The sequence below is a fragment of the Sulfitobacter sp. M39 genome (assembly GCF_021735935.1).
Taxonomy (GTDB): domain Bacteria; phylum Pseudomonadota; class Alphaproteobacteria; order Rhodobacterales; family Rhodobacteraceae; genus Sulfitobacter.
The window spans coordinates 1,365,642-1,423,312 of record NZ_WMDZ01000001.1; the positions used below are offsets into that span (position 1 = coordinate 1,365,642).

Annotated in this window: 50 protein-coding genes and 1 tRNA gene (2 of these 51 cut by a window edge); 32 read left to right on the top strand and 19 right to left on the bottom strand. The window is 61.7% G+C overall.

Going from position 1 to position 57,671, the window contains the following annotated elements:
- Positions 1-47, top strand: partial view of an alpha/beta hydrolase gene (locus GLP43_RS06545; protein ID WP_237278679.1) — the 3' portion only. The gene continues 1,030 nt to the left of window position 1, outside the view; the window shows 47 of its 1,077 coding nt (coding positions 1,031-1,077); the start codon falls outside the window, past its left edge; its stop codon occupies positions 45-47.
- Here the strand turns inward: GLP43_RS06545 and GLP43_RS06550 are convergent.
- The 4 genes from GLP43_RS06550 to GLP43_RS06565 all read right to left on the bottom strand — a co-directional run bounded on the left by GLP43_RS06550 (position 31) and on the right by GLP43_RS06565 (position 2,773).
- Positions 31-639, bottom strand: a complete 609-nt coding sequence (locus GLP43_RS06550) for a poly-gamma-glutamate hydrolase family protein (protein WP_237278680.1) — start codon at positions 637-639, stop codon at positions 31-33. The two genes, GLP43_RS06545 and GLP43_RS06550, sit on opposite strands and share 17 nt — an antisense overlap.
- Before the next feature lie 3 nt (positions 640-642).
- Entirely contained in the window at positions 643-1,593 is a 951-nt protein-coding gene (locus GLP43_RS06555; RefSeq protein WP_237278681.1) for a class II glutamine amidotransferase, read from the bottom strand.
- Between the two features lie 110 nt (positions 1,594-1,703).
- Positions 1,704-2,009: a DUF6525 family protein gene (locus GLP43_RS06560; protein ID WP_237278682.1), complete on the bottom strand. Its 306-nt coding sequence runs from the start codon at positions 2,007-2,009 to the stop codon at positions 1,704-1,706.
- Positions 2,010-2,074: 65 nt separating this feature from the next.
- Entirely contained in the window at positions 2,075-2,773 is a 699-nt protein-coding gene (locus GLP43_RS06565) for a ZinT family metal-binding protein (protein WP_272903181.1), read from the bottom strand.
- Between the two features lie 279 nt (positions 2,774-3,052).
- On the opposite strand from GLP43_RS06565, the gene GLP43_RS06570 reads away from it, so the two are divergent.
- The 5 genes from GLP43_RS06570 to GLP43_RS06590 all read left to right on the top strand — a co-directional run bounded on the left by GLP43_RS06570 (position 3,053) and on the right by GLP43_RS06590 (position 7,133).
- Positions 3,053-3,823, top strand: a complete 771-nt coding sequence (locus GLP43_RS06570; protein WP_237278684.1) for a GntR family transcriptional regulator — start codon at positions 3,053-3,055, stop codon at positions 3,821-3,823.
- A complete protein-coding gene (locus GLP43_RS06575; protein WP_237278685.1) occupies positions 3,820-4,650 on the top strand; it encodes a tryptophan 2,3-dioxygenase in 831 nt (276 codons plus the stop codon). Before GLP43_RS06570 ends, GLP43_RS06575 begins: the two co-directional genes overlap by 4 nt.
- Positions 4,651-4,661: 11 nt before the next feature.
- Positions 4,662-5,837, top strand: coding sequence for a kynureninase (kynU, locus tag GLP43_RS06580; protein WP_237279928.1), 1,176 nt, complete (start codon positions 4,662-4,664; stop codon positions 5,835-5,837).
- Between the two features lie 48 nt (positions 5,838-5,885).
- Positions 5,886-6,638 (top strand): transcriptional regulator FnrL, encoded by a 753-nt coding sequence (fnrL, locus tag GLP43_RS06585; protein ID WP_272903252.1) that lies wholly within the window; start codon positions 5,886-5,888, stop codon positions 6,636-6,638.
- 87 nt (positions 6,639-6,725) lie between these two features.
- Positions 6,726-7,133: a universal stress protein gene (locus GLP43_RS06590; RefSeq protein ID WP_237278687.1), complete on the top strand. Its 408-nt coding sequence runs from the start codon at positions 6,726-6,728 to the stop codon at positions 7,131-7,133.
- A gap of 20 nt (positions 7,134-7,153) precedes the next feature.
- Here the strand turns inward: GLP43_RS06590 and GLP43_RS06595 are convergent, their stop codons facing one another.
- The gene (locus GLP43_RS06595; RefSeq protein ID WP_237278688.1) at positions 7,154-8,038 is read right to left on the bottom strand and encodes a LysR family transcriptional regulator; all 885 of its coding nucleotides are present in this window, start codon (positions 8,036-8,038) and stop codon (positions 7,154-7,156) included.
- Between the two features lie 93 nt (positions 8,039-8,131).
- On the opposite strand from GLP43_RS06595, the gene GLP43_RS06600 reads away from it, so the two are divergent.
- The 3 genes from GLP43_RS06600 to GLP43_RS06610 all read left to right on the top strand — a co-directional run bounded on the left by GLP43_RS06600 (position 8,132) and on the right by GLP43_RS06610 (position 10,015).
- Positions 8,132-8,629 carry a lactoylglutathione lyase family protein gene (locus GLP43_RS06600; protein WP_005852172.1) on the top strand — a complete coding sequence of 166 codons (498 nt, stop codon included), beginning with the start codon at positions 8,132-8,134 and terminating at the stop codon, positions 8,627-8,629.
- A gap of 143 nt (positions 8,630-8,772) precedes the next feature.
- Positions 8,773-9,249, top strand: a complete 477-nt coding sequence (locus GLP43_RS06605) for a DUF305 domain-containing protein (RefSeq protein ID WP_237278689.1) — start codon at positions 8,773-8,775, stop codon at positions 9,247-9,249.
- Positions 9,250-9,256: 7 nt separating this feature from the next.
- On the top strand, positions 9,257-10,015 hold the full coding sequence (locus GLP43_RS06610; protein ID WP_237278690.1) for a glutaredoxin family protein: 759 nt from the start codon (positions 9,257-9,259) through the stop codon (positions 10,013-10,015).
- Positions 10,016-10,154: 139 nt separating this feature from the next.
- Here GLP43_RS06610 and GLP43_RS06615 read toward each other — a convergent pair whose 3' ends face one another.
- Positions 10,155-15,980, bottom strand: a complete 5,826-nt coding sequence (locus tag GLP43_RS06615; protein ID WP_237278691.1) for a GEVED domain-containing protein — start codon at positions 15,978-15,980, stop codon at positions 10,155-10,157.
- A 267-nt stretch (positions 15,981-16,247) separates the two neighbouring features.
- Here GLP43_RS06615 and GLP43_RS06620 point away from each other — a divergent pair, with 267 nt between their 5' ends.
- The 11 genes from GLP43_RS06620 (at position 16,248) to GLP43_RS06670 (ending at position 26,234) form a co-directional block, all read left to right on the top strand.
- Positions 16,248-17,129, top strand: a complete 882-nt coding sequence (locus GLP43_RS06620) for a hypothetical protein (RefSeq protein ID WP_237278692.1) — start codon at positions 16,248-16,250, stop codon at positions 17,127-17,129.
- Positions 17,126-18,067 (top strand): adenosylcobinamide-phosphate synthase CbiB, encoded by a 942-nt coding sequence (cbiB, locus tag GLP43_RS06625; RefSeq protein WP_237278693.1) that lies wholly within the window; start codon positions 17,126-17,128, stop codon positions 18,065-18,067. The genes GLP43_RS06620 and cbiB overlap by 4 nt, the downstream gene beginning before the upstream one ends.
- A 12-nt stretch (positions 18,068-18,079) precedes the next feature.
- Positions 18,080-19,057, top strand: coding sequence for a threonine-phosphate decarboxylase CobD (cobD, locus tag GLP43_RS06630; protein WP_237278694.1), 978 nt, complete (start codon positions 18,080-18,082; stop codon positions 19,055-19,057).
- The gene (locus GLP43_RS06635) at positions 19,054-19,908 is read left to right on the top strand and encodes an ABC transporter substrate-binding protein (protein WP_237278695.1); all 855 of its coding nucleotides are present in this window, start codon (positions 19,054-19,056) and stop codon (positions 19,906-19,908) included. The genes cobD and GLP43_RS06635 overlap by 4 nt, the downstream gene beginning before the upstream one ends.
- Before the next feature lie 3 nt (positions 19,909-19,911).
- Positions 19,912-20,535: a cob(I)yrinic acid a,c-diamide adenosyltransferase gene (gene cobO / locus GLP43_RS06640; protein WP_037943712.1), complete on the top strand. Its 624-nt coding sequence runs from the start codon at positions 19,912-19,914 to the stop codon at positions 20,533-20,535.
- A gap of 54 nt (positions 20,536-20,589) precedes the next feature.
- A complete protein-coding gene (cobU, locus tag GLP43_RS06645; RefSeq protein ID WP_237278696.1) occupies positions 20,590-21,126 on the top strand; it encodes a bifunctional adenosylcobinamide kinase/adenosylcobinamide-phosphate guanylyltransferase in 537 nt (178 codons plus the stop codon).
- A 50-nt stretch (positions 21,127-21,176) separates the two neighbouring features.
- On the top strand, positions 21,177-22,202 hold the full coding sequence (cobT, locus tag GLP43_RS06650; protein ID WP_237278697.1) for a nicotinate-nucleotide--dimethylbenzimidazole phosphoribosyltransferase: 1,026 nt from the start codon (positions 21,177-21,179) through the stop codon (positions 22,200-22,202).
- On the top strand, positions 22,202-22,954 hold the full coding sequence (locus tag GLP43_RS06655) for an adenosylcobinamide-GDP ribazoletransferase (protein WP_237278698.1): 753 nt from the start codon (positions 22,202-22,204) through the stop codon (positions 22,952-22,954). The genes cobT and GLP43_RS06655 overlap by 1 nt, the downstream gene beginning before the upstream one ends.
- 57 nt (positions 22,955-23,011) lie before the next feature.
- On the top strand, positions 23,012-24,439 hold the full coding sequence (locus tag GLP43_RS06660; protein WP_237278699.1) for a DUF6880 family protein: 1,428 nt from the start codon (positions 23,012-23,014) through the stop codon (positions 24,437-24,439).
- A 67-nt stretch (positions 24,440-24,506) separates the two neighbouring features.
- Positions 24,507-24,980 carry a CreA family protein gene (locus tag GLP43_RS06665; RefSeq protein WP_237278700.1) on the top strand — a complete coding sequence of 158 codons (474 nt, stop codon included), beginning with the start codon at positions 24,507-24,509 and terminating at the stop codon, positions 24,978-24,980.
- 93 nt (positions 24,981-25,073) lie between these two features.
- Positions 25,074-26,234 (top strand): lytic murein transglycosylase, encoded by a 1,161-nt coding sequence (locus GLP43_RS06670; protein WP_237278701.1) that lies wholly within the window; start codon positions 25,074-25,076, stop codon positions 26,232-26,234.
- 28 nt (positions 26,235-26,262) lie between these two features.
- On the opposite strand, the gene GLP43_RS06675 is transcribed toward GLP43_RS06670, so the two are convergent.
- Positions 26,263-27,144: a hydrogen peroxide-inducible genes activator gene (locus GLP43_RS06675; protein ID WP_237278702.1), complete on the bottom strand. Its 882-nt coding sequence runs from the start codon at positions 27,142-27,144 to the stop codon at positions 26,263-26,265.
- A 164-nt stretch (positions 27,145-27,308) separates the two neighbouring features.
- Between GLP43_RS06675 and katG the strand changes: the two genes are divergently transcribed.
- Positions 27,309-29,525, top strand: coding sequence for a catalase/peroxidase HPI (gene katG / locus GLP43_RS06680; protein WP_237278703.1), 2,217 nt, complete (start codon positions 27,309-27,311; stop codon positions 29,523-29,525).
- A gap of 81 nt (positions 29,526-29,606) precedes the next feature.
- On the opposite strand, the gene GLP43_RS06685 is transcribed toward katG, so the two are convergent.
- The 5 genes from GLP43_RS06685 to pcaC all read right to left on the bottom strand — a co-directional run bounded on the left by GLP43_RS06685 (position 29,607) and on the right by pcaC (position 33,300).
- Complete coding sequence (locus tag GLP43_RS06685) at positions 29,607-30,623, bottom strand: glycosyltransferase family 2 protein (protein WP_237278704.1); 1,017 nt, start codon at positions 30,621-30,623, stop codon at positions 29,607-29,609.
- Positions 30,624-30,757: 134 nt separating this feature from the next.
- Positions 30,758-31,594 carry a 3-keto-5-aminohexanoate cleavage protein gene (locus GLP43_RS06690; RefSeq protein ID WP_237278705.1) on the bottom strand — a complete coding sequence of 279 codons (837 nt, stop codon included), beginning with the start codon at positions 31,592-31,594 and terminating at the stop codon, positions 30,758-30,760.
- A complete protein-coding gene (pcaG, locus tag GLP43_RS06695) occupies positions 31,587-32,192 on the bottom strand; it encodes a protocatechuate 3,4-dioxygenase subunit alpha (protein WP_237278706.1) in 606 nt (201 codons plus the stop codon). Before pcaG ends, GLP43_RS06690 begins: the two co-directional genes overlap by 8 nt.
- Positions 32,192-32,923 (bottom strand): protocatechuate 3,4-dioxygenase subunit beta, encoded by a 732-nt coding sequence (gene pcaH, locus GLP43_RS06700; protein ID WP_237278707.1) that lies wholly within the window; start codon positions 32,921-32,923, stop codon positions 32,192-32,194. Before pcaH ends, pcaG begins: the two co-directional genes overlap by 1 nt.
- A complete protein-coding gene (gene pcaC, locus GLP43_RS06705) occupies positions 32,920-33,300 on the bottom strand; it encodes a 4-carboxymuconolactone decarboxylase (RefSeq protein WP_237278708.1) in 381 nt (126 codons plus the stop codon). The genes pcaH and pcaC overlap by 4 nt, the downstream gene beginning before the upstream one ends.
- 234 nt (positions 33,301-33,534) lie before the next feature.
- On the opposite strand from pcaC, the gene GLP43_RS06710 reads away from it, so the two are divergent.
- The 4 genes from GLP43_RS06710 to GLP43_RS06725 all read left to right on the top strand — a co-directional run bounded on the left by GLP43_RS06710 (position 33,535) and on the right by GLP43_RS06725 (position 38,132).
- Positions 33,535-34,647 (top strand): S-(hydroxymethyl)glutathione dehydrogenase/class III alcohol dehydrogenase, encoded by a 1,113-nt coding sequence (locus GLP43_RS06710; RefSeq protein WP_237279929.1) that lies wholly within the window; start codon positions 33,535-33,537, stop codon positions 34,645-34,647.
- A 176-nt stretch (positions 34,648-34,823) separates the two neighbouring features.
- Complete coding sequence (locus GLP43_RS06715) at positions 34,824-35,282, top strand: (2Fe-2S)-binding protein (RefSeq protein ID WP_005852225.1); 459 nt, start codon at positions 34,824-34,826, stop codon at positions 35,280-35,282.
- Position 35,283: 1 nt separating this feature from the next.
- The gene (locus GLP43_RS06720; protein ID WP_237278709.1) at positions 35,284-37,524 is read left to right on the top strand and encodes a xanthine dehydrogenase family protein molybdopterin-binding subunit; all 2,241 of its coding nucleotides are present in this window, start codon (positions 35,284-35,286) and stop codon (positions 37,522-37,524) included.
- Positions 37,521-38,132 carry a hypothetical protein gene (locus GLP43_RS06725; protein ID WP_237278710.1) on the top strand — a complete coding sequence of 204 codons (612 nt, stop codon included), beginning with the start codon at positions 37,521-37,523 and terminating at the stop codon, positions 38,130-38,132. The genes GLP43_RS06720 and GLP43_RS06725 overlap by 4 nt, the downstream gene beginning before the upstream one ends.
- On the opposite strand, the gene GLP43_RS06730 is transcribed toward GLP43_RS06725, so the two are convergent.
- Positions 38,133-39,647 carry a malonate--CoA ligase gene (locus GLP43_RS06730; protein ID WP_237278711.1) on the bottom strand — a complete coding sequence of 505 codons (1,515 nt, stop codon included), beginning with the start codon at positions 39,645-39,647 and terminating at the stop codon, positions 38,133-38,135.
- 155 nt (positions 39,648-39,802) lie between these two features.
- Between GLP43_RS06730 and GLP43_RS06735 the strand changes: the two genes are divergently transcribed.
- The 5 genes from GLP43_RS06735 (at position 39,803) to GLP43_RS06755 (ending at position 45,349) form a co-directional block, all read left to right on the top strand.
- Positions 39,803-39,876 (top strand) — tRNA-Gly (locus GLP43_RS06735).
- Positions 39,877-40,013: 137 nt separating this feature from the next.
- Complete coding sequence (locus GLP43_RS06740; RefSeq protein WP_237278712.1) at positions 40,014-41,813, top strand: ABC transporter transmembrane domain-containing protein; 1,800 nt, start codon at positions 40,014-40,016, stop codon at positions 41,811-41,813.
- A 67-nt stretch (positions 41,814-41,880) separates the two neighbouring features.
- Positions 41,881-42,312 (top strand): peptidoglycan-binding protein LysM, encoded by a 432-nt coding sequence (gene lysM, locus GLP43_RS06745; protein WP_237278713.1) that lies wholly within the window; start codon positions 41,881-41,883, stop codon positions 42,310-42,312.
- A 218-nt stretch (positions 42,313-42,530) separates the two neighbouring features.
- Positions 42,531-44,408, top strand: a complete 1,878-nt coding sequence (locus GLP43_RS06750; protein WP_237278714.1) for an acyl-CoA synthetase — start codon at positions 42,531-42,533, stop codon at positions 44,406-44,408.
- Positions 44,405-45,349, top strand: a complete 945-nt coding sequence (locus GLP43_RS06755) for an alpha/beta hydrolase (RefSeq protein WP_237278715.1) — start codon at positions 44,405-44,407, stop codon at positions 45,347-45,349. Before GLP43_RS06750 ends, GLP43_RS06755 begins: the two co-directional genes overlap by 4 nt.
- A 9-nt stretch (positions 45,350-45,358) precedes the next feature.
- On the opposite strand, the gene GLP43_RS06760 is transcribed toward GLP43_RS06755, so the two are convergent.
- The 6 genes from GLP43_RS06760 to GLP43_RS06785 all read right to left on the bottom strand — a co-directional run bounded on the left by GLP43_RS06760 (position 45,359) and on the right by GLP43_RS06785 (position 53,549).
- Positions 45,359-46,195 carry an alkaline phosphatase family protein gene (locus GLP43_RS06760; RefSeq protein ID WP_237278716.1) on the bottom strand — a complete coding sequence of 279 codons (837 nt, stop codon included), beginning with the start codon at positions 46,193-46,195 and terminating at the stop codon, positions 45,359-45,361.
- 69 nt (positions 46,196-46,264) lie between these two features.
- Positions 46,265-47,902 carry an ABC transporter ATP-binding protein gene (locus GLP43_RS06765; protein WP_237278717.1) on the bottom strand — a complete coding sequence of 546 codons (1,638 nt, stop codon included), beginning with the start codon at positions 47,900-47,902 and terminating at the stop codon, positions 46,265-46,267.
- The gene (locus tag GLP43_RS06770; protein ID WP_237278718.1) at positions 47,899-48,714 is read right to left on the bottom strand and encodes an ABC transporter permease; all 816 of its coding nucleotides are present in this window, start codon (positions 48,712-48,714) and stop codon (positions 47,899-47,901) included. The genes GLP43_RS06765 and GLP43_RS06770 overlap by 4 nt, the downstream gene beginning before the upstream one ends.
- A 133-nt stretch (positions 48,715-48,847) precedes the next feature.
- Entirely contained in the window at positions 48,848-49,804 is a 957-nt protein-coding gene (locus GLP43_RS06775) for an ABC transporter permease (protein WP_005852247.1), read from the bottom strand.
- A gap of 14 nt (positions 49,805-49,818) precedes the next feature.
- The gene (locus GLP43_RS06780; protein ID WP_237278719.1) at positions 49,819-51,423 is read right to left on the bottom strand and encodes an ABC transporter substrate-binding protein; all 1,605 of its coding nucleotides are present in this window, start codon (positions 51,421-51,423) and stop codon (positions 49,819-49,821) included.
- Positions 51,424-51,554: 131 nt separating this feature from the next.
- Positions 51,555-53,549 carry a CocE/NonD family hydrolase gene (locus tag GLP43_RS06785; protein WP_237279930.1) on the bottom strand — a complete coding sequence of 665 codons (1,995 nt, stop codon included), beginning with the start codon at positions 53,547-53,549 and terminating at the stop codon, positions 51,555-51,557.
- Positions 53,550-53,916: 367 nt separating this feature from the next.
- Here GLP43_RS06785 and GLP43_RS06790 point away from each other — a divergent pair, with 367 nt between their 5' ends.
- Together GLP43_RS06790 and GLP43_RS06795 are read left to right on the top strand one after the other, a co-directional pair.
- On the top strand, positions 53,917-57,390 hold the full coding sequence (locus tag GLP43_RS06790) for an Ig-like domain-containing protein (RefSeq protein WP_237278720.1): 3,474 nt from the start codon (positions 53,917-53,919) through the stop codon (positions 57,388-57,390).
- Positions 57,391-57,526: 136 nt separating this feature from the next.
- Positions 57,527-57,671, top strand: partial view of a TolC family protein gene (locus GLP43_RS06795; RefSeq protein ID WP_443069476.1) — the beginning only. 1,163 nt of this gene lie beyond the right edge of the window; the window shows 145 of its 1,308 coding nt (coding positions 1-145); its start codon is at positions 57,527-57,529; its stop codon lies beyond the right edge, outside the window.

A 57,671-nucleotide genomic window follows, 5' to 3' on the forward strand; every position in this document is an offset into this window, starting at 1 on the left:
CGCAATCCCTGTCGGTCGGACCGGTGAGCATCAAGCTGGGCGGGTAGCCGCGTCGCCGGCCAGGCCCGCCGCTGACATGGCCGCCCGAAGCGCTGTGCTAAAGCGCGCCATCATCCTGCCATCCTCTGCCAAGCAGCGGCGCAGGGATCGGGGCAGTTCCAACTGCACGCCCGCGCCGCTGCGGGTACGGTTGCAGATGTTGCTGGGGTGTACGCCGGGCAGGGCCGTGTTCAGCGCGGCCCCAAACCCCGCCGCGCGCAATGCGTCGCCCACAGCATCCCGCAGGATTTCGTCACGCCCGCCCAGCCAGACCGTGTCGGTGCCATCATCCTTGCGCCCGTGAATGGCGATCGACGTGTCCGCCCCAGCCACCAGTGCCAGCGCCCGAGGTTCATCAAACCGATGCGAGGTGATGTGGTAATCGCCATGCGCCCCGGCGCGCAGCGCTTCGAACAGATAGAACGACAGATCATCCCCAGCAACAGCCCGTGCGATGCTTGCCGTTTCCGGTTCGATCGTCCCGCCGTGGGGCGCAAGGATCGCGACGCATGTGCCGCGATCCTGCACGGTGATACGGTAGTCCCGGTCGTGATCATGCGCCGCGGCGAGCGTGGCGAAATCAGGGTAGCGGTCGGCCATCGTCTATACGTCCAGCTTGGTGATCGTTTTGCTGATCTTGCCGCCGTCGCGACGCAGGCTCACCATCTCTCCGAAGCGGATGTGCAGCCAGTCGGAACCATCCTCGGTCAACGGTTCAGACGCGAAAATGGCCGAGGTCGCTTCGCCTTCGGGGCTGGCATCGACCTTGTAGCTGTCGGCGTAGTCCTCAAAATTCTCGCCCATTAACAGGTACATCGGCTCAAGCAGCATTGACAGGGAATAGTCATCGGTGCCGGGGCCGGCCTTGCGCAGCTCTTGCCAGTCGCCTTCGGGCGCGGTTTCGCCCTTGTGGCCGGCCCCATAGTTCACGCCGATGATCCGGTCGGTGGACACCAGCGCGATCTTCAACTTGGTCAGGGCGACCAGATCCAGTTTGCGCATCGCCTGCAAGACGGCATCAAGCAGCTTCTCGAACGCCGCCTGCACGTCGTCATCGCTATCGCCTTCCAGCAGGGACAGCAGCAGCACGTAGAAGAATTCCGTGTCCGTCGTGCCTTTCATCTGCCGCAGGAAATCGTCTTTGCACAGGGGCAGCAATTCGCGCTGCAGCAGCCGCCAATGGGGCAGGGCTCCGTTTTGCGCGATGATCCACGGGGTGCCCTTGAACGAGAAGGGGTGGCAGTTCTCGTCCGCCAGCACGTTGCGTGCGTCATAGGCCGCGGCGCGGACATGGGCGAGCATGGTGCTTGCCTGCAAGCTGGGGATGATGCCGGGGGCGTTGTCATCGTGGAACGCGGCCATAGGGCGGTGATATAACAGCGGTTCCTCGGGCTTCAGCAGATGCGCGCTCCATAATCCGAAGCCCCAACCAGCCAGCTGCAGGTTCGGGTGCAGCTCGGGGTCAAGGCTTTGGTTGATCAGGCTGTTTTCCGGCTTGATCAGCAGGCTTTCAAGCGGGATTTCAGGCCCGATATAGGCGAGAACGCGGCACATAGCTTTCCTATCACATCAAGGGTCGATCACGGGCACCACCAAGCGGCGGCATCCCGTATCATTCTGTCAGCTCAAGTAGGGCGGCGCGGGTCAAAGGCCAGATCGGCCAATCAGAAGGGGCGGACACCTGCGCATTTGGCAGGGCCTTCCGGCATATGCAGACGGTCGCGGGTCAGCGTGTTGCGCTCGCAGCGCGACAGGTGCTGTTTTGCGGCATCCGTATCGCCACTGAACCGCTGCAAGGCGCGCTGCCACGCCCGCAGGGCAGAGCGTGCGGACCAAGGCAATGCCGCTTGGGCCAGCCAGCCGCGCAGTTCCGGCGGCAAGCGGTCATAGGCGGCCATCGGGTCCTGCGTGCGGCGGCGTGCGGCAAGGCTGCTGCGGCAGTTGGGCTGGCGAAGGGTGGTTTTCGGCATGGTACTTTTGTCGCTGGAAGCAAGGGGTGCGCCGCCACCGCCAAGGCGTGCAGCGGCGCAGGAAGTCAGTGCGCCTGCATCTCGGCAGAGATGTCGGCGGGGCTTAGGGCCGCGGGGTAATATGTCGGCCAGTTGGTGACCTCTTTCAGCAGGTCCGCGCGATCATCCCCCCAATAAAGGTGATAGTGATCTGCCTTGGCGGGCGCGATCTTGTGGTCGCTGAATTGAAAGAACATCGGAGCCTCGGCGTCGCCGCTGACCTTTTCAAAGATATAACGCACACCGCGATTACCCTTTTCATAGGTCAACACCTCGAAGCCATCGCTTTCATACCGCCCCTGCACCGATGTCTCGCCCGTGTAGAAGGTCGCGGTATCGCCCGAGAATACGATCCGGTCGACATCGGTGGCATAGCCGGTGGCGTAATAGGCTTTGTATTCCTCGGCGGTTTTGTCGCCTTTGGCTGCTTTGGCCGCCATCACCGCGTCCAGATCACCGCTTTGCAGCAGCGGGTAGACGGACTGCCAGTCGCCCTCCCAGTCGGCCAGCGGGCGCGGTTTGATCTGCGCATCGTCGAAGTAGCCTTTGTAGATGTCGTCGTCGCCGTGGTCATGTTTGTGGCCATGGTCATGGTCGTGGCTGTGATCGTGGGCTTCGTGGTCATGCGTCTTGTCTTTGGCGTGATCCGCAAGGGCGGGCAAGGCTGTGGCGGCAAGAGAGGTCGCGGCCAGAGCGGAAAGAAATGCGGTGTGGATGCGGGTCATCGTGGGCTCCATTAGGATCAGGTGGAAAGTGTAGGTTATGTTATAACGTAACTGTTTCGCGAGACGCAAGCCAGCTGGAAGCAAAAGATTTCTATTCTTGACTAACTGCCCAAGGCGTAGGGCCGGGGTGCGATTGCCGGTGATGGGCTTGAGAAAGCGCCAAGTTGCTATGCGCACGGCGGCAGTTCGTACGATGATCGCGATTTACGTCAGATATAATCGTATACGATTTACATGATCGTATTTATTTGGCATGGTGTGTTTCGAAAGGGGCGCATCATGAGACTTCGGCAATCGAAATCGGACATTTTATTCGATCGGCTTCGCCACGATATCCTGTCGCTGGATCTGGCACCGGGCATGGCGCTGCGCCTACCGGCCCTGTCGGACCGCTATGCCATCGGCCTGACGCCGCTGCGCGAATGTCTGAACCGGCTGGCAGCTGAACAGCTTGTCGTGCCCGAGCATAACAAGGGCTTTTGCGTCACCCCGCTGACCCGTGCCGATCTGCTGGACCTGGAACGCAGCCGCGATGCCATCGAAGGCGCGATGCTGGCCCATTCCGTCAGCCACGCGGATGACGCGTGGGAGGCTGGGGTGATCGGCGCCTATCACCACCTGTCGCAAACTCCCGTGCCCTCGGTGATCCATAATGACGAGGCCTTGGCCCAATGGACACGCCGGCATCTGGCCTTTCATCAGGCATTGGTAGCGGGGGCGCGCTCTGATTGGATGGCGCGGTTTGCAGGGCAGTTGCAGGACCAGCTGGGGCGCTACCACCGTTTTATTCAGGCGGGCCTGCGCGATCTGACCCAAAGCGCGCCCCCGCTCGCGGCCAAAGCGGCAGAGGTATTCTCTGCCGGTATGGCGCTAGAGCCGCATCGCGCGCTCTATCAGGCAGCACTTGATCATGATCCGGCGGCGGCGCTTGCGGCCTTTCGCCATCACACCGGCCTTAGCATCGCCGCGTTCGAGGAGCTTTCGACGCTGATGCCGGCCCATTCGCCCTTTGCAAGAACCCTCGGCCCCCAATCGGAGCACCCCGCATGACCGGCTACAACCCCGCTGACGAAGGGGCGCAAATGTCCTTTGCCAAGGATATGTCCTATACCGACTATTTGTCGCTCGACCCGATCCTCGGGGCGCAAAACTGCAAATCCGATGCCCATGACGAGATGCTGTTCATCATCCAGCATCAGACCTCAGAGCTATGGATGCGCCTGTGCCTGCACGAGCTGTCGTCGGCGCGCACCCATCTCGCGGCGGGCGATTTTTCGCCTGCGATGAAGATGCTGACCCGTGTGGCGCGCATCTTTGAACAGCTCAACAGCGCGTGGGATGTGCTGCGCACCATGACCCCCAGTGAATACAGCGATTTCCGCGATGACCTTGGCGCGTCCTCGGGGTTCCAGTCGCATCAATACCGGCTGATCGAATTCATCCTCGGCAACCGCAACCGCGCGATGATGAAAGTGCATGAACATCGCCCCGAACTGCACCACATGCTGACGCAGGAACTGGGCACCAAATCGCTTTATCACGTGGCGCTTGATCTGCTGGCAGAGGCAACGGGGCAAAGCTTTGACCCGCAAGTCTATGCGATGGACACGCCTCATGCCGCGAATGATGCGGTGATGCAGGCATGGGTGCGCGTCTACCAAGATCCGCGCGCCCATTGGCAGCTGTACGAGCTGGCCGAAAAGCTGGTCGATCTCGAAGACTACTTCCGCCGCTGGCGCTTCAACCATGTGACCACGGTGGAACGCATCATCGGCTTCAAACGCGGCACGGGCGGCACGTCGGGGGTGAAATACCTGCGCCGGATGCTCGAGGTCGAACTTTTCCCCGAACTCTGGAACGTAAGAGGTGCCCTGTGACCCGATTGCCGATGAAAGACCGCTTTTCCCTGCCCGACGGCATGATCTACCTCGATGGGAACTCGCTTGGGCCTCTGCCTGTGGGGACGGCCGAAAAGGTGCAGGACGTGGTGCAGGCACAATGGGGCGCGCATCTGATCAAGGGCTGGAACCTTGACGGCTGGATGGCGCAGCCCGCAAGGGTCGGCAACCGCATTGCCCGCCTGATCGGCGCACCCGAGGGCGCGGTCACCATGGGCGACACGCTATCGGTCAAGGTGTTTCAGGCCCTGTCTGCCGCTCTCAAGATGCGCCCTGACCGGCGGGTGATCCTGTCGGACAGCGGGAACTTCCCGTCGGACCTGTATATGGCCGAGGGGCTGATCCAGCAGTTGGGGCAAGGCTACGAGCTGCGCATTGTCGCCCCCGAGGATGTCCCCAGCGCCATGACCGATGACGTGGCTGTCGCGATGATCACCCAAGTGGATTACCGCACAGGCCGCATGCACGACATGGCGCAAGTGACCGCGGCGGCCCATGGGGCAGGGGCGGTGATGCTGTGGGATCTGGCCCATAGCGCAGGCGCAGTGCCCGTCGATGTCGCGGCCTGCAACGCGGAATTCGCCGTCGGCTGCACCTATAAATACCTCAACGGCGGGCCGGGGGCCCCTGCGTTCATCTATGCGCGCCCTGATATCGTCGCGGACATCCAGCCCGCTTTGGCTGGATGGCTGGGGCATGATGCGCCCTTCGCCTTCGAGACCGGATACCGCCCCGCTGCGGGCATCGAGCGCATGCGCGTCGGCACGCCCCCTGTGATCCAGATGACCGCGCTGGAACATGCGCTTGGGCTTTGGGACGACGTGGATATGGCCGAGCTGCGTGCAAAGTCTGTCGCGTTAAGCGAGCTGTTTATCGCGCTGGTCGAAGAAAAATGCCCCGAGCTTGTGTTGGCCAGCCCACGGGATGCAAACCAGCGCGGCAGTCAGGTGTCTTTCGCGTCAAAGAACGGGTATGCGGTGATGCAGGCGTTGATCGCGCGGGACGTGATCGGTGATTTCCGCGCGCCTGACATCATGCGCTTTGGCTTCACGCCTTTGTACATCGACGAAGACGACGTACGTGGCGCGGTCGACATCCTTGCCGACATCCTTGCGACCCGCAGTTGGGACCGGCCCGAATATCACCAGAAGCGCAACGTGACCTGAAGGGCCAAGCGACATCGGGACGCAGCGCTGTGGCGGTGCGTCTTGGTGATGGTGATCCGCGCGGTTGGACGCTATGATCGCGCCATGCTTGATCTTCAGTCGCGCCCAAAATGCAGTGAATGCCCGATCCGCCACCGCGCCGTTTGTGCGCGGTGCGATGATGATGAACTGCTGATGCTTGAGCAGATCAAGACCTATCGGTCGTTCAAGGCCGGTGATCCGGTGCTTTGGCGTGGCGACGGTCTGACCTATGTCGCGTCGGTCGTGTCGGGCGTCGCGAGTCTTGGCAAAACGATGGAAGACGGGCGCACCCAGATGGTGGGGCTGCTTTTCCCGTCGGATTTCATCGGCCGTCCGGGCCGCGCGGCGATTGATTTCGACGTGGTCGCCGTTACCGATGTGACGCTGTGCTGCTTCCAGCGCAAACCCTTCGAGGCGCTGATCGAAACCACGCCGCATATCGCCCAACGGCTGATGGAGATGGCACTGGATGAGCTGGACGCGGCGCGTGACTGGATGCTGTTGCTGGGCCGCAAAACCGCGCGCGAAAAGATCGCGACCTTCATTGAAATGCTGGCACGGCGGCAGCAATTGGCCAATGCGGCTACCCCACAGCAAGAGCTGGTCTTGCCGCTTACACGGCACGAGATCGCCAACTATCTGGGGCTCACGCTTGAAACGGTCAGTCGCCAGCTTGGCGCGATGAAGAAAGAAGGTATCCTGAACTTTGTCGACCATCGCCGTTTCCGCGTGGCCGATGTGGACGCGCTGCACGCGGCTTCGGGCGATGACTGCGACTAGGGAAATATTCCCCTTGATTTGATCTGTATCAACGACGCAGGGCACCCCAAGGCGTTCACTGTCTGCACCTTCATAGGAGAGTGCGGCATGTACAAGAATATCCTGATCCCCGTTGTTTTCGAAACCCCCGAGATCACCCAGAACGCCTTTTATGCGGCGCAGGCGCTGGCGGCACCGGACGCCAGATTGACCCTGCTGCATGTGATAGAGGCGGTGCCGGTCTATGTCGCCGAATACATCCCCACCGACATCGTGACCTCCACGCGCGAGGCGGTACAGGCGCGGCTGGATGCGCTGGCGCCAAGCTTGCCGGGGGCCGCGACAGCGATTGCGGACGGGCGCGCCGGGCCAAGGGCGACACGCTGGGCCGAGGAAAACGGGACCGACTGTATCGTGATCGCGTCGCATCAGCCCGCGTTTTCTGACATCCTGCTGGGGTCGGTCGCGCAATATGTGGTGCGTCACGCCAAATGCGCGGTGCATGTGGTCAGATAGGTCGGGGCACCGCCAACGGGCTATTGCAGCCCAAGTATGCCGTCGGCGGTGGCTGCGACGCGGGCAAATGAAGCGCGGTCTTTACGTGCGATCAGCCACAGGTCGTGAAACCGCCGTTGGGGCAGGGTATGCACCGCCAGCGCGTCGCGGTGCGCAAACCCCTCCACCCCAGACCGCGGCAGGATGGTATACCCCAGCCCTTGGGCCACGGGCAGGGGGATTTGCCCGATCTGGTTGATAAAACTGCGCAGCCGCAAATGCTCTGCCCCGCGGTAGTCATCAAAGTTGCGCCCGAGAAGATCATCGGCATAGGCATTGCCATCGGGATGCGCGATGAACCCCAAGTCGTCAAGCTTCTGCAGCGTCAGATCCGCCGCGTTAAAGGTGGCGGGCAGCACGAGGCAAAGTTCCTCTTGCGACAGGGGCGTGGCCTGAACGCGGGGCATATCGGGGACCGCGGTCACCACACCCAGATCAAGCGTCCCTGCCAGAATATCCGCCAGAATACGCGCCTGCGGGGCGGCGCTGAGGTGCATTTTTAGCTTCGGGGCCTCCTGCATCCGCGCGATCAGATACGGATACAGCCGTAACGCAAAGCTGCCCGAACAACCTATCCGGACCGTGCCCGTTAGAGGATCGTCGCGCTGCATCATTTCGCGCAAGGCGCGCTCCTCTGTCCGGCGGGCACGGCCGATCGACAGCAGCTCTTCTCCGGCGGGGGTAAGGGTAAACGACTTGCCCTCGCGCAGGATCAACGGCTGGCCGACCTGTTGCTCCAGTTTGCGGATATGCTGCGACACCCCGGGCTGGGTCATGGCCAGCCGGTCTGCGGTGCGGGTGAAATGCCCGACGTCACATAGGGTCGTGAAGGTTTCGAGCCATGAGGCGTTTAACACGCGGGGCATTCCATAATTTTATCAATTTCATTCCATATGATAATTTTATGTTTGCGCGCGGTCCACCTAAATCATGGGGTATCGCAGAACAAAGGATAGACCATGACACCGACACCACGCAGTTTCTCTCATATCGGGCTTTCCGTGCCGGATCTGGACCAAGCCGTAAAATTCTACGCCGACGTGCTGGGGTTTTACGTCATCATGCAACCGACAGAGATTGTCGAAGACGGCAGCGATATCGGGCAGATGTGTACCGATGTCTTTGGCGAAGGCTGGGGCCGCCTGCGTATCGCGCATCTTGCCACGGCAGACCGTATCGGGATCGAGTTGTTCGAATTTGACGGCAACCACGCCCCTGCAGACCCGCTGAATTTCCGCCAGCACGGCACGTTCCATTTCGCCATTCAGGACCCCAACCTCGAAGATCTGCTGGCCAAGATCGTCGCGGCAGGGGGCAAGCAGCGGATGCCGGTGCGCGAATACTTCCCCGACGATAAACCCTATCGCATGGTCTATGTCGAAGACCCCTTTGGCATCGTGTTCGAGCTGTACAGCCACAGCTACGAGCTGACCTATTCCGCTGGTGCCTATAGCTAATCTCAAGTCTGATCTGCGGGCGAGGGCAGGGCTTTCGCCCGCAGTCACAAGAGCAAGATATGTGAAATAATGCAGGTCGGCGGGAACCCTCCTGCGCGGGAAGGCGGTTTTGTTGTCATAGCAACATCACGAAAGGTCATCCCATGTCATACTGGCGGTTCTTTGCAATGATCATCACATCAACGGTGGTGATGTTCGGCTTAATGTATCTGAATACCTACGCAATCGATCACGTGTTCTTTAGCGAAACCCGCAGCTATATGGCGCTGTATATGGGCGCGGTGATGGCGATCATCATGCTGGCGTTCATGCTGGGGATGTACAGCAACCGTGGCGTGAATATCGCGATTTTTGCAGGCAGCGCGCTGGTTTTTGCGGTGTCGCTGTTTCTGGTGCGCAGCCAGTCCACGGTCGATGACACGGCGTGGATGCGTGCGATGATCCCGCACCATTCCATTGCGATCCTGACAAGCGAGCGTGCCAATATCTCGGACCCGCGGGTGCGCAAGCTGGCGGATGATATCATCAAAGCGCAACGGCTTGAGATCGACGAGATGAAGGCCCTGATCACGGATCTTGAAGGCGGGCCGGCCGCAACACCGGAAATCGACGGGAAGTGAGGACACAATGACGCAACAGCAGACACAACCGGCAAAACTCTACCGTATGGTGATGCCCGATCACACCTGCCCCTACGGTCTGAAATCGAAAGACCTGCTGGAGCGTCAGGGGTTCGAGGTCAAGGACCACCACCTGACAACGCGCGAAGAGACGGACGCGTTCAAGGCAAAACATGATGTCGAAACGACGCCGCAGAGTTTTATCGGCGGGGAACGGATCGGCGGCTATGACGATCTGCGGGTCTATTTTGGCTTGGACAAACCCAAGGAGCAACAATCTGACACGTCGTACCAGCCGGTGATCGCCATCTTCTCGGTCGCCTTTCTGATGGCGCTTGGCCTGTCGTGGTTTGCCTTCGAAAGCATCTTTACGGTGCAGGCGTTCCAGTGGTTTATCTCGATCTCGATGTGTTTCCTCGCCGTGCAGAAATTGCAGGATATCGAGAGTTTCTCGACCATGTTCCTGAACTATGACCTGTTGGCAAAACGCTGGGTGCCCTACGGCAAGATCTACCCGTTCGGAGAGGCCTTTGCAGGCATCGCCATGACCGCAGGGGCGCTGCTGTGGCTGGCAGCACCGATCGCGATCGTGATCGGTGGCATCGGGGCGATCTCGGTGATCAAAGCGGTCTATATCGACAAGCGCGAGCTGAAATGCGCCTGCGTGGGCGGCAGTAGCAATGTGCCGCTTGGCTTTGTGTCACTGACCGAGAACCTGATGATGCTGGGCATGGGGCTTTGGATGTTGGTGCGCCTCTTAGGCTGATCCTTTGGCACCGGACCATCGGGCATGTCGCCTATCCCTGTTGCAAATCCCCCCGCGCCGCATCAGCGGTACGGGGGGATTTTTGTTCGTGTGGGGCGAGGGAAGCCCCCCCCTCGCGCGCCTGACCTTAAGGGCCGACTTAGGGGGCGATCCGCACCTCAAAGGACACAGACCCCGTTGCACCCGGTTCATGGGATCCGGTGCAGTCCCATTGCAACGCCCCCGCATAGCCCGCCGTATCTGCCCCGGGCGTGGTCATCGTGCAGACCACATCGCCGCCGATGGACACCGGGCTTGGGATGGCGGATGCCAGTTCTGTGTAGGGCGGCGTGCGGTCGTGGATCACGATGTTGGTCGCGGGCAGCTCGCCAGGGTTATCGAGGAAGATGCGATATTCAAGCACATCCCCCGCGGCGGCACCGTTGCTGACGCCTTCGGGCGTGCCTTGGGTCACATTGCGGACGGTCTTGCGCAGTTTCAGCACCCCTTCGGAGGATTCTACCCGCACCAGATCGGTGTTGCGGTCCTGCTCGGTCGCGCCGGTCGCGCCATAGGTCGTGTCGGCGACCACATCAAAGGCGATGGTCGACCCCGGTGCCGCCGCACCCGAGGCGGCGACACGGGCCACCAGACAGATACGCGTGTCAGGGGTCACGGGCAGGGCTGTAGTGATGGGGCTGGTGGCTGTCCCGTCGCAGGCGGCATCCTCGAAAAGTGCGACGGAAAAGAGCCCCGGCGCGGTGATCGACTGGATGTCGATGTCAAACACCACAGAGCCTTCTGCATCGGCAAGATATTCATGCCGCAGGGTCACCACCTGTGCCGGACGGATCGCGCTTTGCTGGCTTTCGCTCAGCCGGGCGTCCTCGATAAGGCCGACATCCAGATCAGGATAGGATGTCCCCGCCGCAGGCGTGAAGGTAAAGCTGCCATCGCCGCTGGCCGGGTTGACCAGGCCGGGCAGGGCACCGGGGTTTTCCGACACGGTGAGCAAGCCGCTATCCGGGACCACGGTGATGGTGACATCATCGGCAAATCCTTCGGGCAGGGTCAGGCTCCAGCTGCCATCGCTGGCAACCTGTGGCGACCCGATCAACGTGCCGCTGCTATCGGTGATGCGGACTTCGGCCGCACCGGTATCGGCTTCTGAGGCCCCTTGCAGCGCGTCATAGGCTGTGTCGGAACCTGCACCATTGTCGATAAAGACCTTACCAGACAAGCTTGGGCCGGATCCGGCAAAACTCACGCTCACGGCGGCTTCGTCGTCATCGGCAACCCCGTCGCCCAGATCGTCCGTCAGCGGGCCCACCAGCGGATCGCTATCGGGATCCGGCAGGTCAGAGCCGATGATCTCGGCCACGTTGGTATGCTCGCCTGTGGCGTTCATCGTGACCCGCACGGTCAGGGTCTCGCTCGCGCCATTGGCCACCTCGCCGACGTCCCATGTACCGGTGTCGGCGTCATAGGTATCGGTACCATCCGCCGGTGTGGCAGAGACAAAGGTGAACCCGTCGGGGATCAGATCACGGACCCGCACACCGGTGGTGCCGTCAGGGCCGTCGTTTGTCACGGTGAGCACGAAATCAAGCTCTGTGCCCGGGCCCGCTTGGGTGACCGGCTGACCGCCGGTGTCGAACACGCCCTTGGTCAGGGACAGGTCCGCTGTCGCCCCGCCGTTCACAAACCCGAAATCAAGGGTGCGCACGCTGCCGGCGGTGATTGATACGCCCGTCTGCGGGTTCACGGTACCGGCCACAAGCCCGGGGGGCATGTCGGGATCGGCTGCGTCGACCTCTACGCGGTAGGTCGCTGTGGCAGATAGGTCAGAAAAGAGATAGGTGCCGTTGCTGGCTGTCTCTATGCTGGTCAGGAACGTGTCATCCGCGGTGTCGGCTGTGCCATTGTCGTCGTAGAGGGACACGGTCACGGCGCTGATCACGGTTTCACCGGGCTGGTAGCTGTCCGAGTAGTTGGTGTCGCGGTAGACGACGCCGGACAGGTCCCCTTCGGGCGGCAGCGGGCCAAAGCGCGAAGGGCAGGCGGCACCGTCGTTCAGGCCACCCTCGCCGACAGGCACCGTATTGATCAACTGACCCCCGCCGGAGCCGGAGCCCTGAATGCCCACGTCGGCCTCATAGACCTCGTTTGTGACGTTCTGGTTGATGTACATGCGGCCGTAGAAATCGAACCACACCGCGCCATAGGACCCTGTCCAGGCGGTCGGGCCGAATTCAACCGGCGCGCGGGTGCCCGACGTACCATCCGCAGGGTCGATATAGAACAGACGGTCAGAGGCCTCGTTGACGCCGTACAACATGCCGTCGTTCGGATTATAGGCGATGTCCGACGGTTCAACCGCAGCCGACAGCGTGATCAGGCCCAGATCAACGGGCGCGGACGGATCGGAAAGATCCAGCAGCTGCAACGCGTTGGCCCCGTTGACACGATAGACCATCACCCCGTTGGGCAGGATGTCGCCCGCGGTGGAGCCTACCGCCGCCGCCGCGGGGAGCGTCGAGACGACCTCGTAGTTGCCGGTAGAGTCCAGGCGGATCAGCTCGCGCGTGGCAGCGCGCACCCCGTAGAACAACCCATCGAGCGCGTTAAAGCCCCAGCCGCCATCATATTGCGCGCCCGCAGGGGCACCGATGTCGGTCGCGGTGATGCTGTACACGCCAGCGCTTTCCGCAAAGCTGAGCCGCTGCAGCTGCGAATCCGTCTGCGTCACACGATACAGCGAGCCATCGCAGGTAAAGGGCACCGCCCCAGCCGAGAGGATTACTTTGTAGTCCTCGACCTCGCCGTCGAAATTCAGACCATCAAAGGGGTCCGCCGCGACGGCGCTAGAGGTCGACCAGCGGATACGTGCATGGGAAAAGCCGCTGGTGATATTCGCAGGGACAGGGATGTTCAGCGTGATCTGGTTGTTGAACACCCCGTCGGTATCGCCCGCGCCCCCGTCACGGTAATCGACCGCAATGTGTTCGGACGTCTCGAAGGTGCCGCTTTGGTCAAAGTCGACCCAAAGTTGCAGGTTGGTGATCCCCGCGGTTACCGGAATGCCCAAGGCAAGCTGAGCGCTCAGGGTTTCATGGGTCACGATGGTCAGGGGCACGGTTGTGCCGGCCTCGAGGATGGGAAAGACGGCGATGGAATCCTCGTCGTCAAAGCCCGACAGGTCATCCGCATCGGAATCGGGGCTATGCTGTGGGGTCTGTTCGGTGTCAGGTTCGCCGGCACCCAGATAGATGTCCTGCGCCACGATGTGACGCGGATCGCCATAGGTTGCAGGCGCATCGCCGCGGTCGGACAGATCAGCAGCCGCAATGACCAGCGAATAATCCTCTACCTCGCCATCCACGGCAAAGTCCGATGTGTTCAACCCCGTCTCGGAGCCGTAGCGGAAGCGCGCGTAGGTGGTCGATGTGGTCGCATCCGAAGGCACGGTCACGTCGATCTGGATCACACCATCGCCCGCGACATTGTCGAATTGGGTGCCGTCGTCCTTGAGGTCAAGCGCGATGCGCTCGCCCAAGGTCTCTTCGAACAGACCGTCGCCGTTGAAATCGATCCAGGCTTGCAGGTTACCATTGCCTGTTACGGTGACGTCGAGCGTGCTGATCGTGCCCTGGGTCAGGACGGGAAAGGTGATCCCGTCTTCGTCGTCGGTCCCGATCAGGTCATCCGCTGTCGCCGTCGCATCAGATTGCGCGACCAGTTCGATATCCGGTTCGATCAGGCCCAGATACACACCCGGAGAAGCATCAACGCCGTGCGTCGGCGTGAGGTAGCTAAGCGGAGCATCGCCAAAGTCCACACCCAGCCCGGCAAAGACGGCCACCGTGACCAACGCGCGGTCGCAATCTGCGGGGTCCAGCGCATCGCAGAGCTGGTATTCGATGGTGTAGACGCCAGCGGGAACGCCCGCTGGGACGATAACGCGACCAGCTTCGGCACCGGCTGTTTCCAGAACCGGCACAGGATCGCCCGTGTTCTGCGGCACGGCTTCGGTCAATACAGTCAGCGTCGCGGTCGGGAAGGCGGCGGGCAGGCCGTTGATCGTGTCATTCGACATAACCTCGCCTGCGGTGCCGCCCAGCAAGGTGTTCACGGGCGACGCGGTGTAGTCGTCGTCTTGCGCGACAACATCGGGCGAGGTGTTCGAGATCGCACAAAGCTGGATACCGGACCCGCGCGTCGCGCTACGGTCGGATGACCCTGTGTAGCCGTGGATGAATTCAGCTTCTACGAAGGTGTTGAATTCATAGGTGGCGTAGTTGTCAAAGCTCGATTCATTCGGCTCGTCTTCCCAATCAAGCGGGTTGCCTGTCTTGGCAGGATCCATCGCGATCGCGTTCGGCCCGGCCGGAAAAGACGACAAGGGCGCGGTGTTGAAGAAAGAGGTCACCGTCGGATTGGTGAGCGAGCCCACCACATCCGAAGAATCATCGCCCGCGCCGCGGCTGTCCACATCCGTTTGCTGGACAATGACCCCGTTGATGCGGCTTTGGTCAATGGCCAGACCTTGCGGGTTGGCCGCTGTGGCCGTGCCATCTTGGACCAGCCGCAGACGGTACGTGATGTATGCGTCGTCCTCTGGCGTCATGCGCGCCTCGAGGGATGTATCGAGGGTAAGCGCGGTCGCATTATTGATGCTCGTGACCTGCATGACCACATCGATCGGGTTGCCGTTGATATCGGTTGTCACGTCGTCGAACAGGAAGATGTCTGACGGGGTTACATTCGTCGGGCTGCCGGGCCCTGCCAACTGGGTCGATGGCTGGCGGAAGACGGACTGAGGCGTGCAGCTTTGCGAACCGGTCTCGCCTGACAGCACGCTGCTGACGATGGACAGGGATTCAGAATTCGACTGCAACCGTGAAACAAAAGGCTGGCCGATGCGGCCAATGCCCGCAACCGCGTTGCTGTCCACGGACCCCGTCAGCACATCGGCCGCCTGAATGGTGTAGTCTTCCTGACAGACGATTGTACCACCCGGGGCGACAGGCGTGGTGATCGCGGGGCAGAGCACTGGCCCCAGCAGATCGTCGTCGATCACAATGTCCTGCCCGGTGTTGAACGGCAGCGCGCCGGTGTTTGTGACCGTGTAAGTGTAGGTCACAGTCTCACCCTGCGTCCCTGTGCTGGGGCTGGCGGTACGTGTCAATGAAATGCTTTGATCCACATTGAACGTTGCCGCACCGAACATGCCGATGCCCCGCGGGGCGGGGTCATAATTGGTGAACTGGCTATAATTGCGCACGTTGCCAATCGTTTCATCATACCAGAAGGTGACCGTCGAGGTGCTGTCGGGGAAGGTCGCCCGCACGGTGCCGGTGTCATCGTTGTTCGATGTGGGCGAGGCCCCGAGCCCTTCGACATAGATACATTGTGCCTGGTTCGCGCCGATGGTGCCGGTGAAGCCAGATCCGGGACCGGGACCGACAAGCACCGCGGGTGCGGCGCTTACAGGTGCGAGCGTCGGATTGCCGTTGTCACCAAAGGCGGTTACAAAATCGCAACGGTCAGACCCGGCGTTGCTGTCGCTGGCGTCAATATCCAAAATGTCGATCTGCAGATTGTCGATCGGAAAGGCGACCCCGCCCGAACTGGAGGAGATGGAGGAAGTCGTCCGCGCGTCCCCGAAACGCCCGCGGTTTGGCGGCGCGTTGGAAATGACCACGAGCGATTCCACATTGCCCCCAAAGATAGCAGAATCGTTGGGTGTCCCTTCCCCGCTGAAGGCGGTGTAGTTGCCTGTATGTTCAAAGGTCAGGTCAACCTCGAACCCGTATTGGTCCCGCAGGGTGCGTGTCAGCGGGCCAAGATTGCCGCCGGGCCAGTCGTAGGTGCCCCAATCAAGTTCGAACTCGCCGGCATCAGCTTTGCCGGAGCCTGTAACGACCAAAGCCGCCAAAGCGGCGGCACAATTCAGTGTTGTAAAGGTTAACTTTGAAATCGACATCAGACGGACCTCTTGTTGCGGTGTCCCAAACACCTTGTACATTGGCCGGAGACGACCTCGCCGTCTTTCCTGCCCCCCGGGATATGTCTAAAGTTCTCATACAAGGTTAACGCGAGCGACAATGCGCAGGTACAATCCCCCTGCCTTCCAGAATAGCGCCCTATACTTTCGAGAGCGTCCCACCCAGAATCGGTAGGAGGCGCGATGCGGAAAAGCCTTTAATCCATAGGCCCTTGCTCTGTTGCCGTTTGCCCGCGGATGGTGAATATGTCGGCACCAATTCTCTCGCGCCGCACGAAAGCCAGTATTTTGCAGACAATTTTCGACAAATCAGGAGCGTCTGCAGAAACTCCACCTGTTTTCGGTCACTTCGGTGAATGGGTGCAGGGGCGGTTGGGGCCGGAGGGCCCTGTGGTTCTGGTCACGATGCTGTGCCGTGCACATGGGGTGCGGGCGCGGTTTACCCGCGGGGGGGCATTGGACCTGACGCAGGGTGAACCCGCAGCGGTCAGCCTCGCGCAGCTTCGACAGCTGCTAGAGGCTGCAGGGCAAGATACGGGCAGTTTTACCTTGTTTGGTAACCTTCCTGTCGGGGTCGGGGCAGGTGCATCCACGGCGGCGCTGGTGGCTTTGGCGCGGGCTGCGGGCATTGCCGAGGATCGGTTGCCGTCGCTGTGTCTGGCGGTGGAAGGTGCCACCGATCCGTTAATGTTGCCGCATCCGGACCGCGTGATCTGGGCCTCGCGGTTGGCGCAAAGCAAGGGCGCGCTGGGCGCGCCGCCACGGGCTGACATCATCGGCGGCTACTTTGGCGACCCCATTTGGACCGATGCGGCGGATAGCGGTTTTGCGGATATTGCCGACCTGTTGCCAGCCTGGGAAAGCGCCGTGGCGCGGGGTGATTTGCCTCAGGTCGCGCGTTTGGCGCGCATCAGTGCAGACCGCACCACCGCGTTGCGCGGCCCCGTGAACGACCCGAGCACGACACTGGCGCAGCGGCTCGGCGCTTTGGGCTATGCGCGCGCGCACACAGGGTCCGCTCGCGCATTCATCTTTGCGCCGGGCTCCGCCCCCGATGATGCTGAACAGCTGCTGGCCGACCACGGGCTGACCGGTGCGATGCGGTTCACGACCGGAGGCGACGCATGATCGGTGCGGCGGGCATCCTGCTGGGGTTTGTGATCGAGGCGGCCTTGTCCTGGCCCGCGCCGCTTTATGCGAAAATCGGCCATCCGGTGTCCTGGATCGGCCACGCCATTCGCGCGATCGAGGCACGGTTGAATAGCGCCAAGGCATCGCCCGCACGGCTGCGCCTGTTGGGCGGTGTCGGGGTCTGCCTTGTGCTTGCGCTTGCCGTCTTGCCCGCGATTGTGGTTGCCGCGTTGCTGCCCTCTGGCTGGGCGGGCTACGTTATTGGCGGGCTGCTGGCATGGCCCTTTCTGGCACCGCGGTCCCTGTTCGACCACGTCGAAGCCGTCGCCAAGCCTTTGGTACAAGGAGATATTGCAGGCGCGCGTTTTGCCGTGTCGATGATCATCGGGCGGGATCCTGATCAACTGGACGCTGCCGCGATTGCCCGTGCCTCGATCGAAAGCCTGGCCGAGAATGCCTCGGATGGGGTGGTGGCGCCGGTGTTTTGGGGCGTGCTGCTGGGGCTGCCGGGGCTGGTGGCCTATAAGGCGATCAACACGATGGATTCGATGATCGGGCACCGGTCCGCGCGCTACCGTCACTACGGGATGGTGGCTGCGCGGCTTGACGATCTGGTCAATCTCATCCCGGCGCGGGCAACGGGGCTGCTGTTCGTGATCGTCTCGGGACGGCCACGTCGCGCCGCCGCCGTGATGCTGCGCGATGCGCGCCACCACCGGTCCCCCAATGCCGGTTGGCCCGAAGGCGCGATGGCCGGTGCGCTGGACGTACGCCTGTCCGGCCCGCGTGTGTACGGCGAAGAGATCGCGGATGAACCGTGGCTCAATGCCGAAGGCTCCGAGGCCGATGCGACCAGCCTGCGACGGGCGCTGACGCTTTACCTTCGCGCCATGTTCGTATTAGCAGTCGTGTTGGCGCTGGTGGCGCTGATCTGACAGGGGCAAGCGATGCGGGACCACGGCGGCAATCTGGATGGGGCGATCAAGGCGTTCGGCGGCGACCGCGCTGATTGGATCGATCTGTCCACGGGGATCAACACGGTGCCCTATCCGGTGGGGCCCATCACGCCAGAGGCATGGACCCGTCTGCCCGAACGCAGTGCCCTTGGCGCGCTGGAAGACGCCGCGCGGCGGGCCTATGGCGCAAGCTGTGCTGTTGTGCCTGTGTCAGGGGCGCAGGCGGCGATCCAGTTGGTGCCGCGCCTGATCGCGCCGGGCCAAGCCGCGATCCTGTCGCCCACCTATAACGAACATGCCGCCGCACTGCGGGCCGAAGGCTGGCAGGTCACCGAAGCCACGGATATTTCCGCGCTTGAAGGGTTTGCCCTTGCCGTGGTGGTCAACCCTAACAACCCCGATGGGCAGCGCCACGCCCCTGACGCCTTGCGCGCGCTTGCGGAAACGGTCGAGCTGCTGATCGTGGATGAAAGCTTTGCCGACCCTGATCCAGAGGTGTCGCTGGTCCGCGGCGGGGCCGAACTGCCGAAAAATATCCTTGTGATGCGGTCCTTTGGCAAGTTCTACGGGCTGGCGGGGCTGCGCTTGGGTTTTGTGCTGGCGGCAGAGCCTTTGGCCGAAAGACTGCGCGCGATGACGGGGCCTTGGCCAGTTTCCGGCATGGCAATAGAGGTCGCCTTACGCGCGCTGAATGATACTGACTGGGCAGCGCAGACCACCGCGCGCCTGCAAGGCGAGGCAGCGCAATTGGATGCGATGGCGGTGCGGGCAGGCTGGGTGCTGGTGGGCGGCACACCGCTGTTTCGCACCTACGCGACGCCGGATGCCACCGCTGCGCAAAACGCCTTGGCCGCACATCACATCTGGTCGCGGATCTTCCCCTATTCCGACAGCTGGATCCGTCTGGGCCTGCCGGGTCCGGCCGGTGATTGGGCCCGGCTAGAAACCGCGTTGAAAGACGGCGCGTGATCCGGCGGGTCACTTTGACGGCGCGGCGGGCATTGTTCGGCCTGGGCACCCTCCTGATAGCCGTCACGTCAGCCAGCGCCGCAGACCTGCCCCGTGTGGTGTCGATGAACCTGTGCACGGACCAGATGGTGCTGCTGCTGGCGGACCCTGATCAAATTACCTCCCTTTCCCGTCTGGCGCGCGATCCGCGGTCGTCGTCCCTAGCGCAGGAAGCCTCGGCACATCCGCAGAACGCGGGCGGTGCAGAAGAGATATATCTCTCCGCACCGGATCTGGTGTTGGCGGGGCAATACTCCGACAAAGCGACCCTCGCGATGCTGCGCCACCTTGGCCTGCGGGTAGAGCAGATGTCGATCACCAAGGCGCTTGACGATATTCCCGCGCAGATCCGGTGGATGGGCGACCTCGTACAACAGCCCACGCGGGCAGAGGCGCTGGCCCGCGAGGTCGAGCAGACATTGGCCGCGCAGCCCGCACTGGCCTCCGATGCCCCTGTTGCGGCTTTCTATTACCCGAACGGCTATTCGCTGGGGGTGGATACCTTGGGCCACGACATCATAACCACCGGCGGACTGCGCAACCTCTCGCAGAAACTCGGACGCCGGACCAGCGGGCGTCTGGCGCTGGAAGACCTGGTGATGAACGCCCCCGATGTTCTGGTCACCACGACACCCTATCCCGGAGGTTCCCGATCCGAAGAGATCATGCTACATCCTGCGCTCGCACAGTACGCCAAGACCGGCCGGATGGTGTATAGCTCGCCCGATTGGGTCTGCGGCACGCCGCTGGCGTTGCGGGCGGTGCAAGACGTACGCAGGGCAGGCAACCAGATACGCCACGAGGAGAGATAACAGATGACCGACAGCACCCCAGACCAGAACAAGCGCCACGCCGAAAAGATGGCGAAGGTCCAGACGGCCCGCGCCAAGATGATGGCGGAAAAGACCGTGACCAAGGGGTTGATCATCGTCCACACCGGGACCGGCAAGGGTAAAAGCAGTTCTGCCTTCGGGATGATCATGCGCTGCATCGGGCACGGGTTCCCCTGCGCGCTGGTGCAGTTCATCAAGGGCGCACGGGTGTCGGCGGACCGTCAACTGCTTGAGGACCGCTTTAGCGACATCTGTCAGGTCTATGTGATGGGCGAGGGCTTTACTTGGGACACGCAAGACCGCGAACGCGACATCGCTGCTGCCGGACGCGCATGGGAAAAAGCCAAAGAGCTGATCCGCGACCCAAACAACCGTATGGTGCTGCTGGACGAGCTCAACATCGCACTGCGCTATGGCTATATCGACGTGCAGGATGTGGTCGATTTCCTGCAGGCCGAGAAACCCCATATGACCCATGTGGTGATCACCGGCCGCAACGCGCCCGACGCCTTGATCGAGATTGCGGATCTGGTGACCGAGATGAAGGAAATCAAACATCCTTTCCGCAAACAGGGTATCGCCGCACAGGCCGGTGTGGAATTCTGATCGCCACCGGGGCAGGGCGTTCGCCCGCGCCCCGCTTGGCAAAGGGCGGATATCATGGACAAGATCACGCTGGTCACCGGCGGAGCAAAATCGGGCAAGAGCCTTTTTGCCGAAAACCACCTGCGCGCCTACGGGCTGCCGCTGGTCTATATTGCCACCAGCCAGGCCTTTGACCCAGAGATGGAGGACCGCATCGCCGCACATAAGGTGCAACGCGGGGATGGTTGGGACACGGTGGAGGAACCGCTTGATCTATGCGGCGCGCTAATGCGCACCGACGGGGCGGGCGCGCGGCTGGTCGATTGCATGACGCTGTGGCTGTCCAACGTGATGCACGCCGAACGCGACTGGCAGGAGGAGCTTGAAAAAGTGCTGGACAGCTTGCGCGCACAGTCCTCTCCGGTGGTGCTGGTCACGAATGAGGTGGGCGGTGGCATCGTGCCGATGTCCGCGCTGGCCCGGCGCTACCGCGATGCCTCGGGCCTGATGAACCAGCGCATTGCAGCGGTGGCGGGGCACGTGGTGCTGGTCAGCTGTGGTCTGCCGCTGGTGCTGAAGGGCAGTGCTTCGGCTCCGGCCTCGCTTGCCTGACCCATGATCCCGACATACGATAGATTTCCAAACGAAAGAGACCCCTTTGCATGGCGCATGTGACTTTTCCCCTGACTTCCCTGTCCGACCTTGACGCGCTGACCCGCGATTTGCCTCAGGTTGATGCCGTCGCCCAAGGCGCCGCGCGCGACCGGCAGAATGCGCTGACCAAACCGCCCGGATCATTGGGGCGGCTGGAGGATCTGGCGGTGTTCATGGCGGGTTGGCAGCAACAGGCGGTGCCGCAGATCGACATGGCGCAGGCCCTCGTCTTTGCCGGTAACCACGGGATCTGCGCGCAGGGGGTGAACCCATTCCCGCAAGAGGTGACAGCCCAGATGGTGCAGAACTTCAAGGCGGGGGGCGCTGCGATCAACCAGTTGTGCCGCACCAATGACGCGCAGCTGTCGGTGATTGATCTGGACCTTGACCGCCCCACTGCCGATTTCACGCAAAGCCCCGCGATGAGCGAGGCGGAATGTGTCTCGGCCCTCAACGCGGGAGCGGCGGCGCTGCATCCGGCGGCCAGTGTCTTGATCCTGGGCGAAATGGGGATCGGCAATTCGACCGTCGCGGCAGCGCTGACGGCGGCGGTCTTTGGGGGGGCTGTGCAAGATTGGGTCGGGCGCGGCACCGGTTCGGACGACGAAGGTCTGCGCCGCAAGGTCGACGCCATCACCCGCGGACTTGCCCGCCACGCCGCCACCCCGCAGGATGGGGCATCTATCCTGATGGCCTTGGGCGGGCGCGAGCAGGCGGCGATCTGCGGTGCCGTGCTGGCCGCGCGGCAACGGCGTATTCCGGTGATCCTTGACGGGTTCATTTGCACCGCCTCTGTCGCACCGCTATTCGCGCTGGCCCCTGCGGCGCTGGACCATTGTCTGATCGGGCATCTGAGCGTCGAGCCCGGGCATAAACGTCTGCTGGATGCGATCGGCAAGACGGCCGTGCTCGATTTCGACATGCGGTTGGGCGAGGGGTCGGGTGCCGCGCTGGCGCTTGGTATCCTGCGCTCGGCGCTGGCGTGCCATAGCGGCATGGCGACCTTTGCCGAAGCCGGCGTGGCGGACGGCTGATGCTGCGCGCCCGGGTGGCAGAGGCGCGGCTGGCGATGCTGCTGCTGACCCGTATTCCCGTGGGATATCTGCGCGATCCGATCCCGGCGACGGGAGCTTCGGCTTGGGGCTGGCCTTTGGCGGGGGCGGTCGCGATGCTGCCCGCCGCTCTGATCTACTGGGCGCTGCACGCGGCGGGCTTTGGCCCGACAGTTGCGGCCCTTGGTCTGATCTTTGCCGCGACACTGCTGACCGGGGCGATGCACGAAGACGGGCTGGCCGATATGGCCGACGGATTCGGCGGCGGGCAGACGCGCGCGCGCAAGCTCGAGATTATGCGCGACAGCCGCATTGGCAGCTACGGGGTGATGGCCCTGATCCTGACGGTGGCGCTGCAGGTAACGCTGATCGCACGGCTGGATCATCCTGCACTGGTCGTACCTGCCGCGCTTGGTCTGTCGATGGCCAGCCGCGCGATGCTGCCGTTCTGGCTGGCGCGGATGCCCGCCGCGCGGGCTGACGGGCTGGGACACGGCGCGGCGCAGGTGCCGGCGGCTTGCGTCTATATCGCGGTCGCCTTTGGCTTGGTCGGGCTGCTGCCCTTGGGCTTTGGCGCGGCGGCGGTGATCTTTGCGGGGGGCGTCGTGGCCACCGCGCTGGTAGCGGCGCTGGCGCTGCGGCAGATCGGCGGGCAGACCGGCGACGTGATCGGCGCGATGCAGAAACTGGCCGAACTGTCAGGCTGGGGCGTCACCGTCTATCTCTTTGCCTGACGCGTCCGAGCCGCGCGCCCCCTTTGACCGGCCGCAAATCCGATGTAGCAAGGCCCCATGTCAAAAAAGACCCTGAACACTGCAAATCTTGCCGCCCTAGGGGCGGAGCGGCTGGCCGAACTGTTGATCGAGGTCAGCACCGGCAGCGCCGATATGAAACGTCGTCTGCGGCTTGAGTTGAGCCACAACCTCGGCCCCGCTGAACTGGCGCGTGATGTGCGCAAACGGCTGGTCACGATCCGGCGGGCCAAAAGCTATGTCGGGTGGCGCAAACGGACGGCGCTGATCAAAGACCTGCGCACCCAATCCGCTATGATCATCGACAAGATCGCCCCAGACGCCCCCGCCGACGCCTTCGACCTGCTGTGGGAGTTTCTAGCGCTTGCCCCTTCGATCATGGATCGGGTGGACGACAGCAAGGGGGACGTGGGGGCCGTCTTTGCTGACGCGCTTGCAGAAATCGGCCAGATTGCCGCCCGCGCCCCGCTGGACCAGATCGCGCTGGCGGAACGCACGTGGGAGGCGGTGCAGGGGAATACGGACGGCGCTTTTGACGGAATTATCACGCGCATGGCCCCGTCCTTGGGCGACAGCGGGCTCGCACATCTGAAAGGGCTGATCCAGACCTTCGAGGCCGCGCCGCTGGACGCGACCGAGGATCACCCCGCCTTGCAATTCCTGCGCGAGCTGCGCGGGCGCAATGCAAACTACGCCGCGCAACGCAAGAAACGCTTTGTCCAGATGCACCTGCGCGAGGTGGCATTGGCGCAGGGGGATACGGAGACCTACGTCTCGCTGTTCTCTCCCAGTGATCTGGCGCGTCCCACCGTCGCGGTCGAGGTGGCGGCGCTCTGGTCGGCTACTGGCAGACACGATGCCGCGCTTGATGTTCTTGAGGGTGCACGTCCCAAGGGGAAAGAGGCGGGGCGGCAGGCGTGGGACGCGGCCTATATCCACGCGCTGATCGCATCGGGGCGCGAGGATGAGGCCCAAGCCCACCGCTGGCGCTGTTTTACCGAAACGCTCGACCCCGAGATGCTGCGCGCGCACCTCAAACAGCTCCCGGATTTCGATGATCTAGAGGTAGAGGAGGCCGCCAAGGCCCATGCGGCCACGTTCAAGGATCTCAACGCGGCGATCGCCTTTTTCCTCGCGTGGCCCGACCTGCGCGGGCTCGCAGCGATGATCGAAGCGCGCGCCGAGACGTTGAACGGCACCCATGTCGCCCCACTCTCTGATGCCGCCGACGCGCTGCGGGCACGCCACCCCTTGGCGGCAGCGCTGTGTTGGCGCGCAATGATCGAGGCCGCGCTGTGGGAAAGCGCCAAGTCGCGGTACGCGCAGGCGGCCGATCACCTGATGGACTGCGCCGCCGCGGATATCGAGATCGAGGATTACGGAGCTTTCGAAAGCCACGACGCCTTTGTCCAGCGCTTGCGCAAACGCTATGCCCATAAAGCGGGATTCTGGACGCGGGTAACCTGATCTGCGCGTGCTGGGTCTTTTCTTGCCGCGACGTGGGAACCAACAGGCACGCCGCGCGTATGGATGCATGAACATATTCAAACGCGCCGCCTTCGCCCCCATTGCCGCCCTTGGCTTTGCCCTTCCTCTTGCAGCTACCGCTGATGTGGTGGGCAATGTCGATGTGGACTGGCTGGGCAATGACATCGTGGTAGAGGCGGTCCAAGACCCCGAGGTCAAGGGGGTCACCTGCCATCTGGCCTATTTTGAACGCGGCCTGATCGACCGGCTGCAAAAGGGCAATTGGTTCGAGGATCCGTCGAATTCCTCCATCTCTTGCCGCCAGACCGGCCCGATCGAAATTGGCGACATCTCGCGCGATGACGAGGGCGAGACGGTGTTCAGCGAACGCCGGTCCGTGATCTTCAAGACGCTGAAGGTCAAACGGATTTTCGACGAGAAAAACAACACCTTGGTCTATATCAGCCACGCGCGCGATGTGCAGAACGGGTCTGCCAAAATGTCGATGTCGACCGTGCCGCTCTACATCCCGACCAAATAGGCAAAGCTTTGCCAAGGCGTATCATCCGCTTTGCCCGCCCCCGTGCTTCGGCTATTCTATGCCGAAGTCATAACAAACAAGGGCGCGGGCAGTATGAGCATTTCACGAAGAAGTTTCACCGTCGGATTGGCAGCATTGGGCCTTGCGGCCTGTAGCACCGGCAACAGGGCAGGCAGCTTTGCGCCGCGCAGCGATGCGGGGCTGGCACCGGACCTGCAACCCCAGCCGAACGCGGGCTATGATGCTTGGGTTTCGGCGTTCAAGTCACGCGCTGCGGCGCAGGGCATTTCCGACAGCACCTTGCGCCGTGGATTTGCAGGGGCGGGCTATCTGCCTGGGGTCGTCAAACGGGACCGCAACCAGACGGAATTCAGCCGCTCGCTTGAAGATTACCTTGCCATTGCGGCATCGGACGAGCGTGTCACCAAAGGGCGCGCAGCATTCGCGCGCCACCAAAGCGTGCTGCGCCAGATTGAGGCGCGCTACGGTGTACCTGCCGAAGTCGTCACCGCCGTCTGGGGGCTGGAAAGCTTTTACGGGGAACGGCGCGGGAATGTGCCGGTCGTGTCGGCTACATCGACGCTGGCCTATGACGGTCGTCGCGGGGCCTTCTTCGAGAAACAACTGATCGCGGCGCTGCGTATCCTGGAGCGCGGCGATGTCTCGGCTCCCGGTCTGACCGGAAGCTGGGCCGGTGCCATGGGCCACACACAGTTCATCCCCACATCCTATCAATCCTTCGCGGTAGATTTCACCGGCGATGGCAAACGCGACATCTGGTCTGACGATCCGTCGGATTCACTTGCCTCCACCGCCGCCTATCTGGCGAAGTCGGGCTGGAAGTCCGGCCAGAAATGGGGCGCAGAGATGGGCACCGCAGCGGCAAGCTCTGCCACACCGGTGCAGATCCTGCAGCCCGATGCGGGCGGGCCGCGCTTTGCGATCTTTAACAACTTCAAGGCGATCAAGCGCTACAACAACTCGGACAATTACGCGATTGGCGTCGGGCATCTGTCGGACCGTATCGCAGGGGGCGGGCCCATTCAGGCCAGCTTTGGCCCCGATAAATACGGGCTGACCATTGACGACCGCAAGGCGTTGCAGGAACGGCTGACCGCCCGCGGCTTTGACACCGACGGCACCGACGGTGTGATCGGCCCGAACAGCCGCAAGGCGATCACCGCCTATCAGCAAAGCCAGGGACTGCCCGAAACCGGCGACCCGTCGCGCGCGCTGCTGGCGCGGTTGGGCTGATACCGCGATGACACGATGATCCGCCCGCTTAGGTCGGGCGGATCAGGTCGGCGATTTCGGACAGTTTGCTGGCAAGCGGGCTGGTCTTGCGCCAGATCATCCCCACACGGCGCGTCGGTTCGGGCGCGGGGAAGGCGTTGACCGCCACCTGCGCCGACCGCGTTTCCACGGCGACGGCCATTTCGGGGATCAGCGTCACGCCGATGCCCGCGCCAACCATCTGCACCAGCGTGGATAGGGAGCTCGCATCCAGCCCCTCGCGCGCGGTTTCCGACTGCATATCGCAAAACGACAGCGCTTGATCGCGAAAGCAATGCCCTTCCTCAAGCAGCAGTAACTTCATCTCGTTCAGATGCGCGCTGCTGGGGATCGGCTTGTCGCGATCAGCCTCGGGGCGCACCAGCATGAATTTCTCGTCAAACAGGGTGACTTCGGTCAGGGAGGGTTCTGATACGGGCAGGGCGACGATGGCAGTGTCGATGCGCCCCTCAGTCAGCTCGGTGATCAGCCGCGGGGTCATGGTTTCGCGCACGTGGATATCCAGCGCGGGGTTCATCTGTGTCAGCTTGGTGATGATCGAGGGCAGTAGATAGGGGCCGATGGTGGGGATGATGCCGATTCTCAGCCGGCCCATCAGCCCGTCCTTGGATGCACGCGCCATATCCTGAAGCTCGTCCACCCCCTGCAAGATCGCCCGCGCGCGCGGCGCGAAATCGACGCCAAAGCTGGTCAACGTGATATTCCGCCCGCCGCGATCAAAGAGGGGCGTTTGCAAGTTCTGCTCCAACTCCTTGATTTGCACGGATAAGGCGGGCTGAGAGATCGCGCAGGCCTCGGCGGCGTGGCCAAAGTGACGGTGATGGGCGACGGCCTCGAAGTAGCGAAGCTGTTTCAGGGTGATGTTGGTCATAGTTTATTATTATCAAACTGATAGGAAATGCCAACTTAAACTAATCAGTAACTGATGTTAGAACAATTCCAGAAAGACGGGGCAGACTGTATCGCGCCCCCGACATCCATCCCCCGTGACGCGGTGCAAAACCGCGCACCAGACAGATAACATCGGAGACCATCATGGACGGAAATGACGTCGAAAACATCAGCAAATGCCCGGTCGTCGGCAGCCACGGCCGCAACTCAAAGCGCGGTGCGCGGTCGTTGAACGAATGGTGGCCGAACCAGCTGAACCTCAAGCTGCTGCACCAGAACACCATCGATTCGAACCCGCTTGGGCCAGACTTTGACTATGCCGAAGAGTTCAAGACGCTCGACGTTGACGCGGTCAAGGCTGACCTGCATGCGCTGATGACGGATTCGCAAGACTGGTGGCCTGCGGACTATGGTCACTATGGCCCGTTCTTTATCCGTATGGCATGGCACGCGGCAGGCACCTACCGGACGGCGGATGGCCGCGGCGGGTCCAGCACGGGCACGCAGCGTTTCGCGCCTCTTAACAGCTGGCCGGATAACGCCAACCTCGACAAGGCGCGCCGCTTGCTGTGGCCGATCAAACAGAAATACGGCAACCAGATTTCCTGGGGTGACCTGATCATCCTGTGCGGCAATATCGCGCTGGAATCGATGGGGCTGAAAACATTTGGCTTCGCCGGTGGCCGTGTGGACCGTTGGGAACCCGAAGAGGACGTTTACTGGGGCCCCGAAGACGAATGGCTGGGCAGCAAGCGCTACAGCGAAGAGCGCGCGTTGGAAGACCCGCTGGCCGCTGTGCAGATGGGCCTGATCTATGTGAACCCCGAAGGGCCGGACGGCAAACCCGATCTGCAAGGCTCTGCCAACGACATCCGCGACACCTTTGGCCGGATGGCGATGAACGACTATGAAACCGTGGCGCTGATCGCGGGTGGTCACACCTTTGGTAAAGCGCACGGTGCCGTGGGCGGCGAGAATGCCGGCCCCGATCCCGAAGCGTCGCCACTGGAAAGCCAGGGCTTTGGCTGGACCAACAAGCACGAGACAGGCCACGGCATCCACGCCCTGACCAGCGGGCTTGAAGGCGCATGGTCGCAAACCCCGATCAGCTGGGACATGACCTATTTCGACAACCTGCTGGGGCTCGATTGGGAAATGACCAAAAGCCCTGCCGGTGCCGTGCAGTGGACCCCAAAGAACGGCGACGCCGCAGGGACCGTGCCGGATGCGCACGACCCCTCCAAACGTCACGCGCCGATGATGTTCACCTCCGACCTCGCGCTGCGCGAAGACCCCGAGTATTTCAAGATCGCCACGCGCTTTCACGAAAACCCCGAGGAATTCGCCGATGCTTTTGCCCGTGCATGGTTCAAGCTGACCCACCGCGACATGGGACCGATTGCCCGCTATCTGGGCAAAGACGTCCCCAGCGAAGAGCTGATCTGGCAGGATCCGATCCCCGCCGTGACGCATACGCTGGTCGATGACGCAGATGTGGCATCGCTGAAAGCCAAAGTGCTGGAGTCGGGGCTGAGCGTTCAGGAACTGGTGGCCACTGCTTGGGGCTCTGCCGCGACCTTCCGCGGGTCCGACAAGCGCGGCGGTGCAAATGGCGCGCGCATCCGTCTGGCACCGCAGAAAGACTGGCCGGTGAACGAGCCTGACCAATTGGCCAAAGTGCTGGGTGTGCTGGAAACGATCCGCGCAGACTTCAACAACGCGCAGTCGGGGGACAAAGAAATCTCTGTCGCTGATCTGATCGTGCTGGCCGGTGCCGCCGGGATCGAGAAAGCCGCCAAGGACGCGGGCCACGACGTGACCGTGCCCTTCGCACCGGGCCGCGGCGATGCCTCGCTTGAACAGACCGAGGTTGACTCCGTCGCCTATCTTGAACCTGTCACCGACGGTTTCCGCAACTTTGCCAAGACCCGCTATTCGGTCACCACGGCAGAGCTGCTGGTCGACCGCGCCCAGCTTCTGACGCTGACCGCGCCAGAGATGACGGTTCTGGTCGGGGGGATGCGTGCACTGGACGTGAACGTGGGCCGCGCCAAACACGGCGTGTTCACCGATGCGCCCGGCACGCTGAACAACGACTTCTTCACCACGTTGCTGGATATGGGCACCGTGTGGGCGAAGGCGGAAGAGACCGCGACGGACGATATCTATGAAGGCCGCGACCGCGCCACGGGTGAGCTGAAGCACACCGGGACCGCTGTTGATCTGCTTTTCGGGTCGAACTCGCAGTTGCGCGCGATTGCAGAGGTCTATGCAGGTGATGTCGCGAAAGACAAATTCGTGACCGACTTCATCGCCGCCTGGACCAAGGTAATGAACCTTGATCGCTTTGACCTCGCCTAAGGGTAGGTAACGAGTGCCAAGGGCGCGGCCGGTATCCGGTCGCGCCCTTTTTTGTTCCCGCGGTGTCAGATGGAACGGGGCTTAGCTGCCTGCGTGACGCAGCAGATGCGCCTGTGCCTGCTCTGCCGTGGGCGGGGTGCTGCTGCCCAGCAACAGCAGATGCCAGTAGAATTGTACTTCCGCCGGATCGGTCATCAATGCGGCAAAGCTGTCATGGTGCCGCTGTACCGCCCGCGTATGCGCGTCGGCGACACCGGGCAGGGCGCGCAGGCGGGCAACCTCTGCCATTGTGGCGTCCAGCATCGGATCGATCATCGTGTCAGCGACGGTGTTGAAATTACGCTCAGCCCAGTAGTGCAGATCCAGCCGCTTTGTCGTCCGGTTGGGCAGACCGCGCCCGCGTTTGACCATAAACTCGCCCGCTGAGCGCAGGGAATAGTGGTTCAGCCGCGCGCGCGCTTGGGTCTGCATCACGCCGAACAGATTGATCCGGTTGTCATTTTCGGCAAATCCCCCGGGGGCGGTCTGAACACCGCCGAGATTCCACAGCGGGCCGGCACCGCGCTTTTTCTTGGGACGATGCACGCCGAGCTTCTGAAATGCAGCGGGCCGGTGCAGGGTTTTGAAAAAGCTTCCCGCAGGCAGAAAGAACGGATCAGGGGCCGCATGGCGAAACCGCAGCGGGGTGAGCGTATCTTGCAACGCCTCTTGCCCGTCCGCGCCGAAAAACCGCCACGGCAGCGCAATCGCGTCGGTTTCCGCGGGGACCGAGGCGATTAGATCGGGCAGCGTACGCATCGGTGCTGCGAGGGTTAGAAACTCGTCAGCGTCGAAAAACAGCGCCCAATCGGCCTGTTTCATCAGGTCATGGCGGTCAGCCAGACGCATGGCCTGCCATTGCACCGATGTGTCGCCCTCGGGGGTGAAGGGCACATGGGTGACATCATCCAACAGGTCCAGCAGGGCCGGCGTGCCATCGGTGCAATCATGGGTGAAGATCAGAAAATCCGTCACCCCCGCCGCGCGGTGATGCGCGATCCATTCAATGCAATAGGGCCCTTCGTTGCGCATGCAGGTTACGGCAAGGATACGTGTCACGGGCGGGCGGTCCCTTGGGTCAGGATGGCGAAGGTTTGGTAAATGACTCTCATGCGGGTCAGGGCAAGTCAATCTGCGGCCAAGCCAGTTCGCCCCCGGCTTGGGTCATTGCACAAGCGGGGGCGGCAAACCGGTTAGCCTGCGACGCTGCGTAGCCCCAGAATGTCGCGCGCCTGCTGCCAGGTCGCCACGGGGCGTTCGTATTTCTCGCATAGATCCGCCGCGCGTTTGATCAGCGCCGCATTGGATGGGGCGAGCGTGTTTCGGTCCAGACGCACATTGTCTTCCAGACCGGCCCGCGTGTGACCGCCGGCTGCAATCGCCCATTCGTTCACGACGATCTGGTTCGGCCCGATCCCTGCGGCACACCACGCGGCCTCGGGCGCGCGGGCCTTCAACTGCGCGACGTAGAAGTCAAAAACCTCTTTATCCGCGGGCATGGCGTTTTTCACCCCCATGACGAATTGCACATAAAGCCGCCCGAACAGCTTGCCGTCCTTGTGATGCTGGATCGCCTGCAGGATGTGGCTCAGATCAAAGGCTTCGATCTCGGGCACAACCTCATGGGCGCGCATTTCGGACGCCAGCCAATCCACCAGATCCGGCGGGTTCTCGTAGACGCGGGTGGGAAAGTTGTTCGACCCCACCGACAGGGAGGCCATATCGGGCCGCAGCGACAGCATGCCCCCACGCTCCTTGCCCGCACCAGACCGCCCGCCGGTCGAGAACTGGATGATCATGCCGGGGCAGTGTTTTTCTAGCCCTTCTTTCAACCGCGCGAATTTCTCTGGGTCAGAGGATGGCGTCTCGTCGCCATTGCGCACATGGGCGTGGCAGATGCTTGCCCCGGCTTCAAAAGCTTCATGCGTGCTTTCAATCTGCTCGGTGATCGTGACGGGTACGGCGGGGTTGGCGGCTTTTGTCGGTACGCTGCCGGTGATGGCAACGCAAAGAATGCATGGATCAGACATCTAGGAATACTGTTTCTTTCTCGCCCTGAAGGTAAATATCAAACCGATAGAAACCATCGGTTTCTTTCTCCGCGATCAGGGTCGCTACGCGGTTTTGATGTTCGATACGGGTCAGCAACGGGTCGGCGCTGTTATCGGCATCGGGGAAATACATACGTGTATTCAAGCCGATATTGATCCCGCGCGCGACAATCCACAAGCTGATATGCGGGGCCATCATACGCCCGTCGGGAAAGGGCACCGCACCGGGACGGATGGTGTCGAACTGCCATTCGCCGGTGTCATAGTCCCCCGCCTTGCGCCCCCAGCCGGTAAAGTTCGGGTCGGCGGCCCCACGGGGGTCATTGCCTGGATACAGCCCCTCCGCATCGGCCTGCCAAATCTCGACCATCGCATCCTTTAGCGGGGTGCCGGTGCCGTCATAGATCGTGCCCTTCACCGTGATCCGTTCGCCCTTGGTCTCGGCATTGACCATATGCGCGCCCAGATCCTCGGGGTAGACGCCGGTGATGTCGCAGAAATTCGGCACGCAGCCGATATGCACATAGGGCCCTGCGGTCTGTGACGGGCTTTCTTTCAACTGGGTCAGCTCTTGCATCAGTTCCCCTCCATCCGGTTTTCAAACATGGTGGACCGGCGGCCCCTGAGCACGATGTCGAACTTATAGGACCGCGCATCCATTGGCACGGTATTGTCCATGTCCAGCGGCGCGATCAACTGCTCTACCGCGGCGCGCGACGGGATTGTCTGCACGATGGGGCATTTCCAGATCAGCGGGTCGCCCTCAAAATACATCTGCGTGATCAAGCGCTGCGCAAAACCCTGTCCGAAAACGGAAAAGTGGATATGCGCAGGGCGCCAGTCATTCACCCCATTGGGCCAGGGGTAGGCACCCGGTTTGACCGTGCGCAGGCTGTAGCCGCCGTTCGCATCGGTCACCGTGCGGCCGCACCCGCCAAAATTGGGGTCGAGCGGAGCCAGATATCCCTCTTTCTTGTGGCGATAGCGCCCCCCCGCATTGGCTTGCCAGAATTCAAGCAACACGCCGGGCACACCGCGCCCGTTCTGGTCCAGCACACGACCATGGACGATGATCCGCTGGCCAATCGCCATCTCGCCTTGGGCCGCGTAGTTCAGGATCAGGTCATTATCCAGCGGCCCCAGCATATTGTGGCCAAAGACCGGGCCGGTCTGCTCGCTCAGCGTGGTATTCATAGAGATCAGCGCCTTTTGCGGCGACCGCACCACCGATGTCTTATAGGCCGGTGCCAGCGCGGGCGGGTGCCAGTTGCGGTCGCGGTGAAAGAACGCTCCGTTCTGATCGGTCATTCGGCGGCTTCCATTTCCTGATAGGTCTGTTTGGCGAGTTTAAGCGCATGGTTCGCCTTTGGCACCCCCGCATAAATGGCAACATGCTGGAACGCCTCGATCACATCGGATTTGCTGGCACCGGTATTGGCGGTGGCGCGGATGTGCATGGGGATTTCCTCGAAGTTGCCGGTCGCCGCCAGCAGTGCCAGCGTCAGCATCGACCGTTCGCGGCGGCTGATCTTGTCGCTGGCCCAGACGGTGCCCCAGGCCGCTTCGGTGATCAGACTTTGGAACGGCGCGTCCAACTCGGTCTTGGCGGCTTCGGCGCGGTCCACATGGGCATCGCCCAAAACGGCGCGGCGGGTTTTCATTCCGATCTCGCTTCGGTCTACCATGGTCTTCTCCTCGGTCACGGTATGTCATCATTGTCGCGCGACCGATTGGACAGGAAAAACACGCGGCGCGCAAACCCATATCCGCCCTTCCAAATGGCTGAAAATCCCGGGGGAGGGGTCGCAAAGCGGCACCGGGGGCAGCGCCCCCTCATGCCTGTCCGGCGGCCCCCTGACCTTGACATTGCAGCGCTTTTTCGTCCTTTTGGCCGAAACAGCAAAAGGACGCTTCTTATGATGAAAACACGCGCCGCCGTCGCCGTTGCCGCAGGGCAACCGCTTGAAGTGATGGACGTCAATCTCGAAGGCCCCAAGCGGGGTGAAGTCCTGATCGAAATCAAGGCCACCGGCCTGTGCCACACCGATGAATTCACCCGTTCGGGCGACGACCCCGAAGGGATTTTCCCGGCCATTCTGGGCCACGAGGGCGCAGGCGTTGTGCTTGAGGTGGGCGAGGGCGTCACCACGCTCGAGGTCGGCGATCACGTGATCCCGCTTTACACGCCCGAATGCCGCGAGTGTGAATATTGCCTGTCGGGTAAAACCAACCTCTGTCAGGCGATCCGCGTGACCCAAGGCCAAGGGCTGCTGCCCGATGGCACCACGCGGTTCTCGATGATGGATGGCACGCCGATCCACCACTACATGGGCTGTTCGACCTTCGCCAATCACACGGTCATCCCTGAAATCGCCCTTGCCAAGGTCCGCAAGGACGCGCCCTTTGACAAGATCTGCTATATCGGCTGCGGTGTGACCACGGGCATCGGCGCGGTGATCAACACCGCCAAGGTAGAGATCGGCGCGCGCTGCGTGGTCTTTGGCCTGGGCGGCATCGGCTTGAACGTCATTCAGGGCCTGCGCATGGCAGGGGCCGACCAGATCGTCGGCGTCGATCTGAACGACGACAAGGAAGAGACAGGCCGCTACTTCGGCATGACCGACTTTGTGAACCCCACCAAGATCGAAGGCGATATGGTCGCGCATCTGGTCGAGCTGACCAAAGGCGGCGCGGATTATACCTTTGATGCCACAGGCAATACCAAGGTCATGCGGCAGGCGCTTGAGGCCGCGCATAAGGGCTGGGGGGAGTCGATCATTATCGGTGTCGCACCGGCGGGGGCCGAAATCTCGACCCGTCCGTTCCAGCTGGTCACGGGCCGCGTCTGGAAAGGGACAGCATTCGGCGGGGCCAAGGGCCGCACCGATGTGCCCAAGATCGTGGATTGGTACATGAACGGCAAGATCGAGATCGACCCGATGATCACCCACAAACTGACGCTGGACCAGATCAACGAAGGCTTCGAATTGATGCACAAAGGTGAATCCATTCGCGCCGTCGTTGAATTTTAAGCGCGAATTCGTAAAACTTGCGACAAACGCCGTCCTCACGGGGGCGGCGTTTTATGTTTTCTGAACCCCCTCGTGACACGATGTTTTGACGTGAGGGCACGAAGGGATGCGGGACAGATTGGGTTTACCACCCCGATCCCGCTGGTATTTATAGAGTGAACGTCGGGAGACAAGGCATGAAACTTACAGTGAATGGCGTGACCCATGATGTGGACGTCGAGGAAGACATGCCCATGCTCTGGGTCTTGCGTGACGTTCTGGGGATCACTGGCCCGAAATACGGCTGCGGCATCGCGCAATGCGGGGCCTGCACCGTGCATATGGACGGGATCGCGGTCCGGTCGTGCCAGTTGGCCGCGGGCGATGTCGAGGGCGAGATTACCACCATCGAAGGCTTGGGCTCTCCGGCGGTGCGCCATGCGGTGCAGGAGGCCTGGATCGACCTGCAGGTCGCGCAATGCGGCTACTGCCAATCGGGGCAGATCATGCAGGCGGCCTCTTTTCTTGAGCTGAACCCGACCCCCACAGATGACCAGATTGACGCCGCGATGAGCGGGAACCTCTGTCGTTGTGGCACCTATCCCCGTATTCGCGAGGCGGTGAAATCCGCCGCGATCAAGCTCAAGGCGGTGTGATATGGGACGTGTGAAAACAATTGCCCGCCGCAGCTTCCTGATCGGCTCTGCCGCTGTTGCAGGCGGCGTCGTCTTTGGCACCTATCTTTACAAACGCGAGGGGGAGAACCCGCTGCTCGACGGGTTGAAACCCGGCGAAACCGCGATCACCCCCTACGTCAAGATCGACGCCCAAGGGATCACGCTGATCACGCCGCGCGCGGATGTGGGGCAGGGCGCGTGGTCGATGCAGGCGCATATGATCGCCGAAGAGCTCGACATTGACCCGCGCAGCGCCAAGCTGTCGCCCGGTCCGGCGGATGCGATTTACTACAACGGCGTTGTCGGGGCAGAGGCGCTGCCGATTGCGGCGACCTCTGACACGATGCTGGCACGCGGCGGGCGCGGTGCGGTCGATGTCATGGGCAAGCTGATGGGGCTGCATATCACCGGCGGCTCGTCCACCGTGCCCGATATGTATGATCGCCTGCGCATGGCCGGTGCTGTCGCACGCGAAACGCTGATCAAAGCCGCGATGAAGCAGACCGGCCTGCCGCGCGACCAACTGGGGACAGAGAACGGCTGCATCGTGCTGCCCGATGGGTTGAAGATCGAATACATCGACCTTGCCAGCATCGCCGCCGAGATCGAGCCGGTACAGGATGTCACCCTGCGTGATCCGTCGGAATGGCGCTATCTGACCAAGCCGCAGAAGCGGACCGACATCGTGGCGAAATCCACCGGTCGGCAGATCTACGGCATCGACATGCAGATGGACGGTATGGTGATCGCCACGACCCGCACCAATCCGGCGATTGGCGGCGGGCTGAACGGTTTTGACGCCGAGGCCGCACGCCAGATGCGCGGGGTCAGCGCAGTCTTGCCCATCACCGGCGGCATCGCTGTAGTGGCGGATAACACATGGCGCGCGTTTCAGGCCGCACAGGCGGTTGAATGTGACTGGGGCCCGTCGCCCTATATCGGTGACAGCGCCGACCAATTTGCCGCCGTGGCGGCCTCTTTCACCGACGACCACCGCGACAGCCGGTTCAAGGATGAAGGCGATGTAGAGGAGGCGTTGCAAGATGCCTCGGTGGTCGAGGCGGAATACCGCATTCCCTATCTGGCCCATGCCCCGATGGAACCGATGAGCGTCGTGGTCAAGCTGACCGAGGGGCGGCTGGACATCTGGACCGGCACGCAAATCCCCCGTTTCGTCAAGGCGAATATGGCGCGGCTGACAGGGTTGGACGGGGATGACATCCACGTGCATGTGCTGATGTCCGGTGGCAGCTTTGGCCGACGCCTCGAGGATGATTATATCGCCCAAGCGGTAGAGATCGCGATGCAGATGCCTGACACGCCGATCAAGATGATCTGGCAGCGCGAGGAAGACTTCACCCATGATTTCCCCCGCCCACTGGCCATTGCGCGCGGGCGCGGTGCTGTGGCGGATGCCGGTGTCGCGGCGTTTGATCTGTCGATCGCGGCCCCCTCGGTCGCTGAGTCCTCGCTCGCAAGGTTGAACCAGCCCGCCGTCGGCCCTGATGTAGCGATTGTCGCGGGGGCCTGGGACCAGCCGTTCCAGATCCCCAACTACCGCGTCACCGGCTACCGCACGCCCGCGATGGTGCCCGTCAGCTCGTGGCGGTCGGTCGGGGCGTCGGGCAACGGGTTCATGCATGAAAGCTTCATGGACGAGATGTGCCACGCCGCCGACGTCGACCCGCTGCAAGAGAGGCTGCGCTTGTGCTGGCACGATGCTTCGCGCAAGGTCTTGGAAGCCGTGGGCGAGATGTCGGAATGGGGCAGCGATCTGGGGCCGAACCGCGGAAGGGGGCTGGCGTTTACGCTGGCCTTTGGCGTGCCCGTGGCCGAGGTGATCGAGGTCACCAACACCCCCGACGGCATCCGCATCGACAAGGTGTTCGTCGCCGCCGATGTGGGCCGCGTGCTGGACCCCGTGAACTTTGAGGCGCAGCTGCAAGGCGGTGTGATCTTTGGCTTGGGCCACGCGATGAACTGCGAGCTGACGTATCGCGAGGGCGTCGCAGAGCAGGATAACTACCATGCCTACGAAGGGATGCGCCTGCACCAGACGCCGTTGATCATGGTGCGCGGGCTTGAGAATGGCGACAAGATCAGGGGTATCGGCGAACCCGCCGTTCCCCCCGCCGCGCCTGCTTTGGCCAATGCGATCTTTGCCGCGACGGGGCAGCGTATCCGCGAACTGCCGCTATCCAAGTCGATCGATTTTGTATGAACTCCCTTCGCGGGGCGATCACCGGCGGGATCATCGCGCTGGCCTGCGCGGGCAGTGCTCGGGCGCAAGAAGCACCCGGTCGCGCAGCGGCGCTGGCGGCGTGGAATGATATCCACAAGGTCGTCTCGCATCCGCGCTGTACCAATTGCCACGTCGGTCCCGCTGGCGTGCCGCTTTGGGAAGGTTTGGGCCACGAGGAGGCTGCCAACCAAGCGCCCGTACACGGCATGAACATCCTTGCCGATGAAAGCCGCATCGGGGCCGAGACGATGCCCTGCCGAACCTGCCACATCAGCGCCGCGTCGGAAAATACCGTCCCCCACGCACCGCCGATGATTGCGGACGCATGGCGGCTTCCCCCAATAGAGATGGCGTGGAAAGGCAAAACCAGCGCCGAGATATGCGCACAACTGCGTGACCCCGATAGCAACGGTGCCTTTACGCCCGAAGACCTGTCCGATCACCTCGGGACGTCGGCCTTTGTGGCATGGGGCTTTGACCCCGGCGCAGAGCGCGAGGCGGCCCCCGGTAGCATCCCCGAGATGCAGGATGCGCTGGCGATCTGGGTGGCAGGCGGCACGCCCTGTGCGGGCGACCCGCACCCGTAGTCAGCCCTTGAAGAGATCCGCATAGGTTTCGCGCAGCAGGTTCTTTTGCACCTTGCCCATGGTATTGCGGGGCAGGGCATCAACCACCACCAGCTTGCGCGGACATTTGAATCGCGCCAGCGATTGCGCGACGGTCTGCGACAGCGCCTCTAGGTCCAGATCAGGGCTGCCATCGGCGACCAGCACACCAACCGGTGCCTCGCCCAGATCCCCATGAGGCACGCCGATCACGGCGCTTTCCAGCACGCCGGGTTGATCGTCCAGCACCTGTTCGACCTCTTTGGGATAGATGTTATAGCCGCCGGATATAATCAGATCCTTGCCGCGCCCGACAATCTGGACATAGCCGTCTTGACCAATCAGCCCCAGATCACCGGTGATAAAGAACCCGTCCGCGCGCAGTTCAGCGGCGGTTTTTTCGGCCATCTGCCAATAGCCTTGGAAAACATTCGGCCCGCGGACCTCGACGACGCCGATCTCTCCCTGTGGCAGGGTTTCGCCAGTATCGGGGTCACAAATCTTGAGCTCGACCCCCGGCAGGGGTGTGCCGACAGTGCCGCAGCGCCGAGGCCCGTCATAGGGGTTCGACGTGTTCATATTGGTTTCCGTCATCCCGTAGCGTTCCAGAATACGGTGACCTGTGCGTTCCTCGAACTGCTTGTGCGTTTCGGCCAGCAAGGGGGCAGAGCCCGAGATGAACAGACGCATATGCGCCGTCAATCCGGCGGTGAAGTCATCAGAGCCCAGCAAACGGGTGTAGAAGGTGGGCACGCCCATCAACGCGGTGGCCTGCGGCATGAAGCGGATCAACTGATCGATATCGAGCTTGGGCAGGAACACCATCGCGCCACCGCTGAGCAGCATGATATTGGTCGCCACGAACAGCCCGTGTGTGTGGAAAATCGGAAGCGCATGCAGCAGCACATCGGCCTTGGTGAATTGCCAGACATCGACCAGCGTTTCGGCATTGCTAAGAAGGTTGCGCTGGCTCAGCATCGCGCCTTTTGATCGGCCTGTGGTGCCCGAGGTATAGAGGAAGGCGGCCAGATCCTCGGCCGCTCGGTCGACGGTATTGAAGGTGTCGGGCAGGGTGGCCGCCAGATCGCGCAGCGTGCCACGGCCGGTGTTGTCCATCGTCTCTACAGTGGCACCGGCGGCTGCAGCGACCGGCGTGAGTTCGGTAACATCCGCGGGATTGCAAACCAGTAGCCGCGCGCCGGAGTTGCCGACGAAGTAATCCACCTCGGACGCGGTGTAGCCGGGGTTGAGCGGCAAGAACACCAGCCCTGCCTGCACGCAAGCGGCATAAAGCGCCAGCGCATCCGGCGATTTGCCGACCTGCACAGCGACACGGTCGCCCGCTGTCAGCCCCTTGTCCGAAAACGCATTGGCATAGCGCGCGGCAGAGCGGATGAATTGGTCGTGGGTGATCGTACGCCCATCCGGCAGGATCAGAAACGGCGTGTTTTGCCCGATGTGGCGACCGAATAAAGCGTCGTAAAGCGGGTTGGGCATCGTCGTCTCCTTCTGACCTTTGGTAGCGCGGAATTTGCGCCATCGGCAGGGCTAGGTAAAGGGCGGCAAATGGCGCATTTTGATCTTTGCAGCATTTCGCGCGTGCAGACGGCCTTGACGACCCGCAGCGTATGACTTACCCCTCCTCCCGTAGCGCGGGCGTTGTGTAATGGTAAGACCTCTGCCTTCCACGCAGAAGACGCGGGTTCGATTCCCGCCGCCCGCTCCACTCCTTTCCAAACATCGTTTTGATTTTCGCTGTTTGCGCTGGATCAATGCGCTTTTGTCGCAAGACCGCTAGGGGTGCAGCCCTTGACCCCGCGCGATGTGCGGGCGATGACACGGCAGCACTCCAAAGGATATCTCATGGCACGTACCCCGACGCCCGGCCCCGGCACCGAAGAACGCGAAAAATCGCGTGAGTTGGGGGCCCTGCGCGCGCTGCTGCCGTTTCTTGCGCCCTATCGCGGGCTGATGATCGCGGCCATTCTGGCGCTGGTGCTCACGGCGATGATCTCTTTGACGCTGCCGCTGGCCGTCCGCCGCGTGATCGATAATTTCGGCACCGGCGAGGCCGAATTGCTGGACCAGTACTTCGTTGCCGCCCTGATCATCGCGGCCCTTCTGGCTGTGGGCACGGGGCTGCGCTATGCGCTGGTGACGCGCTTTGGCGAACGGGTCGTTGCCGATATCCGCAAGGCGGTGTTCGATCGCGTGATCTCGATGAGCCCGGCGTTCTACGAGAACCTGATGACCGGCGAGGTGCTGAGCCGGATCACCACGGACACCACGTTGATCCTGTCGGTGATCGGGTCGTCCGTGTCCATCGCGCTGCGCAATATGCTGATCGTGACCGGTGGGCTGGTGCTGATGCTGTTCACCTCGGCCAAGCTGACGGCGATGGTGTTGTTGATCGTGCCGGCGGTAATTGTGCCGATCCTCGTGCTGGGGCGGCGCTTGCGGGTGCTGAGCCGTGAAAATCAGGACTGGATCGCGGCAAGCTCGGGCAATGCGTCCGAGAGTTTGGGCGCGGTGCAGACCGTGCAGGCCTTTACAAATGAAGCGGCCAGCCAGTCGCAATTCGCCCAGATGACCGAGGCGTCCTTTGATGCGGCGCAGCGTCGGATCAAGACCCGCGCGCTGATGACGATTATCGTAATTTTTCTGGTCTTTGCCGGTGTCGTGGGCGTTTTGTGGATGGGCGCGCGGGATGTGCGTGCCGACCAGATGACCCCCGGTGCCTTGGTGCAATTCGTGATCTATGCCGTGATGGTGGCAGGCGGGGTCGCGGCGCTGTCCGAGATCTGGGGCGAACTTCAACGCGCCGCCGGTGCCACCGAACGTCTGGTAGAGCTGTTGCGGACCGAAGATACCGTGCAAGACCCCGCTGCGGCCATTGATTTACCCGCCCCTGTCGCCGGTCGGATTGCCTTTGAGGACGTGCATTTCAGATACCCTGCGCGCCCTGATGTGCAGGCACTGGACGGGGTCAACCTGTCGATCAACCCCGGTGAAACGGTCGCGTTCGTCGGGCCCTCGGGTGCAGGCAAGACTACGATCATCCAGTTGATTCTGCGGTTCTATGATCCTGCTTCGGGGCGGATCACCCTTGACGGGGTCGATCTGCGCGATGTCTCGCGTGCGGCCTTCCGCCGGTCGGTCGCCTTGGTGCCGCAAGATCCGGTGATTTTCGCCGCCTCTGCCCGCGAGAATATCCGCTTTGGCCGCCCCGACGCCACAGACGCCGAGATTGACGCCGCCGCCGAGGCCGCCGCCGCCCACGGGTTCATCAGCGCATTGCCCGACGGCTACGACAGCTATCTGGGCGAACGCGGGGTGATGCTGTCGGGCGGGCAAAAGCAGCGTATCGCCATCGCCCGCGCCATCCTGCGCGACGCGCCGGTGCTGCTGCTGGACGAAGCCACAAGCGCCTTGGATGCCGAAAGCGAACGCGCCGTGCAGGCCGCCGTGGATCGGTTGAGCGCGGACCGCACCACCCTGATCGTCGCGCATCGTCTGGCGACGGTGAAAAAGGCTGATCGCATCGTCGTGCTGGAAGCAGGGCAGATCGTCGATATGGGCACCCATGACGAGCTGGTCACCAAGGGCGGCCTCTATGCGCGTCTGGCACGGCTGCAATTCACCGATGGGCGCGCGGACGCATAAAAAAACTTGTGAACGTCACGGTTAAATGGAAACAATCACACCCGAATGGATCCAGAAGGAGAGCAACATGGGTTTGTGGAGTTTCGTAAAAGACGCCGGCAAGAAAGTATTTGGCGGCGGTGATGATACCGAAGTCACCGGAGCCGCGCTTCAGGATGAATTGAAGGATCTGGGGCTGAATGCCGACGGGCTGGATATCTCTGTCGACGGCGACAAGGTCAAAGTTTCCGGCAAGGCCGCTGACCAAGAAACCAAAGAAAAGGTCATTCTGGCCGTCGGGAACGTCGAAGGCGTTGCCGCGGTTGAAGAAGACATGGACGGCGGCGAGGGGGACGGTACCTTCCACACCGTTGAAAAGGGCGACACGCTTTGGGCCATCGCGGCCAAGACCCTTGGCAATGGCGCGCGCTACGAAGAAATCTTTGAAGCGAATAAACCTATGCTGACCCACCCCGATAAAATCTATCCCGGTCAGATGCTGCGTATTCCTGCCAAGTAATCGCACAACACATAAGGGGTGCGCCACGCGCTTTTACCCCATAAAAGAGAGCGGCAGGCGGCGTCTGCCGCTCTTTTTCGAGCCTTCCGTTGGGTCAGTGGGCTTGAACGCAGCGTTTGGGTGCCTGCAAATGCTTGCGAAAGCTGAAATTAGCAATCATCTTTGACAACAGGGAATAACGGGATGCGGGCAAACCGCACCACTAAGGGAGGAAAATAATGTCATTTGCCGGTGTAGAAGACCGTAACGCAATCGAAGCAGAAATGCCGTGGGCTGACCGCGACGTGCCCAAAACACTCTGGAGCATGTTGAGCGAAACCGCCGGAAAGTTTCCAAGCCACGACGCGATCAGCTACCAGCTGTTCTCGGGGCCAAAAGATCATGCCGAAACCCTTAGCTGGTCGCAGCTGCGTGGTCAGGTGGGCCGTGCGGCCAATCTGTTCCGGTCGCTGGGTGTCGGGCCGACCGATGTGGTCGCCTATGTGCTGCCAAACTGTAACGAGACGGTCATCACACTTTTGGGCGGTGCCGTCGCAGGGATCGCAAACCCCATCAACCCGCTGCTCGAGGCAGAGCAGATCGGGTCGATCCTACGTGAAACCAATGCCAAGGTCGTTGTGACCCTGCGGCCTTTCCCCAAGACGGATGTGGCCGAGAAAACCGCCGAGGCGGTCAAGCTGGCGCCGAATGTCACGACCGTGCTCGAAGTGGACCTGTGCCGCTATCTGACCGCACCAAAGTCGTGGATCGTGCCGCTGATCCGTCCCAAAATGACCGTGACCAATCAGGCGACCTACAAGAACTTCAATTCCGAGATCGCCAAGCAATCCCCAGAGCTGACGTTCGACGATCCGCAAGAGGATCGCGTCGCCTTTTACTTCCACACCGGTGGGACGACGGGCATGCCCAAAGTGGCGCAGCACAAGTATTCCGGCATGGTCTATAACGGCTGGCTTGGGCACACGCTGCTATATACGGAAAACGACAACATCATGTGTCCGCTGCCGTTGTTCCACGTTTTCGCCTGCCACGTGATCCTCATGGCTGCCGTAAAATCCGGTGCGCATGTGGTTTTCCCGACGCCTCAGGGCTATCGCGGGGACGGGGTGTTCGACAACTTCTGGAAGCTGGTCGAACGCTGGAAAATCACTTTCATCATCACTGTCCCGACGGCGATTTCCGCCAAGATGCAGCGCCCGATCAACGCTGATATCTCGACCGTGAAAACCGCCTTCTCCGGCTCGGCACCATTGCCGCTGGAACTGTTCCGCCGCTTTGAAAAGGCCACCGGCATCACGCTGATCGAAGGCTACGGCCTGACAGAGGCGACCTGCCTTGTATCGTCGAACCCGACGGACGGCGTGCGCAAAGTGGGCAGCATCGGCATCACCTTCCCCTATACGGATGTGAAGATAGTCAAAAGCACCGGCGACGGGCTGGTCGAGGCAGAGGTCGACGAGATCGGCGAAATCTGTATCTCGAACCCCGGCGTCTATGCGGGCAACACCTATACCGAAGCCGATAAGAACAAGGATCTCTACTATCAGGGCACGCACCTGCGCACAGGGGATCTGGGCCGTATCGACAGCGACAAATACCTCTGGATCACGGGCCGTGCGAAAGACCTGATCATCCGTGGCGGTCACAACATCGACCCCGCCGAGATCGAAGAGGCGCTTCTGGGTCACGAGGCGGTCGCCTTTGCCGGTGCCATTGGCCAGCCGGATGCCCACGCGGGCGAGGTGCCTTGCGCCTTTGTCGAACTGGTCGCAGGTGCGTCGATCACCGAAGCCGAACTGCTGGAGTTCTGCAAAGAGCACGTGCAGGAACGCGCGGCGCAGCCCAAGCATATGACCATCATGAGCGAACTGCCCAAAACCGCCGTCGGTAAGATCTTTAAGCCCGATCTGCGCAAAAACGCGATCACGCGCGTCTATGACGAGACATTGGAAGCCGCCGGCCTGCCCGCTCGTGTTGCCTCTGTCACCGATGACAAGAAACGCGGTCTGGTGGCGCAGATCGCCATGAACGGCGCGAGCGAGGCCGATGTCGGCGCGTCGCTGAACGCCTTTACCTTCGGTTGGGAGGCCGCGTGATCCAACCCGACTACCGCGTTCTACTGGATGAAGAGATCTGGGCCTATATGGACCGCTCGGACAGTTTCTATCCACCGGACGCGGTGTCGCTGACCATCGACCAGCAGCGCGCTGTCTATAACCGGATGTGCGCTGCTTTTCACCAACCCCACCCTGATGGGGTCCGCACATGGGACGTCGCCTTCGGCGGCGTCCCATGTCGCGTTTACGAGGTCGAGACATCCGATATCACTGTCATCTACTATCACGGCGGCGGGTTTGTTGTTGGCGGGCTCGACAGTCACGATGATGTCTGCGCCGAGATTTGCGCCACGACCGGCTACCGTGTGATCTCTGTCGACTACGCGCTCGCCCCCGAGGTCGTCTTTCCCGGATGTTTCAACGACGCGTGGGCCGCATTTCAGGCGATTGCAGCCGCATATGACGGCGCGATTGTATTGGCGGGCGACAGTGCAGGCGGCAATCTTGCTGCCGCCGTAGCCCATTCCGCGCGAACATCTTTTCAGGCGCGCATAGCGGGTCAGGTGCTGATCTATCCCGGACTGGGCGGGGATCGCAGCAAGGGCAGCTATATCACCCACGCCAACGCGCCGCAGCTGACGGTTGCGGATATGGAGTTTTACCAGCAGGTCCGATCCGGTGGGGTGCCGCCTGTGGACGATCCACGCTACGCCCCGCTGCATGATACCGACTTTTCCGATCTGCCGCCTACGGTGATCCTCACGGTCGCCTGTGACCCGCTGTCGAGCGATGGGGAAGCCTATGCCGCCGCGATCCATAGGGCAGGCGGACAGGCCCAGTGGCACGAGGCCGCGGGCCTTGTCCATGGCTGTCTGCGCGCGCGGGTGATGTCACGCAAGGCGGCAGCGTTCTTTGATCAGGTGACCGCGGCGATCGGCGCTGTCGGCGCAGGGGAATGGCCTGCGATCAGCACGGCCTGAGAAACGGCATCATTTCAGGAAAGACTGCGCCTTCATGGTATCGGCAACCGGCGCACCCAGACGGCCAAGGATCGTCGGCGCGAGCTGCAACTGGTCGATCACCGTATCCTCCGACGGTCCTTCGGCATCGCCAAAGTAATAGAGCGCGGTTTCCTGCTGCAATGCACTGCGCCCGCCGTGGTGCCCGCGTTCGTCTTGCCCGTGATCCGCTGTGACGATCACCTCGTACCCCAAGGCGCGCCATTTCGGGATGAAGGGGGCAAGCATCTCGTCCATGACGGCGCAGGCGTGGTCCATTTCCTGACAGTCGTGGAAAAAGCGGTGCCCCATGCTGTCTAGCGTGCAGGTGTGCAGCATCCCGTAGTTCAGCCCGAATCGCAGCGCCAGATTGGTGAGGGAGCCAAACAGATCCACATCCGAAGGGGTCATCTGGTTCACCAGCCCGTAGCCCGTCATCGTGTGAAACCGCCCGTGGTTGATCGTGTCGCTATCGGGTTCATCATATTCCACGTCGCGCACATAGTCGAAGGGGTGGCGGTTGAAGAATTGTGACCAGAAAGAATGGGCCACGGCCCCGGTCACGCCGCCCGCCGCACGGGTCTGGGCGAAGACATCCTTGTGCTTCAGACGGAATACATTGCCGTTGCCGGTACAGCCATGTTCAGCCGGTGCAACGCCCGTGTGGATCGAAGCGTAGCAGGAGGCAGAGATCGACGGCAGCACCGCACGGTGCTTCCAGACCCGCGCCTCGCCACTGTCGACCCAGCCTTCCAGATTGCCGAACAGCCGACGGAAATTGCGGTAAGGCACACCGTCGAGGATGATCAAAAGCAGCTTGTTCTTCATGTCGATACCTTTTCGGCGGACCACAGCGATTGTATTTGTCCGATACAAACCGCCGCGTTGCCCACAGGCTTAATTGCCAGCGCTTTCCATTTTGCGATGTGCGATGGTTTCTTCCAGCCAGCCGATCTTCATCTCGGGAACAGAGCTCAGCAGCAGGTCGGTATAGTCGTCAAAGGGCGGTGACAGCACCTGACTTTTGGTGCCATACCGCACAACTTCGCCCTGATACATCACAGCGATACTGTCTGCGATGGCTTTTACCGTTGCCAGATCGTGGGTGATGAACAGATAGGCGACATCCTCGATCTTTTGCAGGTTCAACAGCAGCTTGAGGATCCCATCCGCCACCAGCGGGTCAAGCGCGCTTGTCACCTCGTCGCAGATGATCAGCTTGGGCTTTGCGGCCAGCGCACGGGCGATGCAGACACGTTGTTTCTGCCCGCCCGACAGCTCTGCCGGATAGCGGTCCTGAAACCCGTCGCCCAATTCGATCTCGTCCAGCAGTTCCTGAATACGCTTCTGCTTTGCCTTGCCTTTCAGCCCGAAATAAAACTCAAGCGGGCGGCCGATGATGGTGCCCACGGTCTGGCGCGGGTTCATCGCGGTATCGGCCATCTGGTAGATCATCTGCATCTCGCGCAGGTCTTCCAGCGGGCGTTGCGCCAGCGCGGGCGACAGCTCGCGCCCGTCAAATGTGATCGTCCCGTCGCTTGGGGGCAGCAGGCCGGTGATCACGCGGGCCAGTGTGGATTTGCCCGAGCCGGATTCCCCCACAACGGCCAAAGTTTGGCCCGGGTGAATGTCGACGTTGATCTTCTTGAGCACGTCGAAATCCGTGCCCGCATAGCGGGCGGTGACGTTTTCGACCCGTAGAACAGGGGTGTCGGTCGGCGTCTTTTCCTCGTGGCGGATCGACCGGACGGAAACCAGCGCCTGCGTGTACTCTTCTTTGGGCGCGTTGATGATCTGATCAACGGTGCCGTATTCGACCATATCCCCTTGTTGCAGCACCATAATATGATCGCTGACCTGTGCCACCACCGCGAGGTCATGGGTGATATAGAGCGCGGCAACGCCGGTGGCGGCGATGGCTTCTTTGATGGCGGCCAGCACGTCGATCTGCGTGGTCACATCCAGTGCCGTGGTGGGTTCGTCAAAGACCACCAGATCGGGCTGCGGACACAGTGCCAGCGCGGTCATGCAGCGTTGCAACTGCCCGCCAGACACCTGGTGCGGGTAGCGGTTCCCAATGGTTTCAGGGTCCGGCAGACCAAGCTTGCGGAACAGATCAACCGCGCGTTCCTCGGCCTCGGCCTTGGTAAACTTGTTCTGATAGATCGCGGCTTCGGTCACCTGATCCATGATCTTTTTCGCGGGGTTGAAAGACGCTGCCGCGGATTGCGAGACATAGGTTACCTCGGCCCCGCGCAGGCGGCGGACGGCGCGCAGACGCTCCTTGAGGATGTCCCGCCCGTTGACCCAGACCTCGCCGCCGGTGATCTCTACCCCGCCGCGGCCATAGGCCATCGCGGCCAGCCCGATTGTGGATTTACCGGCCCCGGATTCCCCGATCAGCCCCAGCACCTTGCCGGGTTGCAGATCAAAGTCGACGCCATGCACGATCTTGATGTCAATCGGCTTTTCGCCGGGCGGATAGGCGGTCGCGCCGATTTTCAGGCCGCGTACCTTGAGAAGTGGCTCGGTCATCCGCGGCCCCCTTTCAGCGATGTGGTGCGGTTCAAAATCCAGTCCGCAACAAGGTTGATAGAGATGCAAAGCGTGGCGATGGCATAGGCAGGATACAAGGCCGCCTGAATGCCGTAGTTGATGCCTTCCTTGTTCTCTTTCACGATGCCGCCCCAGTCGGCTTGAGGGGGTTGCACGCCCAGACCCAGAAACGACAGCGTCGACACAAAGAGCACCGCAAAGATAAACCGCAGGCCCATCTCGGCGATCAGCGGCGACAGCGCGTTCGGCAGGGTTTCACGGAAAATGATCCAGCCGATCTTCTCACCGCGCAGGCGGGCGGCTTCGACATAGTCCATCACGGTGATGTCCACGGCCACAGCGCGCGCAAGACGGTAGACACGGGTGCTGTCCAGCAGACCCATCAGGATAATCAGGATCGGCACGGTGGTCGGCATAACCGACAGCACGACAAGCGCAAAGATCAGCGACGGGATCGACATGATCAGATCGACAAAGCGCGAAATGACTTGGTCGACCCAACCGCCGGATACGGCTGCGAAGAAGCCCAGAATGGACCCCAGCGTAAAGCTGAGGATGGTGGCTGCAGTGGCGATAAAGATCGTGGTGCGCCCGCCGTAGATCATGCGCGACAGCAGATCACGCCCGATGCTGTCGGTGCCCAGTAGGAACTCCGACGACGAAGGCTCCCACACGTCGCCGACGATTTCAGCCATGCCATAGGGGGCGAGCCAAGGGGCAAAGACGGCCATGATGAAATAGACGCTGGTAAAGAACAGGCCGATCATGGCGGAGATAGGAATGTTTTTCATGGGTTCGCTCCCAAACAAATGAATGGGTCAACGTCAGGTGGCGATACGGGCATGCGGCAGGGGGTCGCGTCGGTGCAAAGCTGAACTGCGGCCCCGTGCGTCGCGCATTGCCTCGGGGGGAGATGCGCGGCGCTCATTTGGGATGCCTCAGCCGCGGGTTGGCAAGGATCGACACGATGTCGGCCACAAGGTTCAACCCGATATAGACGGCGGCAAAGATCAGACCGCAGGCCTGCACCACGGGCACGTCTCGTTTGCTGACGTGATCGACCAGATATTGCCCCATGCCGGGATAGGCAAAGACGACCTCTACCACCACGACGCCGACGACCAGATAGGCGAGGTTCAGCATCACCACATTGACGATCGGGGCGATGGCGTTGGGGAAGGCATGCTTGCGGATAATCTTGAGCATGCCCAAGCCCTTAAGCTCGGCTGTTTCGATATAGGCCGATTGCATGACATTCAGGATCGCAGCGCGGGTCATGCGCATCATATGCGCCAGAACGACCAGCGTCAGCACCATCACCGGAATGGCAATCGCGTTCAGCTTGGCCCCGAGGCTCATACTGTCATTGATGATCGCCACCGACGGAAACAGCCGCCATTTGATCGCCACCCAATAGATCAGCACATAGCCGATCATGAATTCCGGGATAGAGATCGTGGTCAGCGTGACGGCAGAAATCAGCTTGTCGGGCCAGCGGTCTTTGTAGCGCACGGCCAGCAGACCCAGAAAGATCGCCAGCGGCACAGAGATTGCGGCAGCCCAGAAGGCGAGGAAAAGCGTGTTCTTCAGACGCCCGCCAAGGCTTTCTGCGATATCGCGGCCATTGGTCAGCGCGGTGCCCAAGTCTCCTTGAAGCACGCCGCCCAGCCAAGCGAAATAGCGGGTCATGGCGGGATCGTTCATGCCAAGCTCTCGGCGCAGGTTCGCAAGCGCTTCGGGCGTGGCGGATTGACCTAAAATGGATTGTGCCACGTCGCCGGGCAAAATCGAGGTGCCTACGAAGATCAGGATCGACGCGGCAAAGAGGAGCAGAAGGCCCAACGCTAAGCGTTGGGCGATCAGTTTGACGATGGGATGCATAAGCTGGGTTTACCTTATGCGTCTTTGACCCAGCATTTGATCCCGGCTTTGTTGTTGGACAACTCGGCGTTGGGATCTTCGACCCAGCCGCCGACATTGTTGGCGACACCATCCACAAAGTCGTTGAACATCGGCAGGATCAACCCGCCTTCGTCGCGGATCATCTGACCCATCTTGGAGTAGGTCTCTCTGCGCTTGGCCTCGTCCAGCTCGGCGCGGGCCGACAGCAGCATCTCGTCGAACTCGGGGCGTTTCCAGCGGGTGTCGTTCCAGTCCGCGGTCGACAGATAGGCGGTCGAATACATCTGGTCCTGTACCGGACGGCCACCCCAGTAAGAGGCGCAGAACGGCTGTTTGTTCCAGACCTCGGACCAGTAGCCATCGTTCGGCTCGCGTTTGATCTCAAGCGGGATACCGGCGGCTTTGGCGGATTCCTGGAACAGCGATGCCGCATCGACCGCACCGGGGAAGGCACCGTCTGCAACGCGCAGGATGATCGGGCTGCCATCATGACCGGAGGCGGCGTAATGCTCTTTAGCCTTCTCGATGGAGTGTTCGCGCTGCGGGATGGATTCATCGAACAGCGGATAAGAGGCGTTGATCGGCATGTCGTTCCCGATGGTGCCGTAGCCGCGCAGGATCTTGTCGACCATTTCCTCGCGGTTGATCGCATATTTCAGCGCCAGACGCAGGTCGTTGTTGTCGAACGGTGCAGTGTCGACATGGGCGATAAACACATAGTGGCCACGACCGGCAACGGATTTCACCGTCAGGTTGGGCGCGCGGTCCAGCAGGGCGGCGACCTTGGGATCAACGCGGTTGATCATGTTGACCTGACCCGACTGCAGCGCCGCGGTACGCGCGGTGGCATCGTTCAGCACCAGCACTTCGTTATAGTCGGTAAAGCCGCGGTTGTCGGCGTCCCAGTAGTTTTCGTTGCGCGTAAAGCCGTGGCGCACGCCGGGCTCGTCAACTTCCAGCGTGTAGGGGCCGGTGCCGATGCCCGCGCCAGGGTTGTCCATGCCGCCATCGGGCTGGATCATCAGGTGGTAGTCGGCCAGCAGATAGGGAAGGTCAGCGTTGCCGACGCCCAGTTCAACGATGAAGTTGTCGCCATCGACCTTCATGTTCTCGATGCCGCGCATGATGCCCAAGGCACCGGATTGGCTGTTTTCATCCGAATGGCGCTGCATGGTTTTCAGCACGTCTTCGGGGGTCATTTCTTTGCCGTTGTGGAACTGGATGCCCTTGCGGATCTTGAACGCCCAGGTTTTTGCATCGGCCGAGGCCTCGTAGCTTTCGGCCATGCGGTTTTCGATTTTCCCGTTGGGATCGACTTCGACAAGGCTTTCGTACAGGTGGCGCAGGTTGTTCAGCGGCACTTCGGAGGCGGTCAGCGCGGGATCGAGCGTGTTGGTGGATTCACCGCCCGACGACCCGATTTTCAGCGTGCCACCGCGAACCGGTGCTTCGTGGGCCGCAGCCTGCGCATGGTTCGCCAACATCGAGTTGGCGACGGCGGCTGTCACGCCCAAAGCAGCGGCGCGCCCGACGAATTCGCGGCGTGTCATAGTGCCCTTGGCCACTTGGCCAGTCATATGTTTCAGTTGATCATCCATGATGAGAATTCCCTGTTTGAGGTGATACTTCCACGCATTGTTGCGCAGGTTTTTTATTTACTGGTGGCACGACGTTAAGCATTTAATCCCGTGTCGCAAGTATTAATACCGGCGGCTAGATGACGAGCCTGTTACATAAAGTGTCGTTTAATGTCATCCCTCACGTCGCGTTTATATATCAATTTGTCGTTTTCATACGCCTCGAGGCGTGCAGTCAGGTGGAAATGGGTCGCATCCGACCACATTTCCGATCGGGTTTCTGTCCGCAGGATGATGTCGTCACGCTCTATTTCTTCGGTCCAATGACAGGTGCCTTTTGCGGAGAGCGGATCGTCGGGGTGAATGGACCATGTCTCGCGTGCGATAGTGCCCGCTATTAGACCGTGGTCCGCGTCACGCAGCTTGCCGAAGTCATCCTCGATGATCAGGGAAACCGTGCCGGTGACGCGGTCGATCTCTTGGCGGCGAATGTGGTTCTCGGGGCGCAGGGTCTCTGTCTCCCACGGGGCGGCAGAGGTGGGCGGGGCAAAGCTGTATTCGTCCCCGCCGCCGGTGGGGCGCTGCGGCAGGTCGATCTGGCCTGACGACAGCGCGACTTCTGCCGCTTCGGGCGCAGGCCAGAGCAGGGGCCAATAGGCGGTAGAGATCGACACCCGCAGCCGGTGCCCCTTGGGGATGCGATAGGCGATGTGGTCAAGGTCCAGCGTGATGTCGGTCATAGCACCGGGCGCCATCGCCTGCGGATGTTCGGCGCTGTCGCGATGGGACAGGTTCAGCACGCCATAGGTGATCCGCGCCGAGGCCCCATCAGGGTGGATATGGTTCAACCGCACGGCGATCTGGCCCTGTGGTTTGTCGCAGGCCAGACGTAGGCGCAGGCGCGGCGCGCCAAGGATGTCCATCTGCTCCGCCAAGGGATCGCTGTCAAAACAGACGGACAGCGCATCGTCCTGCCGTTGGTCGCCGGGCATTTCTGGGCCAAGCCAGATCGCGCAGTATTCACCGCCATCCGCCCCACAATGCGCGGGGGAGGCGACGCTGCGGTCCAGCGGGCCAGCGGTGTCGTGCAGGCCCTCATCCGTCAGATGTAGCGTCTTGGTGGGCAAATGCGACGTCGCGCCTGTGGATTCGGTGATCCAGCGTCCCGGCCGTTCATGCGTCCATGTGGCGGGGCGCATGCCGTCCATCAGATACGCGCGATAATCGGGGTCGTCCTCGACGCCAGTGTCGATCCCCTTGAGCCACCGATCCCACCAGCGCAGCGCTTCTTGCAGAAAGCCGATACGGGGTTCGGGGATGGCGAAATGCGGGTATTTATGCACCCAAGGCCCAACGATTCCCTTCGCACCGGGCAAGGCTTCAACCAGTTGCGGCACCGCGTTTTTGTAGGAATCGCCCCAGCCCCCAACGGCCAGCACCTTGGCCTTGAGCGCGCTGTAATCCTCGATCACCGACCCTTGCTTCCAATAGGCGTCGCGCGACTGGTGGCGCAGCCATAAGGCGGACAGAAACGGTTCTGCCTCCAGCCGCTCCAACCACATCTCGCGCCAGTCGGGGCGCAGGGCGGGATCGGGCGCGCGGCTTGAAAAGGACCACATCGTTGCCCCCCAGCCAAGGTTTTCATTCAGCAGACACCCGCCCTTATAGTGGATGTCATCGGCAAAGCGGTCGACGGTGGAACACAGAGTAATCACCGCTTTAAGCGGTTCGGGCGCATGTGCCGCGACCTGCAGTCCGTTAAAGCCGCCCCAGCTGATGCCCATCATACCCACCGTCCCGCTGCACCAAGGTTGCGCGGCAAGCCAGTCGATCACCTCTATGCAGTCGGCCTGTTCCTGAGGGGTGTATTCATCCTCCATCACGCCATAGCTGTCGCCATTGCCGCGCATATCGACCCGCACGCAGGCATAGCCGCGTTCAGCAAACCAAGGGTGGGTCAGCGCATCCCGTGCGGTGGTGCCGTCGCGTTTGCGGTAGGGGAGGTATTCGAGAATCACAGGCACCGGCGCGGCATCGGAATTTTCCGGCCGCCAGACTCGCGCGGAAAGCCGGCATCCATCCGAGAGGGTGATGCCCATGTCAGGGTCTTCGATCAGTGATAGCGGGGTGTTCTGGGCGGTATCCATGATGGGAAAGTCGTGGCGCAGACCGGCCTTGTCAACCGCTTGCACGGCCCCGAACCACCAGGCCCTCATTGATTATTCCTGTGTAAAATTAATTGGTTAATATTTCAGCGACGTTAATAAAGATTAACGAATTCCCGTCCTGATAGAAACTGTGGCCGCGCTGCACTGTTGAAATAAGGCAAGAATGTGGCGCTCCACTTTAACCTTGGCTTTTATGTGTCTAAGCGGCTACCTTCTGCCTCAATAATACGTTTCGTTTTTTACGACGGACATAATCAGGCGGCTGCACGATGCGATCAACGCGTTGGCGGTCATAAAATTTCTCAGGTGTCGCGCGCAGAATGCGCACCGAGGTGGAGCAGATATTATGAAGACGATAGATTTCGTCGTTCGCGATCAAGCGGGCGCATTGCAACGTGGCACGGTTGCCGAAAATGCAAACTTCCATGTTATCCAAGCGACATCAGGTCAGGAAATCTCGCTGAACCTGCGTCAGACCGATTTCCAGTCGCATCAGCGGTCGGGCAACGACCTTGTGCTCACGCTGAATGACGGGTCGGTCATCACCATCGAGAATTACTTTAACGAAACCGGTGCCGCGAACCGCCTGTTCATTTCATCGGACGGCTATCTGAACGAAGTCGCATTCGTCGAGGCTGAAGGTGGCGGGCTTTATGCGCAATACGGTCCCACCGAGCAGTGGGGCAAATGGAGCCCCTCTGACGATCTGATCTATTTGGGCCGCAGCGATGTGGCGTCTGTGCCGGGCGGTGTCATGCCGGGCGCGGGTGACGACGAAGTGTCGATGTTGGCAGCGCCCTTGCTGGGCGGCGTCGTTGGCGGTGGTGGTGCAGCGGCAGCTGCCGGCGCGGCGGTTGTCGGTGGTGCAGCTGTCATCGGTGGCGGCGGCGGTGGCGGCAATGGCGGCAGCCCTTCGGTCGCACCTCCGTTCGTGAACGAACCCGAAGCAACCGGCACGGTCGGCGGCGACGGCGCGGTAGAGCAGGTCGTTGTCACCGGTGGCGGCGAGCCCGGGTCCGACGTGGTGGTCACCATCGGCGATAAAGAAGTCACAACAACAGTTGGCGACGACGGCACATTCGAAGCCGTGTTCGAAGGCGATAATTTCCCCGACGATGGCAGCTATGAAGCCGAGGTCGTCGTGACCACGGACGGCAATGAGATCGTGCTCGACGGGCCGAGCTTTGTCATCGACACCACAGCGCCCACGGTCACCATGTCCGAAGGCACGCAGAGTGTCGGCGACTTCTTTAACGGTGAATCCTTTGCAAATGGCGTCACGCTGACCGGGAACGGTGAAGCAGGGGCGACCGTTGACGTGACCGTCGCGGATGTCACCCGCAGCACCACCGTGGGCGAAGACGGCACATGGTCCGTCACATTCGAAGCCGGCACGCTGGAAGGTGGCGAATACGAGACAGACGTGCTGATCAAGACCACCGATCAATACGGCAATACCTCGACCACGACCGAAACGCTGGTGGTAGATACCATCGCACCGACCGTCGCCGTAACATCAGGCACGCAATCCGTGGGCGACAGCTATAACGCCGCATCGTTTGGCAACGGCGTCACCCTGAACGGCACGGGCGAGCCCGGTTCGACCGTACAGCTGACCATCGGTGGCATCACCCGCAATGCGACTGTGGGCGACAACGGCACATGGTCCGCGACATGGCAGGCGGGCACCTTGCCCGAAGGCGAATACGTCAGCGACGTCACCATCGTGACAACCGACGCGTTCGGCAACAGCTCCACCTCGACCGAGCAGCTGGTCGTCGATACCGTCTCTGAAGTCGCGATTGCGGCGGATACCGTCGAAGTTGACGGCGTGATCAACGCGGCAGAGCGTGGCGACGGCGTGACGCTGACCGGCACATCGCAGCCCGGGTCGACCGTTCAGGTCACCTTTGGGGGTGTGACCCGTGAAGCGGTGGTTGATGCAAACGGCAACTGGTCCGCAGATTTCGCGGCCTCCGAAATTCCAACGGGCGAGACAACGGCGACAGTGACCGCAGTCGCGACCGATGCGGCAGGCAACACGGCCACCGCAACTGGCCAAGTCGATGTCGATACCTTGGTCAACAACCTCGCCTTCACCGGCCAGACCGGCGGCAGCGACGGGGTCGTGAACGCGGCAGAGGCGGCGCAGGGCATCGTGATGACCGGCACGGTTGAACCCGGCTCGACTGTTATGGTCCAGCTTGGCCAGGTGTCGCGCGCGGCCACGGTTGCGGCGGACGGCACATGGACCGTCAGCTTCGCCCCTAGCGACATCCCCGCAGGCACCTATACCAGCACAATGACCGCCACCGCCACCGACGCGGCAGGTAACGTTGATAGCGTGTCGCAGTCTGTTTCAGTCGATACCGAAGCCGGTTCGCTGACCATCAGCCCGCTGCCCGTTGAGGGCGACGACGTGGTCAACGCGGCCGAGGCAAGCGAAGGTGTGGCCATCTCGGGCACCGCCGATGCAGGTGCCACGGTGCAGGTCACCTTGGCCGGTGTCACGCACACGGTCGTGGCAAATGGCAGCGGTCAGTGGACCGCGTATTATGCTGCGGGCGAAGTTGCCCAAGGCGTCTATACCGCCGACATCACCGCAACCACGACCGACGCGGCGGGCAACAGCCGCAGCGCCTCCGACAGCGTGCGCGTGGATACGCGCGTCGACAACCTGTCGCTGAACACCGTCGAAGGCGATGACATCGTGAGCGGGGCAGAGCGTCTGGCGAATGGCGGCGTTCTGGTCACCGGCACCTCTGAAGTCGGGTCATCTGTCGTCGTGTCGCTTGGCACGGCGTCGGTGAACGGCGCGGTGGATGCGAATGGCAACTGGTCCGTCACCTTTGCACCGGGTCAAGTGCCCGAGGGCACGATCAACACCACCGTGTCGGTCAAGGCAACGGATGCCGCGGGCAACTCTGCCACGGCAAGCCACGCGGTGCTGATCGACACGGTCGTGGATCCGCTCGACATGAACCAAGCGGGCGGCAACGACGCTGTGGTCAGCGCACGCGAAGCCCAGACCGGCATTGATCTGAACGGTCAGGTCGAAGCTGGATCTAGCGTTGTGGTCAACTTTGACGGTACCAACTACACCGCCTTTGTGGACGGTGCGGGCAACTGGTCGGTCACGATCCCGCCTTCGGAAATCCGTCAGGGCACCTATGACGCCGACATCTCTGTCACCGCGACGGACCATGTGGGCAACATCGCGTCGATCACCGACACGCTGGCCATCGATACCTATGCGCCCGAAGGCCCCGTCATCGCGTCCTACACCCGCGATGGTGACGGTATCCGTGGCATCTCGACCGAGATCAGCCCCGATACATTGGACGTGCATCAGGTGAACGCGGATCGCTCCGTTTCCGAAGTTGAATCGACCAGCTTTGACATTGACGCCATCGGCGAGCGGAACTTCCAGTTCGAAAGCAATGTGCCAGACGGGTCCGATTTGATTGTCACGGCCACTGACGCTGCGGGAAACTTTTCCGGCACGTATCTGGCACTGGATGACGAAACGGCGAACACGCAGTTGACCCTGACCAATCCGAACCTGGGCAACTACAACATCGAAACCGTTGATCTGCAGTTCGCCGAAGAAGCGCAGCTGACCATCACCGAAGCCGCATTGGTCAACCTGTCTACCAACACGAACGAGCTGATCATCGACGGGCACAACGATGACACCGTGACGATCACAGGCGCGGTACGTGGCGGTTCAGAGGTGCGTGGGGATCAAACCTATGACATCTATACACTGGGCGACGAAGCCACACTAATGATCGACAACGATATCAACGTCATCGTCTAAAGATTGCACCGCGCCCTCTGTCCAAGGGGGCGCGGTTGGCACACGCTAGCGGCAACGACCGCAGGCGTTACAAAAATAAAAAAACCGGCACGTTAAGGGCAGGCAAATGAGGCAGAGTGTAAAACGGGCAGGGGGCATGTGCGCAGCAGCGCTGGCCCTATCCGGCTGCATGTCGAATTTCGGCAGCGGCATGATGCCCGGTGACCTGATGCAATCTGACATCGTGTCCCGGTTCCGCACCCCCGATGCCTCGCAGGCGATCAAACCCACCTACGCCGAAA

Bases quoted from the DNA above. Each gene is read 5' to 3' on its own strand.
- GLP43_RS06770 (WP_237278718.1), bottom strand. From the start codon at position 48,714: ATGAAAAACATTCCTATCTCCGCCATGATCGGCCTGTTCTTTACCAGC.
- cobO (WP_037943712.1), top strand. From the start codon at position 19,912: ATGACCGACAGCACCCCAGACCAGAACAAGCGCCACGCCGAAAAGATG.
- GLP43_RS06785 (WP_237279930.1), bottom strand. From the start codon at position 53,549: ATGGATACCGCCCAGAACACCCCGCTATCACTGATCGAAGACCCTGAC.
- GLP43_RS06670 (WP_237278701.1), top strand. From the start codon at position 25,074: ATGAGCATTTCACGAAGAAGTTTCACCGTCGGATTGGCAGCATTGGGC.
- cbiB (WP_237278693.1), top strand. From the start codon at position 17,126: ATGATCGGTGCGGCGGGCATCCTGCTGGGGTTTGTGATCGAGGCGGCC.
- GLP43_RS06655 (WP_237278698.1), top strand. From the start codon at position 22,202: ATGCTGCGCGCCCGGGTGGCAGAGGCGCGGCTGGCGATGCTGCTGCTG.
- katG (WP_237278703.1), top strand. From the start codon at position 27,309: ATGGACGGAAATGACGTCGAAAACATCAGCAAATGCCCGGTCGTCGGC.
- GLP43_RS06675 (WP_237278702.1), bottom strand. From the start codon at position 27,144: ATGACCAACATCACCCTGAAACAGCTTCGCTACTTCGAGGCCGTCGCC.
- GLP43_RS06620 (WP_237278692.1), top strand. From the start codon at position 16,248: ATGTCGGCACCAATTCTCTCGCGCCGCACGAAAGCCAGTATTTTGCAG.
- GLP43_RS06765 (WP_237278717.1), bottom strand. From the start codon at position 47,902: ATGACCGAGCCACTTCTCAAGGTACGCGGCCTGAAAATCGGCGCGACC.
- GLP43_RS06710 (WP_237279929.1), top strand. From the start codon at position 33,535: ATGAAAACACGCGCCGCCGTCGCCGTTGCCGCAGGGCAACCGCTTGAA.
- kynU (WP_237279928.1), top strand. From the start codon at position 4,662: ATGAAAGACCGCTTTTCCCTGCCCGACGGCATGATCTACCTCGATGGG.
- cobD (WP_237278694.1), top strand. From the start codon at position 18,080: ATGCGGGACCACGGCGGCAATCTGGATGGGGCGATCAAGGCGTTCGGC.
- GLP43_RS06575 (WP_237278685.1), top strand. From the start codon at position 3,820: ATGACCGGCTACAACCCCGCTGACGAAGGGGCGCAAATGTCCTTTGCC.
- GLP43_RS06555 (WP_237278681.1), bottom strand. From the start codon at position 1,593: ATGTGCCGCGTTCTCGCCTATATCGGGCCTGAAATCCCGCTTGAAAGC.
- cobT (WP_237278697.1), top strand. From the start codon at position 21,177: ATGGCGCATGTGACTTTTCCCCTGACTTCCCTGTCCGACCTTGACGCG.
- GLP43_RS06600 (WP_005852172.1), top strand. From the start codon at position 8,132: ATGACACCGACACCACGCAGTTTCTCTCATATCGGGCTTTCCGTGCCG.
- GLP43_RS06750 (WP_237278714.1), top strand. From the start codon at position 42,531: ATGTCATTTGCCGGTGTAGAAGACCGTAACGCAATCGAAGCAGAAATG.
- GLP43_RS06590 (WP_237278687.1), top strand. From the start codon at position 6,726: ATGTACAAGAATATCCTGATCCCCGTTGTTTTCGAAACCCCCGAGATC.
- fnrL (WP_272903252.1), top strand. From the start codon at position 5,886: ATGGTGATCCGCGCGGTTGGACGCTATGATCGCGCCATGCTTGATCTT.
- pcaC (WP_237278708.1), bottom strand. From the start codon at position 33,300: ATGGTAGACCGAAGCGAGATCGGAATGAAAACCCGCCGCGCCGTTTTG.
- GLP43_RS06715 (WP_005852225.1), top strand. From the start codon at position 34,824: ATGAAACTTACAGTGAATGGCGTGACCCATGATGTGGACGTCGAGGAA.
- GLP43_RS06730 (WP_237278711.1), bottom strand. From the start codon at position 39,647: ATGCCCAACCCGCTTTACGACGCTTTATTCGGTCGCCACATCGGGCAA.
- GLP43_RS06780 (WP_237278719.1), bottom strand. From the start codon at position 51,423: ATGGATGATCAACTGAAACATATGACTGGCCAAGTGGCCAAGGGCACT.
- GLP43_RS06660 (WP_237278699.1), top strand. From the start codon at position 23,012: ATGTCAAAAAAGACCCTGAACACTGCAAATCTTGCCGCCCTAGGGGCG.
- GLP43_RS06690 (WP_237278705.1), bottom strand. From the start codon at position 31,594: ATGTCTGATCCATGCATTCTTTGCGTTGCCATCACCGGCAGCGTACCG.
- GLP43_RS06610 (WP_237278690.1), top strand. From the start codon at position 9,257: ATGACGCAACAGCAGACACAACCGGCAAAACTCTACCGTATGGTGATG.
- GLP43_RS06725 (WP_237278710.1), top strand. From the start codon at position 37,521: ATGAACTCCCTTCGCGGGGCGATCACCGGCGGGATCATCGCGCTGGCC.
- GLP43_RS06570 (WP_237278684.1), top strand. From the start codon at position 3,053: ATGAGACTTCGGCAATCGAAATCGGACATTTTATTCGATCGGCTTCGC.
- GLP43_RS06595 (WP_237278688.1), bottom strand. From the start codon at position 8,038: ATGCCCCGCGTGTTAAACGCCTCATGGCTCGAAACCTTCACGACCCTA.
- GLP43_RS06665 (WP_237278700.1), top strand. From the start codon at position 24,507: ATGAACATATTCAAACGCGCCGCCTTCGCCCCCATTGCCGCCCTTGGC.
- GLP43_RS06760 (WP_237278716.1), bottom strand. From the start codon at position 46,195: ATGAAGAACAAGCTGCTTTTGATCATCCTCGACGGTGTGCCTTACCGC.
- pcaG (WP_237278706.1), bottom strand. From the start codon at position 32,192: ATGCAAGAGCTGACCCAGTTGAAAGAAAGCCCGTCACAGACCGCAGGG.
- GLP43_RS06560 (WP_237278682.1), bottom strand. From the start codon at position 2,009: ATGCCGAAAACCACCCTTCGCCAGCCCAACTGCCGCAGCAGCCTTGCC.
- GLP43_RS06775 (WP_005852247.1), bottom strand. From the start codon at position 49,804: ATGCATCCCATCGTCAAACTGATCGCCCAACGCTTAGCGTTGGGCCTT.
- GLP43_RS06605 (WP_237278689.1), top strand. From the start codon at position 8,773: ATGTCATACTGGCGGTTCTTTGCAATGATCATCACATCAACGGTGGTG.
- GLP43_RS06720 (WP_237278709.1), top strand. From the start codon at position 35,284: ATGGGACGTGTGAAAACAATTGCCCGCCGCAGCTTCCTGATCGGCTCT.
- GLP43_RS06565 (WP_272903181.1), bottom strand. From the start codon at position 2,773: ATGACCCGCATCCACACCGCATTTCTTTCCGCTCTGGCCGCGACCTCT.
- cobU (WP_237278696.1), top strand. From the start codon at position 20,590: ATGGACAAGATCACGCTGGTCACCGGCGGAGCAAAATCGGGCAAGAGC.
- GLP43_RS06790 (WP_237278720.1), top strand. From the start codon at position 53,917: ATGAAGACGATAGATTTCGTCGTTCGCGATCAAGCGGGCGCATTGCAA.
- GLP43_RS06615 (WP_237278691.1), bottom strand. From the start codon at position 15,980: ATGTCGATTTCAAAGTTAACCTTTACAACACTGAATTGTGCCGCCGCT.
- lysM (WP_237278713.1), top strand. From the start codon at position 41,881: ATGGGTTTGTGGAGTTTCGTAAAAGACGCCGGCAAGAAAGTATTTGGC.
- GLP43_RS06550 (WP_237278680.1), bottom strand. From the start codon at position 639: ATGGCCGACCGCTACCCTGATTTCGCCACGCTCGCCGCGGCGCATGAT.
- GLP43_RS06740 (WP_237278712.1), top strand. From the start codon at position 40,014: ATGGCACGTACCCCGACGCCCGGCCCCGGCACCGAAGAACGCGAAAAA.
- pcaH (WP_237278707.1), bottom strand. From the start codon at position 32,923: ATGACCGATCAGAACGGAGCGTTCTTTCACCGCGACCGCAACTGGCAC.